Source organism: Grimontia kaedaensis (assembly GCF_023746615.1).
Classification (GTDB): Bacteria; Pseudomonadota; Gammaproteobacteria; order Enterobacterales; family Vibrionaceae; genus Enterovibrio; species Enterovibrio kaedaensis.
Genome location: NZ_CP082275.1, coordinates 170,640 through 228,310 on the forward strand (window position 1 = coordinate 170,640; position 57,671 = coordinate 228,310).

A 57,671-nucleotide genomic window follows, 5' to 3' on the forward strand; every position below is an offset into this window, starting at 1 on the left:
GCACTGCCAAACAATCGCGTTATAAATTGGCTTTCCGGTGTGGCGATTCCAGACAATGGTGGTTTCACGCTGGTTGGTAATACCAATGGCGGCGATTTCATCGGAGCGTATTCCCACTTTGCCCATGGCCTCAACCAGTGTTGAGGTCTGGGTGGCGAAGATTTCCAACGGGTCATGCTCAACCCAGCCGGACTCAGGGTAGATTTGGGTGAATTCGCGTTGGGCGACCGTCACGATATTGGCATCGTGGTCAAGGATAACGGCTCTTGAGCTGGTGGTTCCCTGATCGAGGGCGACAATATATTTCGGTTCGGTGCTCATGAAATCTCCTCGCTGTTTTCTTAAAGCATAGTGTTTTTTATACCCAAACCACCTGAAGATGCAGGATTCAGCGAGTTTGACTGGCGTTGTGATCGTGGCGTTCCTTTGTAGGTGTAGTCACCTCCATCAAAAAGGAACAACAAAGAGCACGGCGTCAGTCACCTCGCCCGAAGGGAGGCCTTCAATGCGCCCACTTCTTCGTTAAATTCCACGGAAATAGAACAACTATTCCTCGAGAAATTTGCCTCGAATTGAACGCATTGATGACCTCTGAATGCGAGTATCTTCAGGTTGTTTGGGTATCGTGTTCATTACTTTATCGGCGAAACAGTTTTCGGAAAGTGGCGGGCAAGCAAAATGTGCGTTCGCTCATTATTTGTTCGTTTGGTGAGCGTTTTCGCGCATTGGATGCTTAGAAATGAGAAATGAGACAGTGAGATTCCCAGAAAAGAAAAAGGCTGACAGCAAAGTGTCAGCCCGGCCGAGTTCGGCAAGTCTTGGAGTAATCCAAGAGAGATACGATCGCCATTACCCTAACACGGGTTGAGTGAATAGAAATTGCTTGTGATCGCATTTTTAGTCATTTTTGTGAGTGGTAAAGCATAATCATAAAGAATCAATGGGTTAGGAACTCGCATAAATGGTGATTTTTTGTCCGCTTGTGACCTAAATAGGAAATCCGAAGGTGCGACTCATGTCATGGGCAGTTAGAATAGCTCTTTGGGACGCACAAGGCGTGAAACCAGAGATGGCGAGCCTTGGCGAGAGAATTGATAAGTTGGAACACATAGGTGGCCTTGATGTCATTGGAAATTTTAGAGCAGCTTGAAGCCAAGGTTCAGATGGCAGTAGACACAATTTCTCTGCTGCAGATGGAAATCGAAGAACTGAAAGAGAAGAACGAAACACTGAGCAGTGAATCAAACACGATTCGTGAAGGCCGTGAAGCGCTGGAGCAGGAAAATGCTCGCCTGAAGGCGGATCAAGAAGCATGGCAACAACGTATTCGCAGCCTGCTTGGCAAAATCGAAGAAGTCGAATAAGCCAAAACAAAAACAGAGCCTTAAGGCTCTGTTTTTCTCTCTGCGTGAAGCAGGGAATTACTCGATATCAATCGCTTCCTGAGAAAGGATAACGCCTGTGGTGTCTGCATACAGGTGGTCTTCCGGCAAGAAAGTCACACCACCGAAATTCACTGGCACATCCACTTCACCAATACTTTGGCTATCTGCTCCCACCGGAATGGATGCCAGCGCTTGAATACCGATATCCAGCTCGTCAATGGTATCGACATCGCGTACACACCCATACACCACAATGCCTTCCCAGTTGTTGTCCGCAGCCATGGCTGCAATGTCTGCATCAACCAATGCACGGCGCAGTGAGCCGCCACCGTCTACCAGCATTACACGGCCTTCGCCTTCCTGCTCGGCCACTTCACGAATCAGTCCATTGTCTTCAAAGCACTTGATGGTTGTCACCTGACCACCAAAAGAGCTGCGGCCACCGTATGAACTCATCATCGGCTCAAGAACATCAACCTGATCCAGGTACATGTCACACAGTTCGGAGGTATTGTATTCCATAGTCAGACTTCTCTTAGGCAATTGTAGCTGAATCGTTGTGGCGCCAAGATTGGGTTTCGCGTCACCCTCAGCAAAAAAGTATACGACAAGCTAAGGCTTTGCAATGACTCATGGCACAATTCATCAGGCCGCTTGTCATCACCTTTGTCACTGTATCAACTAATTAAGATGCCTGCCGCAAACAAGGCATTGGTGAGTAATGCCACTTTTACGATGTCACCCATCATTGGACGAAGGGTTTCGCCATCCGGCGACTGCCAAACGGCAAGACCTTGTTTTGCTGCCAATGGCAGTGCTAATAGAAATAGCCAGCCTGACCAACCCACAGGTTGAAGTAGCGAAAAGAGGGCAAAGCTCGCGAAGGCAGTAGTAAGCAGCACCTGATGATAAGCTCGGCCCCATTGTGGTCCCATTCGGACTACCAAGGTGTGTTTGCCGCAGGCGCGATCATTATCAATGTCGCGCAGGTTGTTGATGTTCAGTACGCCGACAGCTAATAAACCACACGCCGTAGCAGGCAGCAGGACGACAGTGTTTAACGTGCCGGTTTGCAGATAGTAGGTGCCAGCCACACCGAGCCATCCAAAGAAAATCAGTACCGACAGGTCGCCCAACCCTTTGTAGCCATAGGGTTTGTTCCCCACGGTGTAGCAAATGGCCGCGACAATCGCGAGTGCGCCAAGGCCAATAAAACTGAGGATGTCAGCGGTTTTGTCGAATGCCGTTAGCACTAACGCCGCGCCCACGACGATAGTCAGCACTACGTTGAGAGTCATGGCTTTTTTCATCGTCGCTGGCGTAACAAGGCCTTGCTGAATCGCACGTTTAGGGCCAAGACGGTCATCATTATCTGTGCCTTTTATGGCATCACCGTAATCGTTGGCAAGGTTCGACAGGATCTGCAGAAGCAGCGCGGTCACCAGTGCCAATACCGTGAGTGTGATGGAAAACTGTGAGGTCTGCGATGCTACAGCACTGCCACACAGAATGCAGGCTATCGCCAGTGGCAAGGTTTTCGGACGGGCGGCGTCGAGCCAGGTTTTGAAAGTAGATGCGGACATATCGCCTTGGCATTGAATGATTTAAAGCAGGTCACATTATTGGTGTTTTTGTCGCAGTGGGCAATGCTAATACCAATCGTAGTAAATATCTGCTCATCCTAGCTTGTTAAAATGCTCCATAACTGCGTTGAAAAATTTGATTGTAGAATAACTACTTATCGAATTTTTTCGCCTTGTTCTCGAGCATTTTTCCTGCGCTATTTCTGATCAGCTACCTACTGTGATTGGTATAATCCCGGATGTGGCGTCTCCAGATACGAGAAAGGGCAGCGATATGCTGCCCTTTGAGTAATTTCACTTTAAAAATTACAGGATAAAGCGGCTCAGATCTTCGTCGTCGACCAACTCTTCAAGGTGGCTGCGCACGTATTCTGAGTTGATTTCGAAAGACTCACCGCCACGCTCGCTCGCGTCGAAGGAGATTTCGTCTACCAGGCGCTCCATCACGGTGTGCAGACGGCGGGCACCGATGTTCTCGGTTTTCTCGTTCACACGCCATGCCGCGTTTGCGATCTCTTCAATACCATCTTCGGTGAAGGTCAAGTTCACTTCTTCGGTACCCATCAGTGCTGAATATTGCGCTGTCAGGGAAGCATTAGGTTCAGTCAGGATGCGTTTGAAGTCAGATGCAGTCAGCGCTTCCAGCTCAACACGGATTGGCAGGCGACCCTGAAGCTCTGGGATCAGATCTGACGGAGACGCTACCTGGAATGCACCGGATGCGATGAACAGGATGTGGTCGGTCTTCACCATGCCGTGCTTGGTTGAGACGGTGCTGCCTTCAACCAGTGGTAGTAGGTCACGTTGCACACCCTCACGGGAAACGTCTGGACCTGAGCTTTCACCGCGTTTACAGATCTTGTCGATTTCGTCGATGAACACAATACCGTTGTTTTCCACTGACGCGATGGCCTGATCTTTCAGCTCCTCCTGATTGACCAGCTTCGCCGCCTCCTCTTCGGTTGCGGCTTTCAGCGCGTCTTTCAACTTCATCTTGCGCTTTTTCGCTGTGGTGCCGCCACCCAGGTTTTGGAACATGCTCTGCAGCTGGTTGGTCATTTCTTCCATACCAGGAGGCGCCATGATTTCCATGCTCATCTGTGGAGCCGCCAGATCGATCTCGATTTCTTTATCGTCCAGTTGGCCTTCACGGATTTTCTTACGGAAGCTTTGGCGGGTTGCCGAATCAGCTTTTGGCTCTTCATTCTGGCCCCAAGCGTCACGTGGCGGTGGAAGAAGTACATCGAGAATGCGCTCTTCTGCCAGCTCTTCTGCGCGGAATTTCACTTTTTCCATCGCTTGCTGGTGGGTCATTTTGATTGCCACATCTGTCAGATCGCGGATGATGGTTTCAACTTCCTTACCCACATAGCCCACTTCGGTGAACTTGGTGGCTTCGACTTTGATGAACGGCGCATTGGCTAGCTTTGCCAGACGGCGGGCAATTTCGGTTTTACCAACACCGGTTGGGCCGATCATCAGAATGTTTTTCGGGGTCACTTCTACACGCAGATCTTCATTGAGCTGCATGCGACGCCAGCGGTTACGCAGTGCGATAGCAACGGCGCGCTTGGCTTTGTCCTGACCGATAATGTGTCGGTCAAGCTCGGAAACGATTTCACGTGGGGTCATTTCAGACATGCTTTGGATCCTGTCTTAATAATCGAGTTCTTCGACGGTGTGGTGCTGGTTGGTGAACACACAAATGTCACCTGCGATGGTCAGCGACTTTTCAGCGATTTCGCGTGCATCCAGCTCAGTATTTTCGAGCAATGCAGTGGCTGCTGCCTGTGCGAAATTGCCGCCTGAACCAATCGCAATCAGATCGTGTTCTGGCTGAACCACATCGCCGTTACCTGTGATGATCAGCGACGCTGTTTCGTCTGCCACTGCCAGCAGGGCTTCAAGGCGACGCAGTGCGCGGTCAGTACGCCAGTCTTTGGCCAGCTCTACCGCTGCTTTGGTCAGGTGACCCTGATGCATTTCCAGTTTGCGCTCGAAGCGTTCGAACAAGGTGAATGCGTCAGCCGTACCACCCGCAAAACCTGCCAGCACCTTGTTGTTGTATAGACGGCGAACTTTACGGGCATTGCCCTTCATGACCGTATTACCCAGTGACACCTGGCCATCACCGGCGATCACTACTTTGCCGTTGCGGCGAACAGAAACGATAGTTGTCACGGAAGAACCTCTACTTTTCTCTCTGGTTATTACCAGTATGGGTTGTTACTGCAGAGGTGGGGACGGGGATATATAAATTCAAGGGTAAAGCCATCGAGATTATGGCTTTACCCTTCAAGTGTTCAGAATCAGTTCAGGCTTGGGGAAATCAGTTCCAATACCAGATAGCGCAAGGCTCGATGCCAGCACGGCGAAGCAGGTTGCGATCGCGCTCTGCTTCACGCTTCATTGGATAAGGGCCAAGTACCACGCGGTACCAGAGGCCTTTTTCACCCTGACTGGTTTTGATATGGCTTTCGAGACCCTGGAACGCAATCATGGCTTTACGTTCGTCAGCCTGACTGGCACTGCGGTAAGCACCGCACTGCATCAAATAAGGTCGGCTGGAAAGTTCTGGCTCGCTGGCCTCAACTTTCACTTCTTTGTTTTCCAGCTCTTCAATGTAGCTCCACTTCTCCTCAGGTTTTGGCGGGATCACTTTCTCGTCTTTCTTCTGAGGTTTCACGGCTGGCTTCACCGGTTTGGTTTCAACAACAGGCTTTGCGGGTGGCTCACTGGTGGAAAGGTAATAGAGACCATAGCCAAAGCCTGCCACCAAGATCAGAGCGAGAAAAGCCCATTTGAAGGGGAATGCAGGTTTAGGAGGCTGCTTCTTGGTGTTTCGGGTTGGTTTACGTGGTGCTTTGCCACGCTTGACATAATCTCTGGTTGCCACTGATTTTCGTGTCTTTTCTGCTCAATAAAGGCTATATGGTACTGGCTCGCGAACTTGCGCGCCAGTACCAGTCTGACCAGATTAGCGTGATGGTGGTGCCACACTCTCGCGGATAACGAGTTGGGCATCAAGAAGGCGTGAACCTGCTTGCACATCATTGCCTTTGAGGATTTTCAGCAGCATTAACATCGCCTGACGGCCAATGTCGTAGCGTGGCTGGGAAACCGTGGTCAGGGCCGGGTCGCAGTATTCTGCGAACTGGATGTCATCGAAGCCGACAATCGAAATGTCATGCGGCACGCGGAACCCCAGTCGTTTTGCTTGCTGCATAGCACCAATCGCCATCACATCAGAGTGACAGAACACTGCGGTGGGTGGGGTTGGCAACGAAAGCAAGGTGGTCATTGCACGTGCGCCTGCTGCAAAGGTGAAATCACCGGTCACTGTGTAGGCAGGATTGATGGTCACGCCACCACGGCGCAGCGCCTGTTGGTAACCCTGTACGCGGAACTGGGTCAGTGCAGCATCAGGATCGCCGGTGATCTGCGCGATCTGCTTGTGGCCGACCTGAGTCAGGTAGTTCACGGCTTCAAACGCTGCGGTCAGGTTATCGATGTGAACGGTAGGCAGCTCTAGTTCTGGCGCATATTCACAGGCCATGACCAGTGGAGGCAGGTTCTTCTGCTCCGGCTTGCTGACGTCAAAGGGAAGATCAGTACCTAAAAGGAGCATACCGTCAGCTTGCTTGGTGAAGACCAGGTTAACGAACGAACTTTCACGGCTTTCCTGTTGTCCGCTGTCACCCAGCAGCACGAGATAGCCGTGCTCCATCGCCGCTTCTTCGATACCGCGGATGATCTCTGTAAAGTAGGGATCACAGATGTCAGGCACGATAGCCACGATGGTTTTAGATTCATTGCGACGTAAGTTTCTTGCCAGCGAATTGGGGCTGTAGCCCGCTTCCATTACCGCTTGCTCAACTTTTTTTCGGGTAGACGCCGAGACTTTTTCCGGGTTCATCAGCGCGCGAGAAACCGTCGCCGTAGAGACGCCGGCCAGATGGGCAACATCCTTCATTGTCGCCATAGTGTAATTCCTCTTTCTCGTTATGATTGGCGATGCTTCCCAGATGACCGGGACCTTCAGCAACGGGACAATTTTTGTCCACACGCCCTATCTTAATCCTATGGAGATGTATTAAACATGGTCATGTTAACAGTAATTGCAAGAATACCGTGATCTCGGTCGGTTTAAGTGAATGAAATTGCATTCAGCTCATATCTTGCGGTTCGATATCGAGTGACCAGCGGACTTTTTTAGACAGCGGCAACTGGCGAATCGCCGGCAGTGCCATGGTTAATCTTTGCTGTAAAATCTTGCGGTTAGGCGCTTGGAAAACCAATTGCCATCGAAAACGCCCCGCTCTGCGGTGCAATGGCGCTGGAGCAGGCCCCATGACTGCGCATTCATCTTCCGGGATTGGTGATGCATCCAAGACAGTTCTTGCTTGCTGCAGAAACTGCTCCACTTCCCCGCTATGGTGGGATTCGGCGCGGAGCAAAGCGAAATAGCTATAAGGTGGCAGGTGCGCCATTTTCCGCTCATTTAATGCCTCGGCAGCAAAGCTGTCGTAGCCTTTGTGGATGAGTGACTGCAGCAGGGCATGTTCCGGATGGTGCGTTTGAAGCAATACATATCCGGGCTTACTGGCACGTCCAGCTCGGCCTGCCACCTGAACAAACAGCTGCGCCAGACGTTCCGGTGCACGGAAATCGTTACTGAAAAGCGCGCTGTCCACATCCACCAAAGCCACCAAGGTGACATCAGGAAAGTGATGGCCTTTCGCCAGCATCTGGGTGCCAATCAGGATTTGGTATTCCTTGTTGTGAATCGCATTAAGGTAGGCTTCGAGCGCGCCTTTACGCCGTGTGTTATCACGGTCGATTCGGATGGTTTTGTATTCCGGAAACAGGGTTTCCAACTGGGCTTCCAACTGCTCAGTGCCCACGCCAACGCTGATCAATTGCGTTGAGCCACAGCTTCCACATTGGTGCGGAATAGGGCGTTGCGATCCGCAATGGTGACAGCGAAGTTCATTGCTGCTCTGGTGCAGAGTGTAATAGGCGTCGCAGCGTTTACATTCCGCTAGCCAGCCGCATTCATGGCACATCAATGCCGGGGCATAGCCGCGGCGGTTCAGGAACAACATCACCTGATTGCCCCGAGAAAGGTGCTTTCGCATCTCAGCAATCAAAGGGGCGGAAAGTCCTGCTTCTAAATAAAGGCCGCGAATATCCAACACCCCATTTTGGGTTTTGAGCGCATTACCCGCGCGCGCAGATAAAGTGAGATGATGGTATTTGCCAGTTTTGGCGTTGTGCAGGCTTTCAAGGCAAGGTGTGGCGGAGCCGAGCACAACAGGCACATTCTCTTCATGCCCACGCATGACTGCCAGATCGCGGGCGTGATAACGAAAAGAGTCCTGCTGTTTGTAAGAGGCATCGTGCTCTTCATCGACAACAATAATGCCGAGTGACTTACACGGCGAAAACAGGGCAGAACGGGTACCGATAATAATGGCAGCTTCATTGTCGCGGGCGGCCAACCAGGCGTTCAAGCGCTCAGTATCATTGAGCCCGGAATGCATCACCACGACAGGTACATTGAAGCGGCGTTTAAAACGGTTGATGGTTTGCGGCGTCAAGCCAATTTCGGGTACCAGAATGAGTGCTTGCTGCCCTCTTTTTAGCACAGGCTCCAAAAGGTTTAAGTAGACCTCTGTTTTTCCTGACCCTGTGACGCCTTCTATTAAATAGCAGGCAAATTCCGGATTGGCATTGATAGTGGCAACCGCCGTTGCCTGCTCGCTGTTGAGCCTTGGCTTGTCTTCCACGACTTCATAGCTTTGTTGCCAAGGCTTTGCGCGCTGCTCTTTTACCGCTTCAATCCAGCCTTTTTCTTCGACCGTTTTGAGAATGGCGGCGCTTAACTCTTCTTCCAGCAGATCGCCGTGTGTCATAGCACCCTGGCGTAATAAGGTGAGAACGCGAGCTTGCTTTGGCGCGCGGGTGAGGGCAGACAACGGCTGCTCTTTCCCAGCTTCTGTCAGTTGCCAGCACTTTTCACGGTCTTTGACTGCAGGTTTGCCTTTTCGCAGTGCGCCCGGCATCACGGTCGCCAGTGCATCACCCAATGGATACTGGTAATAGCGGCTTGCCCAGTTCAATACCTTATATAAAGAGGGCGTCCAAAGTGGGGCGCTATCCAAAACCGCATTAATAGGTTTGATTTGCTCGAGCGGAAATTCAGAGGTGTCGGTCAATGCGACGACAATGCCCACTTTATATTGCTTACCAAACGGGACACGCACTCGACCACCCACAACCGGCATTTCATTGGCAATGCGATAGTCGAAGGTTTTATGAAGCGGAACGGGCAGCGCCACCTGAGCAATCGTCGGGTTCATTGTGCGATAAGGTCTTGGAATTCAAATAAGGTTGGCGACAGTGTACCCATGCTGCTGGCGGGCGAAAAGCACAGGTTGAAGATTCTTTGGCACTGCCCATTGAAAGTACATGGAAATGAATTGAACAAAAAAGTTGCGATCGCAGGTCACCTTGATTAGAATCCGCGCCTTACAAACAGTTTGTTAACGACGTGTGGTGCCCGATAGGCTCGGGAGAGCGACACGGCCTTAGATAAGAGGTAATCCCTATGAAAGCTGGTATCCATCCAGAATACGCTGCAGTAACTGCAAAATGTTCATGTGGCAACACTTTTGAATTCAAAACGACTCTGGGTAAAGACATCAACCTGGACGTATGTGACAAGTGTCACCCATTCTACACCGGTACTCAGCGTGTAGTTGACACTGGTGGTCGTGTTGACCGCTTCAAGAAACGTTTCGGCGTTCTTAGCAGCAAGTAATTGCGAATTTAATAAAAAAGGGTGCATAAGCACCCTTTTTTTGTTGCCTGATACAGCTTGTAAGACCTTTTACACCCTTCAGTATAGGTAGACTATTACAGTTTATCCAAGCGAGTTTTGCCAACTTGGTTCAATCCTTACTAGCTCTGGCTTTCACGCTGCGTTAACATTTTAAACTCCTTTATCTTCCGCCCAATGACCTGAAAGTGTCATAAGAAATGACGACACTTGTCTTTTATTTGAGTCCGCTAAACTCAATAGAGGAATAAGTCGTTGCCTGTGTGGAGATACAGGCAATGAGCGGGAAGATGCAACCCGGATAAACATGGGAATACGCAAATTCCGCCACTTGTTGATTGTAATGCCCAGCTTGCGGGAAGGCAGTCAGCAAGATAATGGGGCAGGCAGAGGGCCCCTTATTATATTTAGCCAATAACAATTACAGTCAGGAACAATACATGTCTGAAGACAAACGCCAACAGGCGCTGGATTATCATGAATTTCCAGTGCCGGGCAAAATCTCCGTAGAACTCTCCAAACCCGCTGATACCGTAGAAGACTTGGCGCTGGCATACAGTCCAGGTGTTGCAGAGCCTGTCCGCGAAATCGCACAAGATGCCGACAACGTTTATAAATACACCGCAAAGGGCAATATGGTTGCGGTGATCTCAAACGGCACCGCGATTCTCGGTTTGGGTAATCTGGGTCCATTGGCTTCCAAGCCAGTCATGGAAGGTAAAGCCCTTCTGTTCAAACGCTTTGCTGGTCTCGATTCTATCGATATCGAGGTAAAACATCGCACTATCGAAGAGTTCGTTGATACGGTCGCGAATATCTCCGACACTTTCGGTGGTATCAATCTGGAAGACATCAAAGCACCAGACTGCTTTGAGATTGAAAAGCAACTCATCGAGCGCTGTCATGTGCCAGTGTTCCACGATGACCAACACGGTACCGCGATTGTGACTGCCGCAGGTATGCTGAATGCGCTTGAACTTCAGGGCAAAGACATCAAAGAGGCAGTCATCATCTGTCTGGGTGCAGGTGCGGCAGCAGTGGCGTGTATGGAACTGCTTATCAAATGTGGTGCGCAGCGTGAGAAAATTTATATGCTGGACCGCAAAGGTGTGATTCACACTCGTCGCGATGACATCAACGAATACAAGCAGCTTTTTGCCAACAACACGGACAAGCGTACGCTGGAAGATGTGATTGAAGGTGCGGACATTTTCCTTGGCGTATCCGGCCCAGATCTATTGCCACCGGAAGCGCTGAAGCTGATGGCGGACAAGCCAATCGTGTTTGCGTGTTCAAACCCTGATCCTGAAATCAAACCAGAATTGGCACACGAAGTGCGCGATGACCTGATTATGGGTACGGGTCGTTCAGATTACCCAAACCAGGTGAATAACGTGCTTTGTTTCCCATTCATATTCCGTGGTGCACTGGATGTTCGTGCCAGTCGTATCAATGATGAAATGAAACTGGCTGCGGTAGAAGCTATTCGTGCCCTGGCGAAAGAGCCAGTACCGGAAAACGTATTGAAAGCAGCACGTGTCGACAAACTGGAATTTGGTCAGGAATACATCATTCCAAAACCGATGGATCCTCGCCTTTTGCCACGCGTGGCGAAAGCCGTTGCTGAAGCCGCGGTGGAATCAGGTGTTGCGCGTATTGAAATGCCAGAAAATTACATGGCAGATAAAGAAGCGTAATTGCGGTTTTATTCAAACAAAAAAACCAGCCGATTGGCTGGTTTTTTTGTTTGAATCTTTTCGAGAAGTTAACGAAATCAATACTCTTCTTCGTTAAACTCGATGCCTAATTCCTTCATAATGCGCTTAACTTCCGCTGGCACACTATCGCTTTTATCCTTGCGAATATCGTCGTCCGTTGGCAGTGGCTGTCCGGTGTAGGCATGCAGAAAGGCTTCGCAAAGCAATTCACTGTTGGTGGCATGGCGTAGATTGTTGACCTGGCGACGGGTACGTTCGTCTGTCAGGATTTTAAGCACTTTTAGCGGGATAGAGACGGTGATTTTCTTTACCTGCTCTTTCTTTTTACCGTGCTCGGCGTAAGGGTTAATATACTCGCCATTCCAGTCTGCCATTGTTCACCTTCTGTAGCAGTTTAGGGTCTAAAATCGCTGCCAACACGGGGAACAAGACGCCCTGGTTGGATGAAACCCAAATTCTAGCGATATTAACTGCTACATGTAAAGACATATGGACGTCTAGAAGTGTTGACGTCTCAAGTTTGAATGGTTAAGGTTGACCAAATACCAATCGGATCACATTTTGATTTAAGATTGCGCTGAATACGATCATATAAAGACAGGGAAGCACGCCATGAGCGACAAGAAGTCCGCAACCATCGCCGTCCGCACCGGTATCACTACAGATTCACAGCACCACGCCGTTGTGCCTCCACTGTACCTTTCGACGAATTATGAATTCCCTGAGTTTGGCGAAGTGCCGACTTATGACTATGCCCGTGGTGGCAATCCAACCCGTTCTTTACTGGAAAAAGCGTTAGCTGATCTGGAAAACGGCGCAGGCGCTGTGGTTACAAACTGCGGCATGGCAGCAATTAACCTTCTACTGTCACTGGTTTCACCGGATGACCTGATTATCGCACCGCACGATTGCTACGGCGGTACCTACCGTTTGTTTGATTCCCGGGCAAGGAAAGGCGCTTTCAAGGTGGAGTTTGTAGACCAAACTGACTCTGCAGCTCTTGATGCCGCACTGGCGAAGAGTCCTAAGCTAGTCTGGCTTGAAACGCCATCTAACCCATTACTGCGCGTGGTTGATGTTGCAGATATCTGTGAAAAAGCCAAAGCCATCGGCGCTTGGGTTGGTGTCGATAACACCTTCCTGTCTCCCGCTTTGCAGCAGCCACTGAACCTTGGGGCAGATTTTGTTGTTCATTCAACCACCAAATTTATTAATGGCCATTCAGATACCGTCGGTGGCGTTGTGGTGGCGAAAGAAGCCGAGCTTTATGAAGAGCTGAAATGGTGGGGTAACTGCATTGGGGCTACCGGTAACGCATTCGATAGCTACATGACGCTGCGTGGTCTTCGCACGCTGAACACAAGAATGCGTCAGCATGAGGAAAACAGTGCAGAAGTACTGGAATACCTCAAACAGGAATCTCTGGTGAGCACTATCTACCATCCTGCGCTACCAACGCACCCGGGCCATGAGATTGCGAAGAAACAACAATCAGGTTTTGGCGGAATGTTGAGCTTTGAGCTTAAAGGCGGTGAAAGTGAGCTGAAACTTTTCCTCTCCTCCCTTAAGCTGTTCACTTTGGCCGAATCATTGGGTGGCGTGGAGAGTCTGGTGACACATCCTGGCTCAATGACGCACCGTGCCATGTCGGACGAAGCGCAGGCGGAAGCAGGCTTGGCGGCCACACTGCTTCGCTTGTCTGCCGGTCTGGAAGATAAGGCCGACTTGGTTGCCGACCTGAAACAAGCATTCGATAAAGTAAGAGAGAGCCAGTAATGAGCGCGGTTGAAGTCGTATGCCCTCAGCAGTCGCAGTCCCGTCAGTTACATAAGTTCGGGGGCAGCAGCCTAGCCGACCCTGATTGTTTTCGCAGAGTCACGCGTATTCTTGCGCAATACAGTGGTGAAACGGACATTATCGTGGTGTCCGCTGCGGGCAAAACCACGAACCGTCTGATTGAATGGCTGGATCTGCTTGGCAAAGACGGTCGTTTGGCCCACGAAGCGCTGCAAAGCTTGCGTAAATATCAGCAGGATTTGATTGAGAACCTGATTGAAGGCGAGCAAAAGCAATCGCTGGTGGATGCACTGTATGAAGACTTCAGCGTCTTGGCGCAGGCGGCGGAAAACCCTCTGACCGAAGCTCAACGTGCTTGGGCGCAAGGCTTTGGTGAAGTCTGGTCAGCGCGTTTGTTGTCTGTACTGCTGACACAGCTTGAATTACCATCCGTGATGCTCGACTCCCGCTCTTTCCTGCGTGCTGAACGTGGCGCACAGCCAGAAGTGGACCGCGCAAGCTCTTGGCCCCTTCTGAAAGAACAAATCGTTCAACATACCAAGCGCCGCATTGTTATCACCGGATTCATGGCACGTAACACCGAAGGTGAAACCGTGCTGCTAGGGCGTAATGGCTCCGATTACTCAGCAACCATCATCGGTGCCTTAGCAGATGTCAGTCGTGTGACCATCTGGAGTGACGTTGCTGGTGTATACAGTGCAGACCCACGCATTGTCGGCGACGCCTGTCTGCTGCCATTGCTGCGTTTGGATGAAGCGGCTGAACTGGCGCGTCTTGCAGCACCCGTGCTACATACCCGAACGCTGCAGCCAGTAGCGCAAAGCTGTATCGACCTGAATCTCCGCTGCAGCTATGATCCTGAATCAGGCTCAACCCGCATTGAACGCGTTCTGGCTTCTGGCCGGGGCGCGAAAATCATTACCTCATTGAGTGATGTCTGCCTGCTTGAATTGGATGTGCCGCGTTCACACGACTTTGATACCGCGCGCCGCGATATCGAACGACTGTTGACCCGAAACCAAATCCAGCCGCTGGCGTCATCATTCAGTGCTGACCAACACCGTATCCAACTCGCTTACACTGGCGAAGTGGTGAACAGCGTGTTGGAGGAGCTGCAAAACGCTGGCATTCCTGCTGATATCCGTCTCCGCGAAGGCTACAGCATGGTCGCTGCGGTGGGCGCAGGTGTCACGGCAAACCCTGTTCATTGTCACGGTTTTTACCAACAGCTTCGCAGCCAACCGATAGAGTTTATCTGCGAGTCTGGCAGTGGACTCAGCATCGCGGCGATTTTGCGTAAGGCGAACACATCGGCGTTGGTATCAGATATTCACCGCGCACTTTTCCAGGCGCAGCGTCGTATTGGCTTGGTGTTGCTGGGTAAAGGCAATATCGGTAGCCGTTGGCTCAATCTGTTTGCAGAGCAAAAAACGGCACTCGAAAAACGTCATGGCATGAGCTTTGAGCTCATCTCGGTGCAAGACAGTGATAACCAATGGGTCGATTTCGATGGTATTGATGCAGATAGCGTCATGACCCGTTTTGATGAAGTTGCGAAACCCTATGAGGGGAGTGATTGGCTGACGGCATTGCTTAATCACCCTTACGATGACATTGTCGTGCTGGACGTTACCGCAAGTGCACCACTGTCGATGCAATATCCTGATCTGGCAGAGCATGGTTATCACCTGATTTCTGCGAACAAAGTGGCAGGCTCCGCGAGTGGTGAGTTATACCATCTGGTTCAGGATGCGTTTGCGAAGACTGGCCGTTTTTGGCTGTACAACGCGACAGTTGGTGCAGGCCTTCCGGTTAACCATGCCGTGCGCGATTTGCGCGAAAGTGGCGACCATATCATCGCTATTTCTGGCATATTTTCTGGAACATTGTCCTGGCTGTTCCAGCAGTTCAACGGCGATATCAAGTTCAGCGAGCTTTTGGAGCAGGCATGGCAACAAGGTCTGACCGAACCTGACCCACGTGAAGATCTCAGCGGCTCAGATGTCATGCGTAAGCTTGTGATTCTGGCGCGTGAGTCTGGCTTGGATATCGAGCCGGAGCAGGTACAGGTGCAATCACTGGTGCCCGAGGCGCTTTCTGCGCTGTCGCTGGATGCCTTTCTGGATAACAGCAGTCAGCTTGATGAAGCGCTTGAAGATTGGCTTGAACAAGCGGAAAGAGAGCAGGGTGTCCTTCGCTATGTAGCAAGACTCTCTCGTGATGGAAAAGCGCGTGTCGGGATTGAAGTGCTGCCTGAAGAGCACCCTCTTGCCAACCTGCTGCCTTGCGACAACATCTTTGCTATCGAGAGTCAGTGGTATCGTGAAAACCCGTTGGTTATTCGCGGGCCGGGGGCGGGTCGTGATGTGACCGCAGGCGCTTTACTCTCTGACTTGAATCGCATCGCATCTTTGTTGAAATAGTCGAGATACTAATAGAAAAAGCGGAGCCTATGCTCCGCTTTTTTGTACTCTATGCAGTGTGATTCAGGATTTACGTGAGCTCTTAGATATTTTGCGTGAAAGACTTACATGATGATCATGAATAAAATTCAAGTTAAGTAAGTTGACTTTAAAATGCGCGCAATTCAATATCTAGACATATAGACGTCTATATGGATGTCGGCTTTAAAGGATTTTTCGGTAAGATGTTGCCGAAGTAGGGAGACGTTATGGGATATTCACACGCCAGCCATTTGGATGCACTTAATCAAAACCTTTCTGATTTGAACGGCGATATCAATGTTTCGTTTGAATTCTTCCCACCCAGCTCTGAAGCTATGGAGCAAACGCTTTGGGCTTCGGTGCAGCGTCTGAAAACCCTAAAACCTAAATTTGTTTCCGTGACTTACGGTGCGAACTCCGGTGAGCGTGACCGTACCCATGGCATCGTGAAAAGTATCAAGCAAGAAACCGGTATTGAAGCTGCACCTCACTTGACTTGTATCGACGCGAGCCGGGATGAACTGCGGGAAATCGCACGTGATTACTGGAACAGCGGCATTCGCCACATCGTGGCCCTGCGTGGCGATCTGCCAGAAAAAAGTCAGAAGCCGGATATGTACGCTGCAGATTTGGTAGAGCTCTTGAAAGGCGAAGCGGACTTTGATATTTCTGTCGCAGCTTACCCGGAAGTTCACCCTGAAGCGAAAAGTGCGCAAGCAGATTTGATAAACCTTAAGCGTAAGGTTGATGCTGGTGCAAACCGCGCAATCACCCAATTCTTCTTTGATGTAGAAAGCTACCTGCGTTTTCGTGACCGCTGCGCCGCAGCAGGTATTGATGTTGAAATCATCCCTGGTATCTTGCCTGTATCGAACTTCAAGCAGGCTTCGAAGTTTGCCAACATGACCAACGTGCGCATCCCTGCTTGGATGTACAAGCAATATGAAGGTCTGGAAGACGATGCGGTAACCCGTCAGATGGTTGGTGCGAGCAACGCTATCGACATGGTGCGCGTATTAAGCCGCGAAGGTGTGAAGGATTTCCATTTCTATACCTTAAACCGTGCAGAGCTAACCTACGCGCTTTGCCACACTCTGGGTGTACGTCCTACGGCATAAACGACATTTCAGCGAGCCAGAAACAAAAAAACCGTCGCATTGCGACGGTTTTTGCTTTCTGGAAAGTCCTTACTGAGCAGCGACTTTCTTGCCCATCGACATGTTTTCCATGGCGTTGAGTTCAAACAGGACTTCCTCTGCCCACGTCAGCCATGCTTCTTTGCGAAGAATGTTGCGGCGCAGTGTCAGTCGCTCCAGACGGCCTTCACGAGTCAGCAGAGCGGTATCAGCGTAGTTGCTGCGCTCCATGTCTCGGTATTGACTTAACTGCAAGCGGCTTTCGTCCATCAGTGCGTGCATATGTTCGATCATTGGGGTGGGGTCGAATATGCTGCACGTTAGCAGTTTTGCAGAAACTTCATCGCGGTCAGTGGGATGTTTTGCCGGCATTAAGAACCACTCGTAGAGGCTCTGTCTGCCAATGTCCGTGATGGAGTAGACCTTTCTGTCCGGTTTGCCATCCTGTGGTTCTAAACGACAACTCACTGCGCCCATATCGGCGAGCTTATTGAGTTCACGATAGACTTGTTGGTGGCTGGCTTTCCAGAAGTGCCCGATAGCATTTGAAAACTCTTTGGTTATATCGTAACCAGTTGCATCACGATGGCTTAGCACCGTGAGTATTACGTGCGGTAGTGACATCTCTTCTATCCAAAATCTTAAAAGGCGATCCTTAGCCCTGGGATGCCGCTCTTTGGCGAATTTATTTTTTCCACAACACTGGGCGGATCGACACGTTTTTCGTTGCCGAACATACCTTGCCTCTTGCCAACAATGCACCGAAAAAACGCGGTGCGAAAAGCGCAGTATGAAGACACTTAAACGGTTATTTATACTTCGGTGTTTTGCCTATACCTTTGTCACGATAACGTCACGAACAGGCAAGAAAACATATTAATAACATTATCAATGCAACAACAATCGAAAAAGACTCTCGAAAAATAAAAAAGGCTGCAACATGGCAGCCTTTCTTAATTTTGAATCAATTTCTCATTTATCCGGTATTTCGCATACCAGCAGCAATACCTGCGATGGTCACCATCAACGCTTCATCTAGTTCAGTATTTTCCTCTTCTGTAGCACGTGTACGGCACAGAAGCTCAGCCTGAAGCATATTCAGCGGTTCAACATAGATGTTACGCAGACGGATAGATTCGGCGCCCCAAGGGTTCTGTTCCATCAAGTGGTCGCTGTTCTCAACCATTAGTACCGCTTTGATGTCTTGCGCCAAACGGTCACGCAGCTCATCACCCAGTCTCCAAAGAGATTCATCCACCAGTTTCTCATCATAGTATTGAGAAATAGATGGGCTGGTCTTAGTGAATACCATCTCCAGCATACCTAGACGGGTTGAGAAGAATGGCCACTCGCGACACATTTCTTCAAGGAACTTGAGGTGACCGTTATCGATAGAGAACTGAATCGCCTGACCAGCACCCAGCCACGCTGGCAGCAGCAAACGGTTCTGGCTCCATGCGAAAATCCATGGGATAGCACGAAGGCTCTCTACGCCACCATTTGGGTTACGTTTAGATGGACGGGAACCCAATGGCAGTTTACCCAGTTCCAACTCTGGTGTTGTCGCTCGGAAATAAGGAACGAAATCTTCGTGGCCACGAACAACGCCACGGTAAGCTTCACAGGAAACTTCGCTTAAGGTTTCCATCAGGTCGCGCCATTCCTGCTTAGGTGCTGGTGGTGGCAACAGATTCGCTTCCAGAATTGCGCTGGCGTACAGATTCAGGCTCTGTATGGCAACGTCCGGTAGACCCAGCTTGAAGCGAATCATCTCGCCCTGCTCAGTCACGCGAAGGCCACCTTTCAAGCTGCGTGGTGGTTGGGACAGTAGTGCAGCGTGCGCAGGCGCGCCACCACGACCAATAGAACCACCACGACCGTGGAACAGCACCAGATCGACACCGGCGTCTTCACACAGCTCAACCAGTTGCTCCATAGCTTTATATTGGGCCCAACCCGCCGCCATCACACCTGCGTCTTTGGCGGAGTCCGAGTAGCCAATCATGACCATCTGGAAATTTTGTATAAAGCCGCGGTACCAGTCGATGCTCAGCAGTTGGCTGATCACAGACTTGGCATTGTTGAGGTCTTCCAGGGTTTCAAACAGCGGACACACGTCCATGCGGAACGGACAGCCCGCTTCTTTCAGTAGAAGGTGAACCGCCAGCACGTCAGATGCTGTGCGTGCCATGGAGATGACGTAAGCACCCAGCGCTTCACGAGGCTGCTGTGCAACGATACGGCAGGTATCCAGCACTTCCTGTACTTCATCAGAAGGCTCCCAGTCACGAGGCAGCAAAGGACGCTTAGAGCTCAGCTCTCGAATAAGGAACGCTTGCTTGTCCTGCTCGCTCCACTGGCTGTAGTCGCCCATGCCCAATGTGCGGGTCACTTCAGATAGCACATTCGCGTGGCGGGTACTTTCCTGACGGATATCCAGCTTAATGAGGTTAACACCGAAGGTGCGGATACGACGCAGCGTGTCAAGCAGCAGACCATCAGCGATAATGCCCATGCCACATTCATGCAGCGACTGGTAGCACGCATGCAGCGGTGTCCATAATTGGTCAACGTTGGTGAGGATGTCTTTTTCATCGCTACGGCGGCCATGGATTTGGGCATCCAGATGATCCAGGGTGTTGGTTAGCGTCTTGCGCAGCGATTTCAGGATAGCTCGGTAAGGTTCGTGCTCATCACCAGCCATGGCGCGAACAACGTCATTGCAGCGCGTCATCGACAGTTCGCTGATGAGCTCCTGAATATCACCCAAATAAAGATCAGCGGCTTTCCAACGGGATAGCAACAGTACTTCACGAGTGACTTCTGATGTCACGAACGGGTTACCGTCGCGGTCTCCGCCCATCCAGCTTGAGATCTGGATGGGCGAAGCTTCAACGGTCAGACCACGGCCAAGGTGACGCTTCATCTTCTGGTCAAACTGACGCAGGAATTCCGGTACAGCTTGCCACAGACTGTTTTCAATCACCGCATAACCCCATTTGGCCTCATCAAGCGGGGTTGGGCGTTGCTTACGGATAACGTCAGAGTGCCATGCCTGGGAGATCAGTTGTTCAAGGCGAAGTTCTGCTTTATCTCGCTCGCTGGAAGAGAGGTCGCCAAGTTCAAGTTTGGACAAACATTTGTTGATTTGAACCAGCTTATGAATGGTAGTACGACGCGCGATTTCCGTCGGGTGTGCTGTCAGCACAAGTTCGATCTTCAGGTCATCAACGGCTTTATCTCGCTCACCGTCAGAGACGTCTGCGTTTTGCAGTCGCATAAACAGATCGTCCAGTGAGTCAGGATTACATACCTGCTCTTCACAGTGGCGAGAAACAGAATGGTACTGTTCAGCGATATTGGTGAGGTTGAGGAACTGGCTGAATGCGCGCGCTACAGGGAGTAGTTGGTCATTCGGCAGGCTTTGCAGCACATCGATCAGCTTGGCGTGATCGTCTTTATTACCCGCAGAAGCGGATTTAGAGAGCTGACGGATCTCTTCTACTTTGGCCAGCAACTCTTCACCGTGGGCACCTTTAATGGTGTTGCCCAGAAGGTGACCGAGCATGCTGACATTGCTCTTTAGAGCGTCATACTTGTCATTCATAGTGCGTCCGTTTCGTAACTTTGTTACATCCAAATTGCAATCGTAATGGCTCAATCTAGCCAATGAGTGGCATAAAGGTCAATCACCCACTCTATTATTTCGCCGCATTTTTTTGTCTATCCCTTGAACAATAAGGCATTACAGAAGTTGTAACAAAATTACATTTAAAGCACTGGGTTTAGGCAAAAACGCTAGCCTGTCGCAGGTGGGTGACTTTATTTTAAACAGACTGTTGACATTAGTCATTTATCACGCTAAAAATCACATATAAATTCATTTAAAATGAATAAACAATTATAATTCGCCAAAAAAGCTCATGGAAGCAGCGAAAAGGTACGATACGAATATGGATAAGTTCTCAAACCCCCTTCTCCAGCGACGACGCCGACGTTAAATACGTTGGGCGTATCTGCCCCTCCTGCAGCTGAGCGAGCTGAATGCGCCATCATTCAACCCAAAGAAATAAACGGATTTTTCATGTTAAAGACAGTGATTGTCGGTGCAAGTGGATACACAGGTGCCGAGCTGACCAAAATGGTATTTCTTCACCCTGAACTCGAGTTATCAGGCCTGTATGTCTCTGAAAACAGTGTGGATGCGAACAAATCTATCGGTGATTTGCACGGTACTCTGAAAGGTCTGGTTGACCTTCCACTTCAGCCTCTTAAAGATGTCAGTGCTGTCGCGAAAGCTGCAGACGTGGTGTTGCTGGCAACGGCTCATGAAGTCAGTCACAACATTGCACCAACTTTCTTAGCTGAAGGCTGTAAGGTCTTTGATTTGTCTGGCGCATTCCGCGTTCAATCTGACAGCTTCTACACCGACTATTACGGCTTCGAACACCAATACGGCGAGTGGCTGGAAAAAGCGGTTTATGGTCTGGCAGAGTGGAACGAGGCAGATATTGCAAAAGCCGATTTGGTTGCAGTGCCTGGTTGTTACCCAACGGCTTCACAGTTGGCGTTGAAGCCATTGCTGGATGCAGGACTTATCGACACCCAACAATGGCCAGTGATCAATGCGGTAAGCGGTGTGTCTGGTGCGGGTCGCAAAGCTTCTATGACCAACAGTTTCTGTGAAGTTAGCCTCCATGCCTACGGTGTATTCACCCACCGTCACCAACCGGAAATTTCTACTCACTTGGGATGTGATGTGATTTTCACACCACACCTTGGCAACTTTAAGCGTGGCATTCTCGCGACCATCACTGCCAAATTGGCAGAAGGTGTCAGTGAAGTGCAGGTCACAGAAACGCTGGAAAAAGCATACGAAAACAAAACTTTGGTTCGCCCATTGGGCGCGGGACAAAGTGCGAAGCTGCAATCAGTTCAAAACACCGGATTTTGCGATATTGGCTGGTCTGTGAAAGGTCAACACGTGATTCTGACGTCAGCAATCGATAACTTGCTGAAAGGTGCCGCCAGTCAGGCGATACAGTGCATAAACATTCGCTTTGGATTCTCGCCGCTCACGGCGATTGTGTAGGAGAGTGGTAATGAGTTTACGTCCTTTGGTAGTCAAACTGGGTGGTGCAGCGCTGTCTTGCACAGAGACTCTGGATAAATTATTCGCGTCAATCAGCCAGTATCAGGCTTCTGCGCATCGCCAATTAGTGATTGTTCACGGTGGTGGCTACCTCGTTGATGACTTGATGAAAGCGCTGAACCTGAAAGTCGAAAAAAAGCAGGGTTTGCGAGTTACTCCAAAAGATCAGATCAATGTGGTCGCGGGTGCACTGGCAGGTACGGCCAATAAACTGCTCCAGGGCGAAGCAATAAAATGTGGCATTAACGCAGTCGGTCTGAGTCTGGCTGACGGCGGCTTATGTAAAGTGACCCAACTTGATCCCGAGCTTGGCAATGTGGGCAAGGCAATACCGGGCGATTCTTCCGTCGTACAAGCGATTTTGTCAGCAGGCGCAGTGCCAATCATCAGCTCTATCGGTATTGATGCCGAAGGTGAACTGATGAACGTGAATGCGGATCAGGCGGCAGTAGCAGTAGCAGCTGCATTGGATGCCGAACTGGTTCTGCTGTCAGACGTGAGTGGCGTATTGAATGGCAAGGGCAAACTCATGCCAACGCTTGATGAGAAATTAGCAGATGAATTAATTGAAAGCGGCGTGATCACTGACGGCATGATCGTCAAAGTGAAAGCGGCGTTTGAAGCGGCAAACGCATTGGGGCGTCCCATTCAGGTCGCGAGCTGGCGTTACCCCGAGAAGCTCGCTGAGATGTTCGGTGGCAGCAATATCGGTACCCGTTTCACCGTATAAACAACACAGAATTTATTAGTCGTTACCGCCTGTACTGACCGTCAGAGCGGTGAACATGGAGAAGTTAAAATGAGCGATATCAAAAAGGTAGTACTAGCATACTCTGGCGGTCTGGATACGTCTGCGATCATTCCTTGGCTGAAAGAGAACTATGACTGTGAAGTCGTGGCATTCGTTGCCGATGTGGGCCAGGGCGAAGAAGAACTGGTTGGCATTGAAGAAAAGGCGATCGCTTCGGGTGCGTCAGCGTGTTACATCGCTGACCTGAAAGAAGAAATGGTTGCTGACTACATCTACCCAAGCCTGAAAACCGGTGCGGTTTACGAAGGTAAATACCTGCTGGGGACGTCAATGGCACGTCCAATCATCGCAAAAGCACAAGTAGAATGTGCGCTGGAAGTTGGCGCAGATGCACTGTGTCATGGCTGTACCGGTAAAGGTAATGACCAGGTGCGTTTCGAAAGCGCGTTTGCTGCGCTGGCACCGCAACTGAAAGTGATTGCACCTTGGCGTGAGTGGGACCTTCGTTCTCGTGAAGCCCTGCTGGATTACCTGGCAGAGCGCAACATCCCTTGTACTGCAAGCCTAGAGAAAATCTACAGCCGTGATGCAAACGCATGGCACATCTCCACCGAAGGTGGCGTACTGGAAGATACCTGGAACCAGCCAAACGAACTTTGCTGGGTATGGACTGTGGATCCAGAGCAGGCACCTGACCAGTCTGAAACCGTTTCTCTGTTGATTGAAAAAGGCGAAGTGGTTGCTGTAGACGGTGAGCGCTTGAGCCCATACCAAGTACTGACCACGCTGAACGAGAAAGGCGCGCGTCACGGCGTAGGCCGTATTGATATCGTTGAAAACCGTCTGGTGGGTATGAAATCCCGCGGCTGTTATGAAACTCCGGGTGGCACCATCATGATGGAAGCCCTGCGTGGTGTTGAGCAGCTGGTTCTGGACAAAGATTGCTACGAATACCGTGAAGAAATTGGCCTGAAAGCGTCTCACCTTATTTATGATGGCCGTTGGTTCACACCGCTGTGTAAGTCACTTCTGGCGGCAGCAGAATCACTGGCTGAGCCAGTAAGTGGTGAAGTAGTAGTGAAACTGTACAAAGGACAGGCTACAGTAGTGCAGAAGCGCTCGCTCAACAGCCTGTACTCCGAAGAATTCGCGACTTTCGGTGAAGATGACGTATACGATCACAGCCATGCTGGTGGCTTTATCCGTCTCTACTCGCTGTCGAGCCGTATTCGTGCGCTGAACGAGAAAAAACAAAAATAAACAGCAGCTGGAAGCAATAGAGTTTTAAGGAGAAGTAAGTATGGCGTTATGGGGCGGAAGGTTTAGTCAGGCAGCAGACACGCGGTTCAAGCAGTTTAACGATTCGTTGCGTTTTGACTATCGCCTCGCGGAGCAGGACATCGTAGGTTCAATTGCCTGGTCAAAGGCACTGCGCTCAGTGGGCGTTTTGTCTGAGATTGAGCAGCAACGCCTCGAGCTTGCACTGAATGAAATCAAGCTGGCTGTGATGGAAGATCCAGAGCAGATCCTGCGCTCTGACGCTGAAGACATTCATAGCTGGGTCGAGCAGCAACTGATTGCTAAAGTAGGCGATTTGGGTAAAAAGCTGCACACTGGTCGCTCGCGTAACGATCAGGTGGCGACTGACCTTAAGCTTTGGTGTCGTCAGCAGGGTCAACAGCTTCTCCTTGCACTCGATAAACTGCAAAACCAGATGGTAAAAGTCGCGGCAGAGAATCAGAACACGGTACTGCCGGGCTACACTCACCTTCAACGTGCCCAACCAGTGACATTTGCACACTGGTGTCTGGCTTACGTTGAAATGTTCGAGCGTGACTACTCGCGCTTGAGCGATGCACTGAACCGCTTGGACACCTGCCCGCTGGGCTCTGGTGCTCTGGCAGGGACGGCGTATCCGATTGATCGTGAGGCATTGGCTCACAGCCTGGGTTTCCGCCGTGCAACCCGCAACAGTCTGGACTCTGTTTCTGACCGTGACCATGTGATGGAGCTGATGTCTGTGGCATCGGTTTCTATGCTTCACCTGTCGCGTATGGCGGAAGATCTGATTTTCTACAACTCAGGCGAGTCCAACTTTGTTGAGCTTGCAGACGCGGTGACCTCAGGTTCATCCCTGATGCCACAGAAGAAGAACCCGGACGCGCTTGAGCTTATCCGTGGTAAGACGGGCCGCGTTTATGGCGCCATGTCTGCGATGATGATGACAGTGAAAGCACTGCCGCTTGCATACAACAAAGACATGCAGGAAGACAAAGAAGGGCTGTTCGACGCGCTCGACACCTGGTTTGACTGTATTGAAATGGCAGCGCTTTGTTTTGATGGCATCAAAATCAACAAAGATCGCACGCTGGAAGCCGCGATGCAGGGGTACTCTAACGCGACTGAGCTTGCGGATTACCTGGTTGCCAAGGGAATTCCTTTCCGTGAAGCGCACCATATCGTGGGTGTCGCTGTGGTCGCCGCCATTGAAAAAGGTTGTGCGCTGGAAGAGTTGTCTCTTGAGGACATGAAGCAGTTCTCGCCAGTGATTGACGAGGATGTTTATCCAATTCTCACCATTGAATCCTGTCTTGAGAAGCGCTGTGCGCTGGGTGGTGTGGCGCCGAATCAGGTGGAATACGCCATTAGTCAGGCAGAGAAGCGTTTGGAGAAACGTTACTCACCAAGCGTGAAAGTACGTGGCGCGCGTCTTACTGACCTCGATGCGATTGAAGGCATGGTAGTTTACTGGGCGGGACTGGGTGAAAACCTACCGCGTGAACGTAATGAACTGGTTCGTGATATAGGCTCGTTTGCCGTTGCGGAGCATCAGGGTGAAGTGACAGGTTGTGCGTCGCTCTACGTTTATGATTCAGGCCTTGCGGAAGTGCGCTCTTTGGGCGTGGAAGCTGGCTGGCAGAATCAAGGGCAGGGCAGCGCGATTGTTCAACACCTGCTGAAAAAAGCGAGTGGCATGGCCATCAAGAAAGTGTTTGTGCTGACCCGTGTACCAGAGTTCTTTATGCGTCAGGGCTTTATTCCAACCTCTAAATCTTTGCTGCCTGAAAAGGTGATGAAAGACTGTGACCGCTGTCCACGCCTTCATGCGTGTGATGAAGTGGCACTGGAGTTTACCTTTGATCAGGACAGATTGATTGCTAAAGCCAACGTGGCGTAAACAGGTATAGAATGAATAAAAACCGGCTTAGGCCGGTTTTTTTGTGTTTTATAGTCGCTATTTTTTGGGCTCGGGCGCATTCATCCGAAACGGCATCAGAATGAGATGAAGGGAGAGCAAAATTGCGCTGGCACCTGCACCAAAGAGCAGGGTGATGGACTCTATCGATTTCGGTGTGTCACTAAACCCGATAAACCACATTGGCCAAAGCACCAGATTCATCACGGCAAGTTGAATCATGCAACGTTTGCAGCGGCCGAGTTTGGCGCGAATAGTGAGAGAGGCGTCTTTGCAGAATCGGCAACTCATGGATAGCAAGCCCAAAAATATCAACTTGTTGCAGCCTACAAAGAAAAAAGCCCTCCGTAAAGGAGGGCAAACCACAAACTCTTGGGGAGAGTGAGGTGAACGTGCAAGTTATGCAAGCAAGGGGATTAACACTGTTATTGGTATTGGGTTTTAACAGCCTGGACCGCAATCCAGGCAGTGCTTGATCATTTCAGGACCTAAGTGCAGCTTGGCGTTCAGGTCACGCAGTGCGGTACGTACGCCTTCTTCAATCACTGGGTGATAGAAAGGCATATCCAGCATCTGTGAAATGGTCATTTGGTTTTGGTGTGCCCAAGCCAACAGGTGCGCCAGATGTTCTGCGTTTGGGCCCATCATCTCTGCGCCAAGGAAACGACCGGTACCCTGCTCGCCGTAAACGTGCAGCACACCTTTGTTTCGCAACATGACACGCGAGCGGCCTTGACCTTCGAACGACACCACACCGGTTTCGAAACAGCCACAGGTGCCAAGACGAGCGGTGATTTCTTTGTAGGTTTCACCCACCATGGCGATTTGTGGATCAGAGAACACAGCAGCGATTTTGCTTCGGCGCAGACCGGCTCGGATATCAGGGAATCGACCTGCGTTGTCACCGGCGATTCGGCCCTGATCCGCTGCTTCGTGAAGCAATGGGATCTGGTTGCTCGCATCTCCTGAGATGAAAATCGACGCGACACTGGTTTGCATGGTGTATGAGTCAGCCGTTGGTACACCGCGTGCATCCAATTCCATGCCAGTATTTTCAATGTCCAGCTTGTCGACGTTAGGACGACGGCCGGTGGCTGCCAGCACGTAGTCCACTTCCACACGCTGTTCCTGACCTTGTTTGTCGAGGTAACGGATATGGACTTTTTCACCCTCGCGCACCATTTCTTCGACTTTAGCGTCAGCGTCCAGATAGAACTCCTCGTTGAAGGCTTTATCTGCGTAAGCCATCACCGTTGGGTCAGTTAAAGGACCTACTTGACCGCCAACACCGAAGACTTTTACTTTCACGCCAAGGCGATGCAGCGACTGACCAAGCTCAAGACCGATAACGCCTGGACCAAATACAGCGACAGATTCTGGCAAATCATCCCAATCGAATACGTCATCGTTCACGATCAGACGGTCACCCAAATCATTCCATGGCGCCGGCCATGTTGGGCGTGAGCCCGTCGCAATCACAATGCGTTTTGCTTCGATGCGGGTGTGGTCGTCTACGACGAGAGTATTGTCGTCAATAAACTTGGCGTAACCAGCGATTTTGTCTTCTGCCGGGATGTCATCAACACCTTCGAGAACAAAGCCAACGAAACGGTCGCGCTCACGTTTCACACGATCCATCACTTCGCGGCCATTGATTTTAATTTCACCTTGAGGATGCACGCCAAAACCCGGCGCTTTTTCGATGTGGTGAACGGCTTCAGCAGCGGCAATCAGAAGTTTCGATGGCATACAGCCAACCCGCGCACAGGTCGTGCCATAAGGACCGCCTTCGATGATCACAACATTGTCGGCGTGTGCTTTGGCTGCGCGGTAAGCACCCAGACCTGCGGTTCCTCCACCAATGACAGCGACATCTACATTCAAGGTTTTCATTGTTATTCTCCAGCTAAATCCGGTGACAAGCGTCGATAATGTTTGGAATTAAGTAGGGCAGCCTAAGCTGCCCTTTTCGGTGTTATGCGAAGTACGCTTCCAGCTCGTCGCTGCCACCGATGTGCTTACCGCCAATGAATACTTGAGGCACTGTTGCTCTGCCGCTTACTGCTCGCAGGCTCACAGTGGTTGCATCCTGACCCAGCACAATTTCTTCAAACTGTAGCTTGTTATCAATCAGCGTTTGTTTTGCCTTTGCACAGAAAGGACAACCTGGTTTGCTGAATACCGTAATTGATTCTTGCAGTTTATGGTTCGGCGCAATGTAGCCAAGCATGGTGTCTGCGTCAGACACTTTGAACGGGTCGCCCGGCTCGTTTGGCTCGATGAACATCTTCTCTACCACGCCGTCTTTCACCAGCATGCTGTAGCGCCATGAACGCTCGCCAAAGCCCAAATCGTCTTTCGCTACTGCCATGCCCATGCCACGGGTAAACTCTGCGTTACCGTCTGGAATGAAAGTAATGTTTTCTGCTTCCTGGTCTGCTTTCCAAGCGTTCATCACGAACGTATCGTTTACAGACACACAAAGAATGTCATCAACACCGTGCTCTTGGAACACTGAGTACAGCTCGTTGTAGCGAGGCAGGTGCGTTGAAGAACATGTCGGAGTGAAAGCACCTGGCAGGCTGAATACAACCACCGTTTTACCGGCAAATAGCTCGTCAGTGGTCACGTTTACCCACTCATCACCCTTGCGAGTTGGGAAGGTAACGCTTGGTACTTTCTGACCTTCTTTGTTAATAAATTCCATGGTAATACCCCTTAAATAAATTTTGTTTTTCAGTTCTTTAATCCGGTGTTCCCGGTTGATGTGTTTATATTAGGGCGAAAGGGGTAGATAGTTCTAATTGATTGGGTTTATCATTTTAATAAGTAAAATCTATCAAAGAGGTTTGGTGTGAATATTCGCGATCTCGAATATCTGGTGGCTCTGTCTGAGCACCAGCACTTCAGAAAGGCAGCGGAAGCCTGTTTCGTCAGCCAGCCAACATTGAGCGGCCAGATCCGCAAGTTGGAAGATGAATTGGGTGTGGTGCTGCTGGAGCGCACCAGCCGAAAAGTGCTGTTCACTGACGCTGGCATGCAGCTTGTCCGTCAAGCACAAAAAATCCTGATGGAAGTGAAAGTGCTGGAAGAGATGGCAAGTCAGCAAGGCGAAGAAATGGCGGGGCCGCTGCACATTGGGTTTATTCCGACTGTCGGCCCGTATCTGCTTCCCCATATTGTGCCAGCGCTGAAAGAGGCATTCCCAGAGCTTGAACTTTTCCTTCACGAAGCACAGACCCATCAACTTGTGCAGCAGTTGGAAGAGGGGAAACTGGACTGCATTATTCTGGCATCCGTTAAAGAAACTGAGCACTTTAAGGAAATCCCACTGTATCTAGAGCCGATGTTGCTGGCGTTACCGGAAGGTCACAAGTGGTCAAAGGCTGAAACCGTGCCGATGGATGACCTTCGTGGCGAAACACTGTTGATGTTGGCGGATGGGCACTGTCTTCGCGATCAGGCGATGGGCTTTTGTTTTGCAGCAGGCGCGAAGGAAGACTCGCGTTTCCGTGCGACCAGTCTGGAGACCCTTCGTAACATGGTGGCGGCAGATACGGGGATCACTCTGCTGCCGAAGCTGTCTGTCCCTGAGAGTATGCAGCGTGATGGTGTGGTGTATGTGAAAGCCGTGGATCCTGAGCCTCAACGCTTGATCACCTTGGACTACCGTCCCGGTTCGCCGCTGAGAGCCCGCTATGAAAAACTGGCGAAAGTCATTGCTGATGCCATGGGCAAAGTCTGTAATCCGATAGGCTAACTTCGCGAGACCAAAAGAAAAGGCGCCCAATGGGCGCCTTTGTCGTTCTCGGAGGGCTTAGAAAAGCTCTTCACCTTCAGACTCGTAAATATTTCCGCTACTGGCGGCGGAGGATACATAGTCGGTTGGCTCGGTGCCCTTCTCAAAGAATTCGAACATTGAGCTTGCGTCATTCTTGCGGGTCAGCAGGCCAGTGTCGCGATCAATACGCACTTTTACGATGTCAGATGGCACCACTTTGCGCTGTGCTGGTACGTCGACCAACGCATCAACCATAAAATCGATCCAAGCGGGTTGCGCAGTTTTTGCTCCCGCTTCCGCACCGGAGATCTGGGAGTTATCCAGATTGGCGTTGCGGGAGGTTCTGCCGAGTTCACGTGAGTGATCATCAAACCCAACCCATACTGTTGCCACCAGACCCGGTGCAAAGCCGCTGTACCACGCATCTTTGGAGTCGTTGGTAGTACCCGTCTTGCCGCCAATATCGCGTCGGTTAAGCGGTTTTTGCGCGCGCCAGCCTGTACCGTTCCAGCCAGTACCCTTACGCCAGTCGCCGCCACCCCAGATGTTAGCTTCCATCATTTCGCGGGTCAGGAAGGCATTTTGCTCACTGATGACCTGTGGTGCGAATTCTGGCTCGTTTTCCATGGATGCGGTTTCATCCAGCAGATTTTCCTCTTCCATTAGGTTATCTGAGCTGAGTTTAGACGTATTACTGTCACAATTTTCACGGCAGATAGTTTGTGGGTGAGCAGTGAAAAGCAGCTTTCCAAACGGGTCTTCAACTTTGCTGATGAAGTAAGGCTTAAGATAGTAACCGCCGTTGGCAAACACACTGAAGCCTTGGGCTACTTGCATTGGCGTCAGGCTGCCAGCACCCAAAGCCAGGGTTTCAGAGCGCGGCAGTTCTTCATGTTTGAAGCCAAAGCGGGTCAGAAAGTCGATAGTTTCATCCAAACCCACTTTGCGCAGCACGCGGACGGCCATGACGTTTTTAGACGTTGCCAGACCAATGCGTGCCCGGGTCGGGCCAATGTATGTCGGTGGAGAGTTTTTAGGACGCCACGCTGTTCCTTGACTTGAGTCCCACTTATTGATGGGAGCGTCATTGATCAAAGTTGCCAGTGTCATCCCCTGATCCAATGCAGCAGAATAGATAAACGGCTTGATAGCAGAACCTACCTGACGAACTGACTGGGTCGCGCGGTTGAACTTGCTGTGAACGAAGTTAAAACCACCCACCAGTGCTTTGATAGCGCCGTTTTCTGGTGACATGGCCACCATGGCTGTGTTGGCATCCGGCACCTGACTCAGGTGCCATGCATCGTCAACCTTGCGCACCCAAATTTGCTCACCAACAGCCAGAATATCCGCTGCTTGCTTCGGTGCAGTGCCTTGACGGGTGTCTGTCCTATAGCGGCGTGCCCACTTCATTCCATCCCAAGGCAGCATTGCGGTCCCACCGCTTTGCAATTCAACTTCGGCTGCTTTTCCGTCGATCTTTATAACAACAGCCGGATTGAGCTCACCATAAGTAGGTTGTTTCTTCAGGTGTTTGGCAATCTTCTCTGCATCCCATGGCTCAGCACCATCTTTCCAAAGTGTGGCCACTGCACCGCGATAGCCGTGACGTTCATCATAAGAGAGGAGGTTGTTGATCGCGGCTTTTTCTGCTGCGTTTTGCAGACGTGAATCAAGCGTGGTGTAGACCTTTATGCCTGATTCATAAACATCTTCGCCGTATTGCTCAACCGCCCAAGCACGTGCCATTTCCGCCATGTAAGGTGCGTTCAATTCGATTTCTGCGCCATGGTAGCGGGAAACAATCGGTTCGTTTCTCGCCTGCTCGTACTCAGAGCGGGTGATATAGCCTTCATCCAGCATGCGCTTAAGCACCACATTACGGCGGTTGGTCGCACGTTCTACCGAATAAATCGGATTCATTGTGGATGGGGCTTTTGGCATGCCTGCAAGAGTGGCGAGTTCACTAAGAGTCAGATCTTTAAGGTCTTTACCAAAGTAAACGCGCGCGGCAGCACCAAATCCATACGAGCGGTAACCCAGAAAAATTTTGTTGGCGTAAAGTTCCATTATTTCCTGTTTGGTTAGCAATTGCTCGATGTGGATCGCGATAAATATCTCTTTGATTTTACGCATAACCTTCTTTTCGTTGGAAAGGAAGAAATTACGCGCAAGTTGTTGGGTGATGGTACTTGCACCCTGTTTGGCGCTTCCTGACATGGCCACAACAATGGCGGCACGGGTAATACCGATAGGGTCGATACCTGGGTGGTCATAAAAGCGGCTGTCTTCAGTCGCGATCAGGGCGTCAATTAGATCTTGTGGAATGTCATTGTAAGTGACTGGAATGCGTCGCTTTTCACCAAACTGGGAAATCAGTTTTCCGTCTGCGCTGTACACCTGCATTGGCGTTTGCAGTTCAACATCCTTGAGTGTGGCAACATCTGGTAATTCAGGTTTTACATAAACGTAAAAACCAAAAATTGTACCCACTCCAAGTAATATGCAAATTATTGCAAAGGTAAGCAGTCGCTTAATGAACTTCACTTGATATTTCCCGTAAGTTTTCAGTCGAGTCGTTCAAACCATTAGTGCTCGTAGTATAAAGAGAACTGAACAAAAAATAACGAACCTGCGGAGAGAACTTTCAAAAAAGTTACTTGATGCTGACTTTTAAGAAGGTGGCATTTCAGATGTTTGCTGGAAAAACCGTTATGGGGATCGATGTTGGCGCACATTCTGTTCGCGCTGCCATGATCCAAAAACGTGGCAAGGCATTAAAGCTTCAGGCTCTCGTTGTTGCACCGCGACAATCCTCCTTAGATGACTCCCTTAAATCGGTAAAAAAGCAGCTCAGAAAAGCGTGTAGTGTCCCTTGGAACTGGCCGCAGGTCCAGATCATGGGTGTGCCGCAAAGCAACGTGGCGATGAAGAGATTCCCCGCCTCCCTCGATATTCCAGAACACGAGCAGTACGTTCAGGTTGGGCTGCAACTTAGCGAAAGCCTTGGGTTACCGATGGATGAGTTGCTCTATGACTTCCGTCTACTTCCCGAAAATGATTGGGTTGAAGTCTATGCCTGCCGTAAACCCATGCTGAGAGATACGCTGTCAGGTTTGAAATCAGCAGGATTTTCGTTGTCGGTGATTGAACTCCAAACCCATGCACTGATGCGACTTTATAAACAGCACATGACGTCCCGGTCTGATGTGGGGGCTTCTTTGATGGTGGATGTCGGAACGGAGCGCTTACAAATCTGTTTGGGTGAAGCCAATGAAGGCAAATTCTACCGCGAGCTTCCCGTACCTTTTGAACAACATGACGCAAGTACAGAAGAGCTAAGGGCGCTTTACACGCAGAAGCTGGCAGAGACTATACAGCGGCAATATCAGCTGGCTTCCACTCAGCTTCAAGGGACTAAGGTCTCGACAGTCTGGCTGTCTGGAGATGGGGCGAAAAAAATCGACATTTTCAAACTGGAAGCGGCACTTGGTTGGAGAGTGAGGGCGTTGAACCCACTTCAGGGGCTGAGTTATTCACCAAAGCTTGTCGATGGCCTGAATGAGTCAGCCGTCGCCTGGTCGACATCCATTGGGCTGGCTTTGCGCGGAGTGATGGATGAACACCAGTATTAATCTTCTTCCTTGGCGTGAAATGCAGCGTCAGGCAATACGCCGACGCTTTATGAACAAATCTGTGTTGGTCCTCATTCTGGTTTCCCTATGCGTGATTGGTGGCCGTTGGGCTGTCTATAACCAGCTCTCTATACAGGAGGCGAGAAATGCGCGTCTTCAGCAGGAAATCAATGAATTGAACGTCACGCTAAGGGAGTTTGCCAAACGTGAAGTCGAACGTGATGAACTTCATCGCCGCCTGACCCTCGTCAACTCGCTACAAAAACAGCGCAACAATGCCACCTTACTTTTCAATTTCTTGCCACAAATTACGCCGGATGGCGTGGTGCTGGATAAAGTCTCGATGACAGCGGGAACAGTCACGATTGAAGGACGCAGCCGAGATAACGCTAAGCTCGCCAGCCTGTTGGCTTTGCTGGAAGCTGATTCGGGTGCCAAGAATGTGCAAATCCATTCCATCATCAATAACGCTGCGCAGTCTTCTCTGGTTGCCAAGAATTTTCGCGCGACGTTTGACCTTACCGATTATATGACGCTGGAATTGCCGAGGGAGGAGAGCAATGGCCGCTGATTGGCGCGATTGGGAAATCGATGAAATCCCTGAATGGTCAGCGACTGCGCAGAACATATTGCTGGGAGTACTGGGCATTGTTGTGCTGGCCGCAGCGTTATTTTTTGTTGTCCTACCTGCACAGCAAGATATCGGGCTAGCCAGACAAGATGAGAGTTTGCTGCGGACACAATTTCGCATCAAGGCTGAACAAGTGGCGGCACTTCCGGATGTTGATGAGCAGGTGGCAGAACTGCAGAAGTTTTATAGCCACTTGACTGAACAGTTACCTGCGGCAGATGAATTGGCTTTGCTGCTTGCCGGCATCAACGACACCGGACTTCAGTACAACCTGAATTTCGAAAAGCTCAACTGGAACAAAGGAAAGCATGTTGGCTGGTTGTATCAGGTGCCTCTGGATATAGAACTCACGGGTGAATATGCAGACATGGGCGAGTTCTCGGCCGCACTGGCAAGATTGCCACGTATCGTCACCCTCCAAGATTTCACGCTGTCACGTGAGAAAGATAAAACTGATCGATTGCGTTTCTCGGTAGGGGCACATACCTACCGCTATGAGAAGCAAGAGGAGGTTTCGCAATGAGATATCAAGTTGCGATACTGAGCGTGATCCTGCTTTCCGGCTGTATGCAGGAGCCCAAAACGCAAGACCTCGAGCGCTTTATCGTCCAGACCTATGCGGCAGCCCAGGTGACAGCAACAACGCTTCCGCCTCAACCGACTTACTTCCCTGCGCCTTTTGACCCAGGTATCGATACCGACCCTTTCGTGCTTCCGGTAGCCATGGAAGAAAAGGAGTTGGTGAAGGGGGACTGCTGGCAGCCGGAAGATGTCCTAGGGAAAGACCCACTCGAGAGCTACGAGCTATCGTCACTCGAGTTTAAGGGGGTTATTGGACTGCCAGGGAGCTATTGGGCATTGGTCGCAGCGCCCGATGACAGCATTCATCGCGTTGGGCTGGGCCGTATGCTGGGCAACAATCGAGGACGTGTGGACAGTATCAGTCAACACACTCTTTCTATCACAGAACACTTGCCTGACGGACTTGGCTGCTGGCAGGTACGTAACGTTAGATTGGCACTCAACAAAAGCTAAAAAGGGTAACTCATGATAAGCCTGGGGAAAGGATGCCGCAGTCTAAGACTGGGAGTGTTATGTCGTAGCCTGATGGTGATAGCCGCAGTCGTGGCGTCACCTTGGTCGCTTGCGGCCAATCAGCTTCAAAATATTGATGTCAAAGCAGGGGAGAATGGAAAAACCTTGCTGACACTGTCCCTTGAAGATAAATCCGTGGTGACCAATTTCACAAAAAGCGACGGCGCTTTGTCGATAAGCCTTAAAGGCACATCGGTGGAAGACAACTTGGTGGGTATCCGCAGCCTTCAGGATATCGGAAAGGCAACGGCGAATCTGGATGTTAAGCCCGTTGACGATGATGTTGAGCTGACCGTACTGACCGATAGGCACTTTGGGTATGACTACTATCAGACTAGCAACGTGCTGACGGTAGAGATTTTCCCCTTTGCTTCTCTGCCTTCAGCTAAGAAATCTGATGCTGAGAAAAGCAAGAAAAACAAAAATATCTCCATCAACTTCCAAGATATTCCTGTCCGTTCTGTGTTACAGATGGTGGCCGAGCACAACGGGTTCAATCTGGTCGTCTCTGATTCCGTGCAGGGTAGTCTGACGTTACGATTGGACGATGTGCCATGGCAAAAGGCGCTGCAGACTATTTTGAATGTCAAAGGTTTGGATAAGCGCCAGATGGGGAACATCCTGCTTGTGGCTCCAAAAGTTGAACTGGATGAACAGGAACGTTTGGTACTTGAAAAACGTCGGCAGGAGCGTGAACTCGCATCATTACGCTCAGAGGTGATTCAGATTAAGTATGCCAACGCCGTCGACCTTAAAGAGATGATCGGTGGTGGTAGCAGTGAAGATGAAGGCATTAGTCTGTTGTCAGAGCGTGGCAGCATCGCCGTCGACCCACGTACCAACTCTCTGGTGATTAAAGATCTGGAAGATAACATCGACGTCGTAAAAATGATGATTGATTCACTGGATATTCCGGTTGACCAGGTTGAGATAGAAGCGCGTATCGTGACTGTGGATGAAGGCACGCTTGAAGAAATTGGCGTTCGCTGGGGAGTTAACAGTCAAAACGGTAACTTCACGACGGGCGGCTCAATTGAAGGTAACTGGCAGCACTCAGACAGGATAGATTTTGGAGCAGACAATGAGCCTGACGAGTTGATTCTGGATGACCTACTTAATGTCAACTTGGGGGCTGTGAGTCCAAACGCAAGCAGCATCGCATTCTCAGTCGCTAACTTAGGTAAAGATTTATTGCTCGATCTTGAACTGTCAGCGCTGCAGGCTGAGTCTCGTGCGGAAATTATTTCCAGTCCCCGCCTGTTAACGACGAACAAACGCTCTGCGTATATTGAACAAGGCACTGAGCTACCCTATTTGGAAGCATCTTCAAGCGGTGCGGCTGCAGTGTCTTTTAAAAAGGCTGTTCTCAGTTTGTCAGTGACTCCTCAAATTACGCCAGATAGCAGACTGGTCCTTGACCTTCAGGTCACTCAGGACAAACCTGCAGGTACTGTAAAAGCAGGTACCGGCGAAGCAATGGCCATTAATACCCAACGTATTGGTACTCAGGTGCTGGTGAATGACGGGGAAACAGTCGTACTTGGCGGGATTTATCAACACGAAATGATGGAAGGCGTCGATAAGGTACCATTGTTGGGTGATATTCCAGGGATTGGTCAACTCTTTCGCCGTAACTACGAAACTATGGGTAAACGCGAGCTACTGATCTTTGTTACTCCAAGGATTATGACGCAGTAAATCGAGTTAATTCATTCGGTTAACCTTGGTTGGAATGGAGGTGCGTAGCAAGGGAAGAGGTCTGTGATGAAAGTGGGTTTCTGCCTTTTTCTTGTCCTTTTGAGCCTCTGGCGGGAATTTAAAGGCGAGGGGAAACGTATTTTAAGTTGCCAAACGCCCAGTCGACCTGAGATAATTTTTGGTCTGATCACGAATATACTGTGAGGAATTTGGCGCCTCGGGCTTTCTGATTGCGAGCCTGCGGGCGGTGTTGTTTTCATTAACCGCGCGTAAACTGCTTAAAATGGCTGAAAAACGAAATATCTTTCTTGTAGGTCCAATGGGGGCTGGCAAAAGCACAATTGGTCGACACCTGGCACAACAACTACACATGGAATTTTTCGACTCTGACACTGTGATCGAAGAGCGCACAGGTGCAGACATTGCATGGGTTTTCGATGTTGAAGGTGAAGAGGGATTCCGCGTTCGCGAAGAGAACGTCATCAACGACCTGACTGAAAAACAAGGTATCGTTCTGGCAACCGGTGGTGGTTCAATCAAGAGCCGAGAGAGCCGTAATCGTCTGTCTGCTCGTGGTATCGTGGTTTATCTTGAAACCACCATTGAGAAACAACTGGCACGTACTCAGCGCGATAAAAAACGTCCTTTGCTGCAAACTGAGCAACCACGTGAAGTATTGGAATCACTGGCGGGCGAGCGTAATCCTCTGTATGAAGAAATTGCAGACTATGTAGTGCGTACTGATGATCAAAGCGCCAAGGTTGTGGCAAACCAGATCATCGAATTGCTGGAAAATCACTAATCAATAAAGGAACTCCATGGAAAGGATTGACGTAAGCTTAGGCGACAGAAGCTACCCTATCTCTATCGGTGCAGGATTACTCTCCGATCCCGCGTATTTTTCTGAAGCTCAAGGACGTCGCGTGGTGGTGGTCACCAATGACACCATCGCTCCGCTTTATGCGGACCTTCTTTTGGATACCTTGAACAAAGCTGGTGGTGAGCCAGCTTTGTTGACCCTGCCTGATGGCGAGCAATACAAAACCCTCGATACCTTTAACACCATTAATACCTTCCTGCTCGAAGGCAACTACGGCCGTGATGTGCTGATTGTTGCTTTGGGCGGCGGCGTGATTGGTGATGTGGTCGGTTTTGCCGCAGCTTGTTATCAGCGTGGTGTGGACTTTATTCAGGTTCCAACCACTTTGCTTTCCCAGGTAGACTCTTCTGTAGGTGGTAAAACCGCAGTGAATCACCCTCTGGGTAAAAACATGATTGGTGCCTTCTACCAGCCAAAAGCCGTTGTTATCGATATCGATGTGATGCAAACCTTGCCGCAACGTGAGTTTGCAGCAGGCATGGCGGAAGTCATCAAATACGGCATCATTGCAGATCCAGAATTCTTCGTTTGGTTGGAAGACAACTACCAGCCACTCAACGCCTTGGAGGCTGAAGCCTTGGTGTATGCCATCAAACGTTGCTGCCAAATCAAGGCAGATGTCGTGGCAGAAGATGAAAAAGAATCCGGTGTTCGCGCTTTACTGAACCTCGGGCACACTTTCGGGCATGCGATTGAAGCAGAAATGGGTTACGGCAACTGGTTGCATGGCGAAGCCGTTTCTGCGGGCACTGTGATGGCGGCGGTCACCGCAGTCCACCAACAATTGCTGACACAAGAAGATGTTAGCCGTATCACTTCCTTGCTCGAAAAAGCCAATCTTCCCGTGAAAGCACCCTCAAGCATGGGCTATGATGCGTTTATTAAACACATGAAACGCGATAAAAAAGTGCTTTCCGGGCAACTTCGCTTTGTGCTGCCAACGTCGATTGGTACTGCAGAGGTGGTTGCAAACGTGACTCCTGAAACGCTTGCTGAGGTCATCAAGACACACTAAGCGGGTTTGTATATGACAGGCTCCCATGAAATGATTGCGTTGGATCTGGATAGCCAGATCCAACTTTTATCTAGAATCCAATTTCTTACCCGATTTAGCTCCAACCTCGTTCAGGTCACTGGTGAGCCAGGGGCGGGAAAAACGTGGCTCAGTGAACGATACCTCGAAAACTGGGCAAACGAACCCATCCAATCTCTTCTAATCTGTAATCCAAGTCAGCAGGATGCCCAGCATCGTGCCATTATTCTCAAGCAAATCGTGCGCGATGGTGTCTTTAACGAGCAAGATTCGATGCTACAAAGCCTCGACTACATGCTGGAAGGCCGAAGCGTGCACTGTTTGGTGGTGATAGATGACGCGCAGCGCCTGAGTGCTAACCTCATCGCAGAGCTTTGGGCGTTGGTCACCGAAGCGCAGCAGCGTGACAACTGGCAGATTAACATCCTGTTATTCAGCCTACGTGGCAAGCTCAACAAATGGCTTCATAAAGTGTCTTACGGCCAGGGCGTGAAGCCGCTGGAGCTGGAGATCACCCCGCTGGCTGATAATGAACGAGAAATGTTCATCGAAGTGATGATGGTCAGTCGTCAACTCGATGCCGCCCAGCGAAGAGCGCTGAAACAAAAAGCGGCATCATTGCCTTCTTTACCCGGAGCCCTTCGAGGGCTGGAACAGCAGGAGACCGCTGCAATGGAAGAAAAGAAACGTCGTTCACCCCTCCCTTTGATCTTGCTGGTGGTGCTGTTGTTAGCATTAGGTGGCGGCATGGTGTGGTGGGCACTGAATCCACAAACTTCGACAGAAGAAGCGGCCGAATCTGTGCTGCCGGATGGCGTAAAAGAACTATCAGCCATTCTTGATGAGAAAGAAAAAGAAATGGCAGCGCAACAAGGAGAAGGTGAAAGCGGTGAGCAGTCCCTCAATGCCAATGCTGAAGTCAACGATGACGATGTTGCTCTGCCTGATAGCCCGTCAGTAGAAGGCATGACAGTGGGCCGTCGTGATGAAAATCGCCGTATCGTGGTGCCTGACCGTGTTGTCGATGCCATCATTGATGAGCAAGCGGTTGGCGGAGATGGCACTAACGCGGTTGAAGAGCCGCTGATACCAGAATTAGTGCCACCTGCTGAAACCACTGTGCGTGTTGAACCAACACAGCCAGAAGCGACAGCAGAAGTCGTGACTGAAGAAACTGAAGCGGTTGCACCATTATCACCACCGACGTCAAATGCTGATGTCCCTTTGGCGAACCAGTTGCTATTGACGGTGCCAGAGTCGCGCTACGCCCTGCAGCTGGCAGCATTGCAATCCAAGCAAGCAGTGACTGAGTTCCTGCAAGAATATGCGATTACCGATCGCGCGCTGGTGTATGAAACTCGCCGTAACGGTGAACCTTGGTTTATGGTCCTGTTGGGTGATTACCCATCGGTCGCTGAAGCGCGTCGTGCAGAATTGCAGCTTCCGGCCAATATTCAGGCGCTGACGCCGTGGGCTAAATCTTTCGCTCAGATCCACAAAGAAATCGGACTGGTTAACTAACCCGCCTTGATGAAGACAGGGCACGAATTTACGCTGATTGATGGTTAAAAATGAGATACAATCCGCCACCTTTCGAGCAGTAGTGGTGGTGGACACACATTAATGAAAAAGCATCGTGCCTTTCTTAAGTGGGCCGGAGGTAAATATTCTCTGGTCGACGATATCCGCAAGCACCTGCCGGAAGGAAAAAAGCTGATTGAGCCATTTGTTGGCGCAGGCTCTGTATTTCTCAATACAGACTATGACCAATATCGTCTGGCTGACATCAATCCGGATTTGATTAATCTCTACAATCTTCTTAAACAGGAACCAGAGCGCTACATTGAAGACGCTAAACGACTGTTTACACAAGAGTACAACCAAAAAGCGGCGTATCTGACGATCCGTGAAGAGTTTAACCAGACGAAAGACCCTTACCTTCGCTCCCTTTACTTTCTGTATATGAACCGCCACGGTTTCAACGGTTTGTGCCGTTACAATAAAAAAGGCGGATTCAATGTGCCTTTCGGTTCATATAAGAAGCCTTACTTTCCAGAAGCTGAGCTGGAGTTTTTCTCAGAGAAGGCGAAGAAAGCGACTTTTGTGTGTGAAGGCTATCAGCAGAGCTTTAAAAATGCCCGTCGTGGCAGCGTAATTTACTGCGATCCGCCTTACGCCCCGCTATCGACGACTGCCAACTTCACGACCTATGCGAGTGGCGGTTTTAGCTTGGACGATCAAGCATTGCTGGGCGAGTGGGCTCGTAAAGTGAGCATCGAGAAAAACATTCCGGTACTGATTTCTAATCACGATACGGCGCTTACCCGAAGCCTCTATCACGGCTCTCACTTCAATATGGTGAAGGTGAAACGTACCATCAGCCGTAACGGTGGTGGGCGCAATAAAGTGGACGAATTGCTGGCGCTATTTGCCCCAGACGTATCCGAGCTTCTTTAATCTGGCGTAATGAGTGAAACCAAGCCCACCAGCCCAAGCACAAACACAGCGACAAATACAAAACCGACAATGATATAAGGTACCATGCTGGATTGCTGAAAATCGCGTTGTCGGTTTTTGTCTGATTGCACACCAAACATTGCCGCAAACACACTTTTCACCACATCCAGTAAACCCACTTTTTCCTGCTGCGGTTTTTCATTATCCATTGTGTATTCTTCTTTGTTCTCGTTTGTTAATCCCAGCTTAGAACAGGGGAGAGGTTGCCGTCTGTCCCAGCTTCAAAATTCAGGGGTTATGGTTTGAATCAGAGGATCTGATAAGACAGATGCCACGCAATCGGGTAGAATTGCGGCGAATTTCAGGTAATCGCTACGCCCGGCAAATGGGTACTTTACAGTGAGGCTAAAGGATGAAGGATTTTCTCATTGCGCCGTCGATCCTCTCGGCGGATTTCGCACGTTTAGGTGAAGACGTTGAACGCGTACTGGCAGCAGGTGCTGACGTGGTGCATTTCGACGTGATGGACAACCACTATGTACCGAACCTCACCTTTGGTGCGCCAATCTGTAAAGCGCTGCGTGACTACGGTATTACCGCACCCATCGACGTTCATCTCATGGTGAAGCCAGTTGACCGCATCATCCCAGATTTTGCTAAAGCCGGTGCCAGCATGATCACCTTCCACGCGGAAGCGAGTGAGCACATCGACCGTAGCCTGCAACTAATCAAAGAGCACGGCTGTCAGGCGGGTTTGGTGTTTAACCCAGCGACGCCGCTGCACTATCTGGATCACGTGATGGACAAGCTCGACATGATCCTTCTGATGTCAGTTAACCCAGGTTTTGGTGGCCAGTCCTTCATTCCTGAAACCCTGAATAAACTGCGCGAAGTGCGTCGTCGTATTGACGAAAGCGGTCGCGATATTCGCCTCGAAATCGACGGCGGCGTAAAAGTAGATAACATCCGTGAAATCGCAGAAGCGGGCGCAGACATGTTCGTAGCAGGCTCGGCTATCTTCGGTCAGCCGGATTACAAAGCTGTGATAGACGAAATGCGCGCTGAACTGAGCAAAGTAGGAAAATAAACCGTGACGGTAAACTTTGACAACATCAAATATATTGCCTTTGACCTTGATGGAACGCTGGTAGATAGCGTGCCGGATCTGGCAGAAGGTATTCGCATGGCATTGGCTGACCACGATCTTTACTCGCCAACAGACGATGAAGTACGCAACTGGATTGGCAATGGAGCGGAAATCATGCTTAAGCGTGCCTTGAGTCAGAGCGTCACTATCAAGGCTGATATTGATGAAGCGCTGTATCAAAAAGTCCGTGAGCGTTTTGATTTTCACTACGCAAACAACGGCCACGACAAAACCATTGTATATCCGGGCGTAAAAGAGACGCTGACCGAACTGAAAGCAACAGGTTATACACTGGGCATTGTCACCAATAAGCCTTATCAGTTTGTACCGGAAATACTTGCAGACTTGGATCTAGCGCAGTTCTTTACTGACGTGATCGGTGGTGATTCTCTGCCAACCAACAAACCAGACCCGGAAGGTCTTCTCAGCCTGCGTGACAAGCACAGCCTGAGCAACGAAAACATGCTGATGGTGGGCGATTCGAAAAACGATATCCTCGCCGCGAAAAATGCAGGTTACGTTTCTGTGGGCCTGACTTACGGATATAACTATGGCGAGCCAATCAGCGACAGTGCCCCGGAATTTGTCGCTGACCACTTCAACCAGCTTTTAACGGTTCTCAGCACCGAAAAAACAGCGTAAATTAAAGCTTCGACTTATTTCTCGAAATGACAGCCAGCAGCGATGCTGGCTGAATTGACTGACAGGAACAGAAAGAACATGAGTAATCCTACGACCAAACCCATTGTACTTAGCGGTGTTCAGCCATCAGGCGAACTCAGTATCGGCAACTACATTGGAGCTTTGCGTCAGTGGGAGCAAATGCAGGACGATTACGATTGCCAATACTGCATCGTAGACCTGCACGCGATCACTGTTCGTCAGGAAGCGGAAAAGCTGCGTGAAGCAACACTGGACTCGCTGGCGCTGTGTCTGGCTGTAGGCGTGACGCCAGAGAAAAGTAATCTTTTCATCCAGTCTCATGTGCCTGAGCATGCCCAGCTGGGTTGGGTGCTGAACTGTTACACCCAAATGGGTGAGTTGAACCGTATGACCCAGTTCAAGGACAAGTCAGCACGCCATGCTGAAAACATCAACGCTGGCTTGTTTGGTTATCCTGTGCTGATGGCCGCTGACATCTTGCTGTACCAAGCGAATCAGGTGCCGGTAGGTAACGACCAGAAGCAGCATCTTGAGCTTGCGCGCGATATCGCAACCCGTTTCAACAACGTGTATGGCGAGGTATTTACAGTACCAGAACCTTACATCCCACAAGTGGGTGCTCGTGTAATGAGCCTGCAGGATCCGACCAAGAAGATGTCGAAGTCTGATGACAATCGCAACAACGTGATTGGCCTGTTGGAAGACCCGAAAGCGATCGCCAAGAAAATCAAACGTGCAGTGACTGACTCAGACGAGCCACCACGTGTGCTGTTTGATATCGAAAGCAAGCCAGGTGTTGCCAACCTGATGGGCCTGATGTCCGTGGCGACGGGTAAAACGTTTGCTGAAATCGAAGCAGAGTATGAAGGCAAGATGTATGGTCATCTGAAAACAGACACTGCTGATGCTGTGGTTGCTATGCTAGAGCCAGTACAGACACGCTATCAGGAGCTCCGTGCTGACCGAGCGTATCTCGATCAGGTAATGAAAGCTGGTTCAGAAAAAGCGTCTGCACGCGCTGCTGACACACTGAAAAAAGTGTACGAAGCAGTGGGCTTTGTTGCTTGCCCATAAGCACCGTTTAGAATGTTGAAAAAAGCAGCGAGAAATCGCTGCTTTTTTTATTTTCGCCGCTATTCCCTCCACGTTCGCCTTCAATTCCCCCCTCCTTCTCGTGATTTTTGTTGTTATCTGAAATTGTTGATTTCTGAACGCCGTCCTGATTGTTGAGTGCTATGTCAGAATTGATATACAAACTTGGGCTTCCCATCACGTAAATGACATGTCGAGATGTTAAATCATTTGCACTGTTTATGACTTCAATCCCAATAAGGACAGAAAATGAAGATCTTTACATGGAGCCCTCTGGCTCTGGCTCTCAGTGCAGCGCTTCCTGCCAGTGCTGACATTCTCATCACGGAATACGTCGAAGGCTCCTCCAACAATAAAGCGATAGAGCTGACTAACACGGGTTCAGGGGATGCTTCTCTCGACAACCTCTCGCTCCGATTGGCTTTCAACGGTGCCACCAGTTTTGGTAATACAATTGCGCTTGCCGGCACCTTGGCAGCAGGTGAAAGCTACGTGGTTACTAACAGCAGCGCGGCGGGCGAAGTCACCGACGTCAGCCAGCAAACTTCTGGTTCGCTCTCTTTCAATGGCAATGACGTGGTGGCCTTGGTCGATGAAAACGATAACGTGCTCGACAGCCTCGGGCAGCTAGGTAACAGCGGCAACTACGGAAAAGATATCACGCTGCGCCGTATCGACGGCAGCACAGGTCGCACAGATGCGTCTTCGGCGTTTGACGCCTCAGTGGAATGGCAATCTTTCGCACAAAATACCTTTGACGGTCTGGGTTGTAGCGGTGTTGGCGCTTGTGATGGTGGTGGAGGTGGCGGCACCTTCAGTTGTGAAGGTGAGACCCTTACACCGACTTATGCGATTCAAGGCAGTGGTGATCGCAGCCCACTGGTACCAGATGGCAGTTTTGAAGCTGAGGGTACCTACTATGTCGAAGGTGTTGTTACCGCGGTAACAGAGAGCCTCTATAAAGGCTTCTGGCTTCAGGACGCGAACGGTGATGGCGACAACGCAACCTCAGATGGTCTGTTCATCTTTACGGGAGATGCCCCTCAGGGTATTGAGCCTGGCATGCAGGTTTGTGTGGCGGGTACTGTCAAAGAGTTTTTCAATCTCACTCAACTGGATGCGTCCGACAAGCAGTGGGAGGTGATCGATACCGTGGGCGAGCTTCCTGTCACTGATTTGGCAGTGGAAGAGGGTGAAACGCTGGATGCGGCGCTTGAACGTCATGAAGGCATGAAAGTGCGTCTGACGCAGGAAAGTGAACTGGTCGTAACCCGTAACTTCGGATTTGATTACGATGCTTTCCGAAACAACATGGTACTTTCATACGAAGCGCCCAACTTTAAACCGACACAACTGTATATTGCTGGCTCTGATGACGCGGTAGCCTTGGCTGCAGCTAATGATGCAAACCAACTGTTTGTGGAGTCAGACCTCAAAGCGCCGAATGGTGTTGTGCCTTACTTCCCGGGTCTGGATGCTGAGCAGGGTTATATTCGTATCGGCGATACTGTCACTAACCTCGAAGGTGTGATTGGTTACAGCTTCAGTGATTACCGTCTGGTGGTAACTAATGAGCTGGTGGCAAGCGACTTCGTGCGTGATGAAGACCGCACGGCGGCACCTGAAGCGTTTGAGGGCACCAACCTGAAAGTCGCAAGCTTCAACGTACTGAATTACTTCACCAGTGCCAGTGCGATTGGCGGTGATCTGAACGTGACGTGTGATGATCAGGCAGATGCTGACGCATCGCGTGGCTGTAACCGTGGTACGAAAGACGCTGCTGAGTTCGCATTACAACAAGCGAAAATCGTGAACGCATTGACGGCCATGGATGCTGATATCGTCGGTCTGATGGAAATCGAAAACAATGGCTTTGGTGAAAACGGCGCATTGGCGAATCTGGTGACTGAGTTGAATACCCAGTTTGCTGATGAGGCTGACCACTATGCGTTTGTCACTCCGGCAGAAGCTGATCTGACGGAAGGTGCATTCCTTGGTGGTGATGCGATTCAGGTTGCACTGATTTATCGTCCGGCAAAAGTATCACTTCAAGGTGATGCAACGGTTGTCCGTATGCCAGAGCAGCATATCAGTGGTGAAAACCCAGATGGTGAGACCCGTCAGTTGGATAAATTCCAGCGTGATAGCTTACTGCAAACCTTTGGTGTGAAAGATGAAAGCTTGTCAATTGCGGTCAGTCACTTTAAGTCGAAAGGCTCTGGCTGTTACGAAGATTGGGTAGCCGGTGAATTTGACGATGATCCAGCCGATCTTCAGGGCCGTTGTAACGAGTTCCGCGTTTCGGCGGCAGAAACACTGGGTAATGCACTGGCAGGTGTTGAAGGTGACATCATCGCCTTGGGTGACTTCAATGCTTACGGCCAGGAAGATCCAATGCGTGTGATGACAGATTACGATGCAGACACTGCAGAACGTAAAATTGTGACCGCAGCAGGGACTTCTATCGCCGGTGAAACTTTGGATGAAACCGCGCGAGAAGTGGGTGATGGTTTTGGTTACATCAACCTCGCCAGCTACGTATTGGGTGAAGAAGCCTTCTCTTACACCTTTGATGGTGAACTGGGCAGCCTTGACCATGCAGTCGGTAATGCCAGCTTACTTGAGAAAGTCACTGGCGTGGAAGACTGGCACATTAACTCGGTGGAAAGCACCTTGTTTGAGTACTCAGGCCGCTTCACCGGTGATTTGGTCAAGTCGACTAACCCGTACTCCTCTTCAGATCACGACCCTGTAATTGTGAGCCTGAACTACCCAGATCCGGTTCAGAAGTTCAAACTTCGCTTCAAGAACAAGAGCATCTTCTGGGTTCAGCCAACGGTGAATGGTTATGTTGACGAAGATCGTCCGTGGCTACGTTGGAAAACTAACCGTAAATACAATCAAAACAGCGAGTTCTTGAAAGAGCTTGGCGTAAGTTACGGCGATACCGTTGAGCTTGGCTACCGCTTGTGGGGCTTTATCGCCATCCCTTGTGGTGACGCAGTACTGGAAGAAAACACACGCGCTGTGTTTAAAGGATTCCAGTGTAAGATCAAATAGTCGTCGACTTATCCTGCCACAGGCTCCTTCGGGAGCCTGTTTTTTTCTGACCTTTTAATGGGTTGCCTGCAGAATCTTGACTAAGCTTTAGAGATGTCTCATGGGCAAGGTAATGTCTTGTATTTGTGATGCTACGTGTCAGGCACCCGAGAAATTCCGGTTACCAGTGCACAGGTGAGGCATCACCATTTTGGCTTCGGAAGCTTTCATGTCGATCATTGAATCACTGTCGATGTTCCTTTTACCCGCGGCGAGCGAGCAATTACTGCCGACGGGGTATATTGATCCCTGGCTGCAATTATTGGCGGCCATGGCAGCCTTTATTGCTGCCGCCATGACATTTATTCATCGTCCGCTGGAAGAGCAAAAGCTGCCTTGGCTAAAGGTATCTACAGTTCCGGTGAATGCACTCACGCTAACGGTCAGTATGTCTTTGGTGCATGTGGCGAATGTCACTGCCAGCCCGACCTATCAATCCCTCGGCTTCCAGCCCTCATTGCTCTATCTGCCATTGTTACTGACATTCGCGCTGAATTTCTCTGCCTTAAGGATGATTGCGTTCGGCAAAAACAGTCCATTTCGACTTTTAATGGCTTCCGGACTCATCATGACTGCGCTGGTGCTGCAAAACTTACTTGCCTTCACCGGCGTCAATCTCGCCTCTATCTCCCAATTGGACGCAGCCATCTACAGTTTTGCTGCGGTGATAGCAGGGTTTCTCGTCACCGTGGCGATATGGAACCGCTTTGCTGCGGTGAAAACGGGGTTCTGGGACAGGAACCTGACGGCGGGCCTTTTGAGTGGCGCAAGCTTTACCGTGGCGTCGCTAGTTATGGCGCTGGCGTCGACTGATGCTGTGGTGTTGTCTCGCCAGCCTATTCGCAACGAAGCCGTGTTGTTTACCATCCTAGATGTGGTGTTGGTACAGGCATTTCTGGCTATGTTCGTTGTTGTTTTCAATCAATTGGCGAACGCTTGGCTTTGCAGTCATGCAGAAGCGCGCTTACATAGCGAGCGTGAAGAGCAACTGACGTCTATTCTCCAGACGGCAACTGAAGCCATCATTGCTATCGATCGAAAGGGCAACATTACTTACTTCAACCACTCTGCAGAGCGGATTTTCGGCTGGCATACATCTGAAGTGCTAGGTAAGAACGTGCGCATGTTGGTGACAGATGAACATCAACATCGCCACGACATGTATATCCACAATTATCTTGAACGGCGTGTGGATTCTGCTGTGGTTGGGACAGTGCGTGAAGTCATGGCAAAGCGGCGTGATGGGTCACAACTCCCGGTCAGATTGTCTATCGGCCACCACGAATCGCAGGGACAGCATGAGTTTGTTGCCGTAATTTCAGATATTTCAGAGCAGCGGAGTATGGCTTGGGCACTGCGCGAAAATGCCAAACAGTACCGCGCGCTGGTATCCAATCTGCCTTGTATGGCGTTCAGGGAGATGACAGGGGCGACGCGGCATATCGTTTATATCAGCGATGCGGCGAAGCCGCTGACAGGTTACAGTGCTTCTATCCTGACGGGAGAAAATGGTGTTTCTCATTTTGTCGATCGTATCCACCAAAGCGACACTGCAAGCTATCGTAAAGTGCGTGAGCTGGCTTCGCGCCGCAACGGCAAATATGACTGTGAGTACCGATTCCTGACCCGTAATGATGAGCAGAAATGGTTCTGGGAAATCGGACATAGCTACCGTGCGGAAGACGGCAGCACTTGGATTGATGGTGTCATCATCGATGTCACCGAGAAGCACGAAGCCGAAGAAGAGTTTGAGGAAAAGCTGCGACTTGCCGAGAAAGCAACCCAGTCTAAGGCCTCTTTTCTAGCCAACATGAGCTATGAATTCCGCTCGCCGATGAACTCTATTCTTGGGTTAACGGAAGTGTTGATTGAAGAAGCAGCCAGTCCTGCGCATCGCCATCACTTGGAAGTGATCCGCGAGTCTGGCAATAGCCTGCTGAAACTCATCAACGATATTCTTGATACATCAAAACTAGAAAGCCAATCCTTGCCGCTCGACATTGCCGATTTCTCGTTGGTGCAGCTTTGTCGGCAGATTGAATTTATTGCCCGCGAGACAGTGCAAGCCCGTGACCTTCACGTCAGCCTCTATTACAACGATGCGCTTTGGGAGCACTATGTTGGTGACTCGCGTCGTATCAAACAGCTGCTGCAAAACCTGATGCGAAGTGCACTGACGAAAACTGAAAAAGGTAATGTGGCGCTTCATGTGTTACCCACCAATGATGTGGTGAGATTTGCGGTAGCAAGCTATGCGCACAATCAGAAAGCAGCTAAGGAAGATGAAGCGGTAAATACCGGGCAGACGCTCTCCGCCACACTGGTGACACAACTTATCGAATTGATGGGCGGCCATCTCTGGTTTGATGGCGAATCAATTCATGGCTCCGTGGTATATGCCGATCTGCCACTCATTCCCGCGCAAAGTTCCTCCAGAATGGGTGATGAGTCAGCCGTGAACTTTGCGCTTCCTTCCCTGGAAGTTCTGGTCATCGATGATGTGCAACGCAACCAACAGGAGCTTCGTGACATGCTGCTGAGACAAGGGGTGAAAGTGCTGACTTTTACTGATCTTGAGTCAGCCGAAGACGTGCTGAAAACTCAGCCCGTGGATTTGGTGTTCCTGGATGCCTATCTCAGTGACGAGCACTATCCCACACCGCAAACCTTGCGCAGTTGGGCGATCGTGTGCCGGGAAGAGCCGCTCAAGGTTGTCGCGATGAAACTGGCCGTCGATCCGACCACTGACAACCAGTGGCAGACGCTGGGCTTTGACTTCTCGATTGATAAACCATTTATCAGCAGTGATGTGTTCGTCATGCTGGCGAAATGCTGCGGCGGGGACTCTGCTGATAACATCGCAGTACTTAGTCCTCCCAATGAGGATGTTGACTTGTTTGATGATGCCTGGGCACTCCAGCACTGGCCAACGACCGACATCCTTCTGAGTGTTATCCGCGAATTTCATTCTACCTACAACGATCTGCCGGACACTATCCGTCACTTACTGAAGGAGCAGCCTGAGGCACTGGAACCTTTGCTGAAACAGGCAAAAGAGGCTGCCAAATGTATCGGCTTCCCGGCTGTTGAACTGCGGATAGCAAAGCTACTGGGCTGTGTGGAAGCGGGGGACGTGGTGAAAGCGGAGTCCAAACTCGAGCTGCTGCGACACACGCTGGAAGAAACGTTTGATCGGGCTCTGGCTTATCTGGGTGTCAGGGCACATGAACTGGAAGACGATTCCTTAGTCGGCAAAATGCCGCAAGAACTGTTTGAACGCAAAACCGAAATGTTCGTCAGCAAGCTCGCAGAAGGGCAGTATGACGACGAGCTATACAAAGAACTGGTGCCAATGATGGCGGGATTTGTCTCTCCACCCTTGCTGTCACAGTTTGTGGCATCTATTGAAAGCTTTGAGCTGGATGAGGCATACCGTTTGATTCTGGCAGTGACAGAACAGATGCCGATGTCACAGAACACGGGAGTACAAGGCTATGGCGTATAAAGTGCTTGTGGTCGATGATGAACCGAGCAATCTGCATGTGATGCGAACCATCCTGCAGGATCAATACACGCTGATCTTCGCTAAAAGTGGCGAGAGGGCCATTGAGCTAGCGATGCAACAACGCCCGGATTTGATTCTTCTGGATATCATGATGCCGGGAATGAACGGTTATGAAGTTTGTCGTGTGCTTAAGAATGAAAAGACGGTTAGCCATATTCCTATCATTATCGTGTCGGCGCTGGATGAATACCAAAGCGAAGTGGAAGGGCTAAAAAGCGGCGCGGCAGACTTTCTGATCAAGCCAGTTTCACCCGAGTTGGTGAAAAGCCGTGTTGCCAATCTGCTCGGTGAGGCGCGAGCCACCATCATGCGCGAAAACTATCAGCTGGTGATTAATCAGATCGCCGCAGTAGCCGCACTTCACAATAACTATGTGGAAATCACTGCGCCTCGTATTGCCAAATTTTGTGAATGGTTGGCTGTGAAATATGGTCTCACCAAATCCAAAGCAGAGGATATTGGCCTAGCTTACCCTCTCTGCCAGATTGGCGAGCTTTGGGACGATGGCGGCAACAACACGACAGCAGAAAGTCGGAGTTTGCTGCTGCTATCAGAGGCCACCAAAGGTTTTGCCTGTGTCGCTGCGACCTTGTTGACGTACAAGAACACCCGATGGGATGGCTCGGGGTTTCCTGAAGTGGAAGCCGAAAAAATCCCGGAAGAGTGCCGGGTTGTAACCGTGGCAGAAGCAATCGACATAGAAATCGAGGCTTTGGAAGGCAGTGTGTCTGAACGTGTGAAAACGGCAATATCGACGCTCTCACAAGAGGCTGGAACACTGGCTGACCCAAGGCTTATTCATATTCTCGATGAGAACAGTGAAGAGCTATGTCGACTCTATTTCGACTGGCTTGCCTCGCCCTGGCCGACGCCTATTCTTCCTATCAACGAGTTCTGATGCAGTGCGAATAAGCCTGTGTTAGCATTTGCGCCCAGTCCCGCTGATGTTTGGCGGGCAGGACGTGATGGGAACGACTGTGCTGCTGATTATTGATAACTACGACTCTTTTACTTACAACCTGTATCAGTACTTTTGTCAGTTGGGTGTCGAAGTGGAAGTTCACCGCAATGACGCTATCACCCTGGCCGATATCGAAGCCTTGGCACCCTCACACTTGGTCATTTCGCCTGGCCCTTGCACGCCAGATGACGCCGGCATCTCCCTTCAGGCCATTGAATACTTTGCCGGAAAACTGCCGATTCTTGGTGTGTGTCTGGGGCATCAGGCGCTTGCTCAGGTGTTTGGTGGCAAGGTCATTCGCGCCAAACAAGTGATGCACGGCAAAACCAGCCCTGTGGTTCACCGCGATTGCGGTGTGTTCCAGTCGCTCAATAATCCGCTAACCGTGACGCGTTATCATTCCCTGGTCGTGGAAGCCAACTCGCTGCCGGACTGTTTTGAAATCACTGCGTGGACGGAAGTGGATGGTGGTTTCGATGAAATCATGGGGATACGCCACAAAACCCTCGACCTTGAGGGCGTGCAGTTCCATCCGGAGAGTATATTGACTGAGCAAGGCCATCAACTGCTGCAAAACTTCCTTACCCGCAATTGATGACAACCTAAGATTTCAACCTTCCGAGTCTGTGTTGAAAGCCGATCATCATCACTCTTTTTACATTTTTGTTTCGTCGTTTTCCTGCCATTAACAGTGAAACCTTATTCACTCCCTTCGTGCCATCTCTCGTTTATTTCCCAACAGGAAAGACAGTCTTACCGCTTGTTCTATTAATCATTTACCCTTCTTCACGCATAAATATGGCACTTGTGTGAATTTCCCATAGTTTATTGCGCTAGATTATAAAATTTTCTGCTATTGATGCGGTTAATGAAATGTAAATACTATGCTTATAGCAGAATCGACAGAAGGATATGAGCGATGACAGCCGAACATAAAGTAGAACGTAAACTGTTCGATGAAGTGATGGTGCCATGTTATGCACCCATGAATATGATCCCGGACAGAGGCAAGGGCGCTCGTATTTGGGATCAGGACGATCGTGAATACATCGATTTTGCCGGTGGTATCGCCGTAAGTTGTTTGGGTCATTGCCACCCAGTGATGGTAGATGCACTGAAAGCTCAGGCTGAAAAGCTCTGGCACCTGAGCAATGTTATGACCAACGCTCCAGCATTGCGCTTGGCGAAAAAGCTGACTGAAGTGAGTTTTGCTGATCGTGTTTTCTTTGCTAACTCTGGTGCAGAAGCGAACGAAGCAGCGCTGAAACTGGCACGCCGCTGGGCAGTAGACGTCCACGGCCCAGAGAAGAGCGAAATTATCGCCTTTACCCAAGGTTTCCACGGCCGTACTTTCTTCACCGTCACCGTGGGTGGTCAAGCTGCATACTCCGATGGCTTCGGACCAAAACCGGGCAACGTCACCCATCTGCCTTACAACGATTTGGATGCACTGGCTGCAGCCATGTCTGACAAAACCTGCGCCATCATGATGGAACCACTGCAAGGTGAAGGCGGTATTGTTACTCCTGACCCAGCTTTCGTTCAAGGCGTTCGAGAGCTGTGTGACAAGCACAATGCTCTGCTGATTTTCGATGAAGTTCAGACAGGTAATGGCCGTACAGGCACTTTCTACGCGTATGAGCAAACTGGCGTAACGCCAGACATCCTGAGCACGGCGAAATCGCTGGGCGGTGGTATCCCAATCGGTGCCATGCTGACCACTGAAAAACTGGCTGCTCACATGAAAGTTGGTACCCATGGCTCCACTTACGGTGGTAACCCGCTGGCGTCTGCGGTAGCAGAAGCGGTGGTGAACGAGGTGAGCAAGCCGGAAGTATTGGCAGGCGTGAAAGAGCGCGAAGGATGGTTCCGTGAAGGGCTGGAAGCACTGAATGCCAAATACAATATGTTCAGCGAAATTCGCGGCAAAGGCCTGCTGATTGGTGCCGCTCTCAACGAAGAGTGGAAAGGGCGTGCCCGCGATGTACTGCTGGCTGCTGGCGAAGAAGGTTTGCTGTTACTGGTTGCTGGTACCAACGTGGTACGTATGACTCCATCACTGGTTATCACAAAAGAAGAAGTAGAAGAAGGTCTCGCGCGACTGGATCGCGCACTGGCAAAACTGACGGCGGCGTGATCGCCCGAGGTCTTGACCCACCCATCGCATCAGGAGGAAGTAAGATGCTGGTAATTCGCCCAATCAGAGAAACGGATTTTGACGCACTCATGCTATGTGCTGAGGAATCCGGACATGGTTTCACTTCTCTGCCAGTGGATGAAACACTGATCAAAGGTCGCATTGACCATTCTGTAGAGAGTTTCGCCCGTAACGCGCAAGCACCGGGTATGGAAGGCTACCTCATGGTAGCGGAGGACACCGAAACTGGCGAAGTGGCAGGCACTACCGGCATTGAAGCTGCCATCGGGTTGGACAATCCGTTTTACAGCTATCACATCAGCAAAATCGTCCACCATTCACGTCGTCTGGATGTGCATAACGTGGTGGAAGTCCTGACCTTCGGGAACAACTACACGGGTGCGACGGAAATTTGCACCCTGTTCCTGCGCCCGGAGTTCCGTCAGGGACTGAACGGTAAATTGCTGTCTAAATGCCGCTTCCTGATGCTGGCCCAGTTCCCGGAAAAATTCTCCGACGTCATTTTCGCAGAAATGCGCGGTGTATCCGATGAAGATGGAAACTCGCCATTCTGGGCTTGGCTTAAAGAGCATTTCTTCTCGATTGATTTCACCTTGGCAGACTACCTGACAGGAACGGGCCAGAAAGGCTTCATCGCTGATCTGATGCCTAAGCTGCCAATCTACGTGAGTCTATTGAGTGAAGAAGCGCGTGAAGTGATTGGACAGGTGCATGAGAAAACCCGTCCGGCACTTCGCCTTCTGGAAAAAGAAGGTTTCACTTGCCGTGGCTATGTCGACATTTTCGATGCTGGCCCAACGGTAGAGTGCCTTCGCCAGAACATAGATTCTATTCGTCGGTCATTCACCGCAAGAGTGAAGATCGCCGAGCACAGCAGCGCACAGGATTATTTGATCTGTAACAGTGACTTTGAAAACTTCCGCGCCACTGCAACCAAGGTTGGTGTCGATGAAGAGCGCAATGAAGTGCTCATCAGCAAGGAAGTGGCAGAAGCGCTGTTTGTACAAGATGGAGATACCGTGCGTCTGGTGTCGGTTTAGGAGAGACGATCAATGACACAATGGATTGAGAACAAAGCCATTGAGGGTAAGGGCGACGCGTTCGAATCGCTCAACCCATTTAACAGCGAAGCGGTCTGGTCCGGCAAAGCGGCCACGCCTGAGCAAGTGGAAGCGGCGGTTGATGCCGCGCGTTGTGCGTTTATTAGCTGGAAAAAAACGCCGTTTACCGAGCGCCAGGCGCTGGTGGAGCGTTTCGCGGAAAAAGTAAAAGAAAATAGCGAGCATATTGCGAAAGTGATCGCCGAAGAAACGGGTAAACCGCTTTGGGAAACCCGCACAGAAGCGGCGGCCATGGTCGGAAAAATCGGTATCTCTTTGCGTGCCTATCAGGAACGTACTGGTGAACGGGCAAAAGACGTAGCGGGCACACAAGCGGTGCTGCGTCATCGCCCGCTGGGTGTGATGGCGGTATTTGGCCCATATAACTTCCCTGGGCACTTGCCGAATGGTCACATTGTTCCAGCATTGCTAGCGGGTAACACTGTGGTGTTCAAACCATCAGACCTAACCCCGAAAACGGCCGAAGAAACCCTCAAGCTATGGATTGAAGCGGGTTTACCTGAGGGTGTGATCAACATGGTTCAGGGTGGTCGTGAAACTGGTGAAGCGCTGGCGCAATCAAAAGGCATTGATGGCCTGCTGTTTACCGGCAGTGCCAATACTGGCCATATCCTTCACCGCCAGTTTGCGGGTCAGCCGGGCAAAATGCTGGCGCTTGAAATGGGCGGCAACAACCCCATGGTGATTTCCAATGACTACGGCGAAGTAGATGCCACGGCATACACCATCATCCAGTCAGCCTTTATCAGCGCAGGTCAACGTTGTACCTGTGCCCGTCGACTCTATGTACCTAAGGGTGACAAGGGCGATGCCTTGCTTTCCCGTTTGGTCGCGATGACCAAGAATATCCGTGTCGGTGGTCAGTTCGATGAGCCAGCACCGTTTATGGGCGCGCAGATTTCTATTCGCGCCGCAGAAGGCATTCTGGCTGCGCAGGCGAATCTGGAATCTCTGGGTGGCGAATCGCTGCTAAAAGCAGAGTTGTTGCACGATGCTGTCGTGTCTCCAGGCATCATTGAAGTGAGCAAAATTGCAGATCTTCCAGATGAAGAATACTTCGGCCCACTGCTTCAGGTGGTTCGTTATGATTCGCTGGAACAGGCCGTCGAGCTTGCTAATGACACCCGCTACGGATTGTCCGCAGGCCTGGTGTCCACGGATGATGCGGAGTGGGATTACTTCCTCGACCACATCCGCGCGGGCATCGTGAATCGTAACCGACAGCTGACGGGAGCCAGCGGTGATGCACCGTTTGGTGGTCCTGGTGCGTCAGGCAATCTTCGTCCAAGCGCTTACTATGCTGCTGACTACTGTGCTTACCCGATGGCATCTATGGAAGGTGAAGACGTTTCACTACCCGCACAGTTGAGCCCTGGGCTCTCGCTTTAATATTCCGTAATCACAAGCATTCAGGAGGATGTGATGGAACGCGTTCAGGCTTTATTCGACGGACTTTGGAAAGATTACACTGCACGTCTGTGTCCTTCGGCTGCGAAGGTGCATCACTTGCTGGAAGAGGGGACACCGCTACTGAATGACCATATTGCGCTGCGTACGTTTGCGCTGCCAAAAGTGGGCCTAGACAGATTGGCAGCCCCTTTCATTGCCTTAGGCTACGAGCCAAAGGGTGAGTACGAATTCAAAGCCAAAAAGCTGTTTGCGCGCCATTTTGAACATCCTAACCCTGATGCGCCCAAAGTCTTCATCAGTGAGCTGTTGGTGGGGCAATGTTCATCTGAACTTCAACTGGCTGTCCGCTCGCTGGTGGACCAGGTCGATGAGGATGCCTTGAATGATCCTGCTTTTCTGTACGGTGGTCGCCTGTGGGATATCGACTTTGATACCTATAAGAAACTGGCCGATGAAAGTGAATATGCAGGATGGCTGTCAGCACACGGGTTTGGTGCTAACCACTTTACAGTCAGTGTGAATCAGCTGAGCACGCTCGACACAGTAAAAGGTGTGAATGACCTTCTGCGTCAGTCAGGCTTTGCCATTAACGAGTCTGGTGGAGAAGTGAAGGGTAGCCCTGAAGTGTGCCTTGAGCAGTCTTCGACCATGGCTGACAAAGTGAGTGTGGTTTTCAGCGATGGCGAACAAAGCATCCCTGGTGGCTTCTACGAATTCGCCAAGCGTTACCCGTTGTCAGATGGTTTGCTCTACCAAGGTTTTGTCGAAGCGTCAGCAGATAAGATCTTCGAAAGTACCGATCAGTAAACGCGTCAGATGTTGTGAGCCAGCCTAGGAAGTCAGTGAGGTTGGCCACTCATCGTTCGAAGATGTATCAAAACGGCCCCTGTCTTCGCCTAGCATACGCTGAATATGATAGTGGGACGGGTCGCTGAATCCGGTCATTTCGATGCTGAGATGCCCCGGTGTGACGGAAATTGGCGGCTGTTGCGTTGATGGTGAAAAGTGTTGGATTTCCATGTCCATGCCGATGTTCCTCAATACAGCAAATGCATGCGAATGCATACATGGCTTGCATTGAAAACTAGCACCGAATGATGACATTCGCAGGAAAATCGCTGTGATTTTGATCACACTGCAAACAAAAAAGCCACCGAATAAGCGGTGGCTTTCATTTTAAGCAAAGCGCTCTTAGCGAGTACCGTATACCACGATGGTTTTACCGTGTGCAGAAATCAGGTT

At 50.5% G+C, this 57,671-nt stretch carries 49 protein-coding genes (2 of these 49 cut by a window edge); 31 read left to right on the plus strand and 18 right to left on the minus strand.

What is annotated here, in order from left to right:
- On the minus strand, positions 1 to 321 hold the 5' end (the start) of the coding sequence (gene glpK, locus K6Q96_RS00850) for a glycerol kinase GlpK (RefSeq protein ID WP_251877118.1). It extends 1,185 nt beyond the left edge of the window; only the first 321 of its 1,506 coding nucleotides appear in the window; the start codon lies at positions 319 to 321; its stop codon lies beyond the left edge, outside the window.
- Between the two features lie 800 nt (positions 322 to 1,121).
- On the opposite strand from glpK, the gene zapB reads away from it, so the two are divergent.
- Positions 1,122 to 1,364 (plus strand): cell division protein ZapB, encoded by a 243-nt coding sequence (gene zapB, locus K6Q96_RS00855; protein WP_251877120.1) that lies wholly within the window; start codon positions 1,122 to 1,124, stop codon positions 1,362 to 1,364.
- 57 nt (positions 1,365 to 1,421) lie between these two features.
- Here the strand turns inward: zapB and rraA are convergent, their stop codons facing one another.
- The 7 genes from rraA to priA all read right to left on the minus strand — a co-directional run bounded on the left by rraA (position 1,422) and on the right by priA (position 9,330).
- Entirely contained in the window at positions 1,422 to 1,907 is a 486-nt protein-coding gene (gene rraA, locus K6Q96_RS00860) for a ribonuclease E activity regulator RraA (protein WP_251877122.1), read from the minus strand.
- Positions 1,908 to 2,062: 155 nt separating this feature from the next.
- Positions 2,063 to 2,968 carry a 1,4-dihydroxy-2-naphthoate polyprenyltransferase gene (locus K6Q96_RS00865; protein WP_251877124.1) on the minus strand — a complete coding sequence of 302 codons (906 nt, stop codon included), beginning with the start codon at positions 2,966 to 2,968 and terminating at the stop codon, positions 2,063 to 2,065.
- A gap of 306 nt (positions 2,969 to 3,274) precedes the next feature.
- Entirely contained in the window at positions 3,275 to 4,609 is a 1,335-nt protein-coding gene (hslU, locus tag K6Q96_RS00870; RefSeq protein WP_002535261.1) for an ATP-dependent protease ATPase subunit HslU, read from the minus strand.
- A 15-nt stretch (positions 4,610 to 4,624) separates the two neighbouring features.
- Complete coding sequence (gene hslV, locus K6Q96_RS00875) at positions 4,625 to 5,149, minus strand: ATP-dependent protease subunit HslV (protein WP_002535260.1); 525 nt, start codon at positions 5,147 to 5,149, stop codon at positions 4,625 to 4,627.
- 148 nt (positions 5,150 to 5,297) lie between these two features.
- On the minus strand, positions 5,298 to 5,864 hold the full coding sequence (locus tag K6Q96_RS00880) for an SPOR domain-containing protein (RefSeq protein WP_251877126.1): 567 nt from the start codon (positions 5,862 to 5,864) through the stop codon (positions 5,298 to 5,300).
- A gap of 81 nt (positions 5,865 to 5,945) precedes the next feature.
- Positions 5,946 to 6,974: a DNA-binding transcriptional regulator CytR gene (gene cytR / locus K6Q96_RS00885; protein ID WP_255350073.1), complete on the minus strand. Its 1,029-nt coding sequence runs from the start codon at positions 6,972 to 6,974 to the stop codon at positions 5,946 to 5,948.
- 160 nt (positions 6,975 to 7,134) lie between these two features.
- Entirely contained in the window at positions 7,135 to 9,330 is a 2,196-nt protein-coding gene (priA, locus tag K6Q96_RS00890; RefSeq protein ID WP_251877128.1) for a primosomal protein N', read from the minus strand.
- A 248-nt stretch (positions 9,331 to 9,578) separates the two neighbouring features.
- Here priA and rpmE point away from each other — a divergent pair, with 248 nt between their 5' ends.
- Together rpmE and K6Q96_RS00900 are read left to right on the plus strand one after the other, a co-directional pair.
- Complete coding sequence (gene rpmE / locus K6Q96_RS00895; RefSeq protein ID WP_002535255.1) at positions 9,579 to 9,791, plus strand: 50S ribosomal protein L31; 213 nt, start codon at positions 9,579 to 9,581, stop codon at positions 9,789 to 9,791.
- Between the two features lie 458 nt (positions 9,792 to 10,249).
- A complete protein-coding gene (locus K6Q96_RS00900; protein WP_251877130.1) occupies positions 10,250 to 11,506 on the plus strand; it encodes a malic enzyme-like NAD(P)-binding protein in 1,257 nt (418 codons plus the stop codon).
- Between the two features lie 77 nt (positions 11,507 to 11,583).
- Here the strand turns inward: K6Q96_RS00900 and metJ are convergent, their stop codons facing one another.
- Entirely contained in the window at positions 11,584 to 11,901 is a 318-nt protein-coding gene (gene metJ / locus K6Q96_RS00905; RefSeq protein ID WP_002535253.1) for a met regulon transcriptional regulator MetJ, read from the minus strand.
- 238 nt (positions 11,902 to 12,139) lie between these two features.
- On the opposite strand from metJ, the gene K6Q96_RS00910 reads away from it, so the two are divergent.
- From K6Q96_RS00910 to metF, 3 genes are all read left to right on the plus strand, one after another.
- Positions 12,140 to 13,303 carry an O-succinylhomoserine (thiol)-lyase gene (locus K6Q96_RS00910; protein WP_251877132.1) on the plus strand — a complete coding sequence of 388 codons (1,164 nt, stop codon included), beginning with the start codon at positions 12,140 to 12,142 and terminating at the stop codon, positions 13,301 to 13,303.
- Positions 13,303 to 15,747 carry a bifunctional aspartate kinase/homoserine dehydrogenase II gene (locus K6Q96_RS00915; RefSeq protein WP_251877134.1) on the plus strand — a complete coding sequence of 815 codons (2,445 nt, stop codon included), beginning with the start codon at positions 13,303 to 13,305 and terminating at the stop codon, positions 15,745 to 15,747. The genes K6Q96_RS00910 and K6Q96_RS00915 overlap by 1 nt, the downstream gene beginning before the upstream one ends.
- 248 nt (positions 15,748 to 15,995) lie before the next feature.
- Entirely contained in the window at positions 15,996 to 16,886 is an 891-nt protein-coding gene (metF, locus tag K6Q96_RS00920) for a methylenetetrahydrofolate reductase (RefSeq protein ID WP_002535250.1), read from the plus strand.
- 69 nt (positions 16,887 to 16,955) lie between these two features.
- On the opposite strand, the gene K6Q96_RS00925 is transcribed toward metF, so the two are convergent.
- Together K6Q96_RS00925 and ppc are read right to left on the minus strand one after the other, a co-directional pair.
- Positions 16,956 to 17,528 carry a PadR family transcriptional regulator gene (locus K6Q96_RS00925; protein ID WP_251877136.1) on the minus strand — a complete coding sequence of 191 codons (573 nt, stop codon included), beginning with the start codon at positions 17,526 to 17,528 and terminating at the stop codon, positions 16,956 to 16,958.
- Between the two features lie 352 nt (positions 17,529 to 17,880).
- The gene (gene ppc, locus K6Q96_RS00930; protein ID WP_251877138.1) at positions 17,881 to 20,511 is read right to left on the minus strand and encodes a phosphoenolpyruvate carboxylase; all 2,631 of its coding nucleotides are present in this window, start codon (positions 20,509 to 20,511) and stop codon (positions 17,881 to 17,883) included.
- Between the two features lie 477 nt (positions 20,512 to 20,988).
- Here ppc and argC point away from each other — a divergent pair, with 477 nt between their 5' ends.
- The 4 genes from argC to argH all read left to right on the plus strand — a co-directional run bounded on the left by argC (position 20,989) and on the right by argH (position 25,985).
- Positions 20,989 to 21,996, plus strand: coding sequence for an N-acetyl-gamma-glutamyl-phosphate reductase (gene argC, locus K6Q96_RS00935; RefSeq protein ID WP_251877139.1), 1,008 nt, complete (start codon positions 20,989 to 20,991; stop codon positions 21,994 to 21,996).
- 10 nt (positions 21,997 to 22,006) lie between these two features.
- The gene (gene argB / locus K6Q96_RS00940; protein WP_251877141.1) at positions 22,007 to 22,786 is read left to right on the plus strand and encodes an acetylglutamate kinase; all 780 of its coding nucleotides are present in this window, start codon (positions 22,007 to 22,009) and stop codon (positions 22,784 to 22,786) included.
- Between the two features lie 69 nt (positions 22,787 to 22,855).
- The gene (locus K6Q96_RS00945; protein ID WP_002535244.1) at positions 22,856 to 24,067 is read left to right on the plus strand and encodes an argininosuccinate synthase; all 1,212 of its coding nucleotides are present in this window, start codon (positions 22,856 to 22,858) and stop codon (positions 24,065 to 24,067) included.
- Positions 24,068 to 24,107: 40 nt separating this feature from the next.
- Complete coding sequence (argH, locus tag K6Q96_RS00950; protein ID WP_062667000.1) at positions 24,108 to 25,985, plus strand: argininosuccinate lyase; 1,878 nt, start codon at positions 24,108 to 24,110, stop codon at positions 25,983 to 25,985.
- A gap of 57 nt (positions 25,986 to 26,042) precedes the next feature.
- Here argH and K6Q96_RS00955 read toward each other — a convergent pair whose 3' ends face one another.
- The 3 genes from K6Q96_RS00955 to K6Q96_RS00965 form a co-directional block, all read right to left on the minus strand.
- The gene (locus tag K6Q96_RS00955; protein WP_251877143.1) at positions 26,043 to 26,294 is read right to left on the minus strand and encodes a DUF3624 domain-containing protein; all 252 of its coding nucleotides are present in this window, start codon (positions 26,292 to 26,294) and stop codon (positions 26,043 to 26,045) included.
- A 150-nt stretch (positions 26,295 to 26,444) separates the two neighbouring features.
- Entirely contained in the window at positions 26,445 to 27,896 is a 1,452-nt protein-coding gene (locus K6Q96_RS00960) for a dihydrolipoyl dehydrogenase (protein ID WP_251877145.1), read from the minus strand.
- An 82-nt stretch (positions 27,897 to 27,978) separates the two neighbouring features.
- A complete protein-coding gene (locus K6Q96_RS00965) occupies positions 27,979 to 28,710 on the minus strand; it encodes a glutathione peroxidase (protein WP_251877147.1) in 732 nt (243 codons plus the stop codon).
- A 147-nt stretch (positions 28,711 to 28,857) separates the two neighbouring features.
- Between K6Q96_RS00965 and oxyR the strand changes: the two genes are divergently transcribed.
- Positions 28,858 to 29,763, plus strand: coding sequence for a DNA-binding transcriptional regulator OxyR (oxyR, locus tag K6Q96_RS00970; protein WP_251877149.1), 906 nt, complete (start codon positions 28,858 to 28,860; stop codon positions 29,761 to 29,763).
- Positions 29,764 to 29,820: 57 nt separating this feature from the next.
- Here oxyR and K6Q96_RS00975 read toward each other — a convergent pair whose 3' ends face one another.
- Entirely contained in the window at positions 29,821 to 32,331 is a 2,511-nt protein-coding gene (locus tag K6Q96_RS00975; RefSeq protein ID WP_251877151.1) for a penicillin-binding protein 1A, read from the minus strand.
- Positions 32,332 to 32,477: 146 nt separating this feature from the next.
- Between K6Q96_RS00975 and pilM the strand changes: the two genes are divergently transcribed.
- The 9 genes from pilM to K6Q96_RS01020 all read left to right on the plus strand — a co-directional run bounded on the left by pilM (position 32,478) and on the right by K6Q96_RS01020 (position 41,213).
- The gene (gene pilM, locus K6Q96_RS00980) at positions 32,478 to 33,419 is read left to right on the plus strand and encodes a type IV pilus biogenesis protein PilM (protein WP_251877153.1); all 942 of its coding nucleotides are present in this window, start codon (positions 32,478 to 32,480) and stop codon (positions 33,417 to 33,419) included.
- Positions 33,403 to 33,990 (plus strand): PilN domain-containing protein, encoded by a 588-nt coding sequence (locus K6Q96_RS00985; RefSeq protein WP_251877155.1) that lies wholly within the window; start codon positions 33,403 to 33,405, stop codon positions 33,988 to 33,990. Before pilM ends, K6Q96_RS00985 begins: the two co-directional genes overlap by 17 nt.
- Positions 33,980 to 34,573: a type IV pilus inner membrane component PilO gene (locus tag K6Q96_RS00990; RefSeq protein ID WP_251877157.1), complete on the plus strand. Its 594-nt coding sequence runs from the start codon at positions 33,980 to 33,982 to the stop codon at positions 34,571 to 34,573. Before K6Q96_RS00985 ends, K6Q96_RS00990 begins: the two co-directional genes overlap by 11 nt.
- Entirely contained in the window at positions 34,570 to 35,085 is a 516-nt protein-coding gene (locus K6Q96_RS00995; RefSeq protein ID WP_251877159.1) for a pilus assembly protein PilP, read from the plus strand. The genes K6Q96_RS00990 and K6Q96_RS00995 overlap by 4 nt, the downstream gene beginning before the upstream one ends.
- A gap of 72 nt (positions 35,086 to 35,157) precedes the next feature.
- Positions 35,158 to 36,843 carry a type IV pilus secretin PilQ gene (locus tag K6Q96_RS01000; RefSeq protein WP_251879547.1) on the plus strand — a complete coding sequence of 562 codons (1,686 nt, stop codon included), beginning with the start codon at positions 35,158 to 35,160 and terminating at the stop codon, positions 36,841 to 36,843.
- A gap of 283 nt (positions 36,844 to 37,126) precedes the next feature.
- The gene (gene aroK / locus K6Q96_RS01005; RefSeq protein WP_062667127.1) at positions 37,127 to 37,645 is read left to right on the plus strand and encodes a shikimate kinase AroK; all 519 of its coding nucleotides are present in this window, start codon (positions 37,127 to 37,129) and stop codon (positions 37,643 to 37,645) included.
- 16 nt (positions 37,646 to 37,661) lie between these two features.
- Positions 37,662 to 38,738: a 3-dehydroquinate synthase gene (gene aroB / locus K6Q96_RS01010; protein ID WP_251877161.1), complete on the plus strand. Its 1,077-nt coding sequence runs from the start codon at positions 37,662 to 37,664 to the stop codon at positions 38,736 to 38,738.
- Positions 38,739 to 38,768: 30 nt separating this feature from the next.
- A complete protein-coding gene (locus tag K6Q96_RS01015) occupies positions 38,769 to 40,277 on the plus strand; it encodes an AAA family ATPase (RefSeq protein ID WP_353621782.1) in 1,509 nt (502 codons plus the stop codon).
- Between the two features lie 102 nt (positions 40,278 to 40,379).
- Positions 40,380 to 41,213, plus strand: coding sequence for a Dam family site-specific DNA-(adenine-N6)-methyltransferase (locus K6Q96_RS01020; RefSeq protein ID WP_251877165.1), 834 nt, complete (start codon positions 40,380 to 40,382; stop codon positions 41,211 to 41,213).
- Here K6Q96_RS01020 and K6Q96_RS01025 read toward each other — a convergent pair.
- Complete coding sequence (locus K6Q96_RS01025; protein WP_251877167.1) at positions 41,210 to 41,422, minus strand: DUF2970 domain-containing protein; 213 nt, start codon at positions 41,420 to 41,422, stop codon at positions 41,210 to 41,212. The two genes, K6Q96_RS01020 and K6Q96_RS01025, sit on opposite strands and share 4 nt — an antisense overlap.
- Before the next feature lie 203 nt (positions 41,423 to 41,625).
- Here K6Q96_RS01025 and rpe point away from each other — a divergent pair, with 203 nt between their 5' ends.
- The 11 genes from rpe (at position 41,626) to K6Q96_RS01080 (ending at position 57,236) form a co-directional block, all read left to right on the plus strand.
- Positions 41,626 to 42,300 (plus strand): ribulose-phosphate 3-epimerase, encoded by a 675-nt coding sequence (gene rpe, locus K6Q96_RS01030; RefSeq protein ID WP_002535219.1) that lies wholly within the window; start codon positions 41,626 to 41,628, stop codon positions 42,298 to 42,300.
- A 3-nt stretch (positions 42,301 to 42,303) separates the two neighbouring features.
- A complete protein-coding gene (locus K6Q96_RS01035) occupies positions 42,304 to 43,002 on the plus strand; it encodes a phosphoglycolate phosphatase (RefSeq protein ID WP_251877169.1) in 699 nt (232 codons plus the stop codon).
- Positions 43,003 to 43,080: 78 nt separating this feature from the next.
- Positions 43,081 to 44,097, plus strand: a complete 1,017-nt coding sequence (trpS, locus tag K6Q96_RS01040; RefSeq protein WP_251877171.1) for a tryptophan--tRNA ligase — start codon at positions 43,081 to 43,083, stop codon at positions 44,095 to 44,097.
- A 267-nt stretch (positions 44,098 to 44,364) separates the two neighbouring features.
- Positions 44,365 to 47,175 carry an ExeM/NucH family extracellular endonuclease gene (locus tag K6Q96_RS01045; RefSeq protein WP_251877173.1) on the plus strand — a complete coding sequence of 937 codons (2,811 nt, stop codon included), beginning with the start codon at positions 44,365 to 44,367 and terminating at the stop codon, positions 47,173 to 47,175.
- Between the two features lie 208 nt (positions 47,176 to 47,383).
- On the plus strand, positions 47,384 to 50,719 hold the full coding sequence (locus K6Q96_RS01050) for a PAS domain S-box protein (RefSeq protein ID WP_251877175.1): 3,336 nt from the start codon (positions 47,384 to 47,386) through the stop codon (positions 50,717 to 50,719).
- Complete coding sequence (locus K6Q96_RS01055; RefSeq protein ID WP_251877177.1) at positions 50,709 to 51,677, plus strand: response regulator; 969 nt, start codon at positions 50,709 to 50,711, stop codon at positions 51,675 to 51,677. The genes K6Q96_RS01050 and K6Q96_RS01055 overlap by 11 nt, the downstream gene beginning before the upstream one ends.
- Positions 51,678 to 51,756: 79 nt before the next feature.
- Positions 51,757 to 52,335 carry an aminodeoxychorismate/anthranilate synthase component II gene (locus tag K6Q96_RS01060; RefSeq protein ID WP_251879549.1) on the plus strand — a complete coding sequence of 193 codons (579 nt, stop codon included), beginning with the start codon at positions 51,757 to 51,759 and terminating at the stop codon, positions 52,333 to 52,335.
- Between the two features lie 324 nt (positions 52,336 to 52,659).
- Positions 52,660 to 53,877 carry an aspartate aminotransferase family protein gene (locus tag K6Q96_RS01065; protein ID WP_251877179.1) on the plus strand — a complete coding sequence of 406 codons (1,218 nt, stop codon included), beginning with the start codon at positions 52,660 to 52,662 and terminating at the stop codon, positions 53,875 to 53,877.
- A 44-nt stretch (positions 53,878 to 53,921) separates the two neighbouring features.
- Positions 53,922 to 54,938 (plus strand): arginine N-succinyltransferase, encoded by a 1,017-nt coding sequence (gene astA, locus K6Q96_RS01070; protein WP_062667050.1) that lies wholly within the window; start codon positions 53,922 to 53,924, stop codon positions 54,936 to 54,938.
- 12 nt (positions 54,939 to 54,950) lie between these two features.
- Positions 54,951 to 56,408 (plus strand): succinylglutamate-semialdehyde dehydrogenase, encoded by a 1,458-nt coding sequence (gene astD / locus K6Q96_RS01075; RefSeq protein WP_251877181.1) that lies wholly within the window; start codon positions 54,951 to 54,953, stop codon positions 56,406 to 56,408.
- 33 nt (positions 56,409 to 56,441) lie between these two features.
- Positions 56,442 to 57,236 carry a DUF1338 domain-containing protein gene (locus K6Q96_RS01080; protein ID WP_251877182.1) on the plus strand — a complete coding sequence of 265 codons (795 nt, stop codon included), beginning with the start codon at positions 56,442 to 56,444 and terminating at the stop codon, positions 57,234 to 57,236.
- A 24-nt stretch (positions 57,237 to 57,260) separates the two neighbouring features.
- Here the strand turns inward: K6Q96_RS01080 and K6Q96_RS01085 are convergent, their stop codons facing one another.
- Complete coding sequence (locus K6Q96_RS01085; protein ID WP_251877184.1) at positions 57,261 to 57,455, minus strand: hypothetical protein; 195 nt, start codon at positions 57,453 to 57,455, stop codon at positions 57,261 to 57,263.
- Positions 57,456 to 57,620: 165 nt separating this feature from the next.
- Positions 57,621 to 57,671, minus strand: the 3' end of a protein-coding gene (gene crp, locus K6Q96_RS01090; RefSeq protein ID WP_002535199.1) for a cAMP-activated global transcriptional regulator CRP. It continues 582 nt past the right edge of the window; the window shows 51 of its 633 coding nt (coding positions 583–633); its start codon lies off the right edge, out of view — the gene reads right to left on this strand; the stop codon is at positions 57,621 to 57,623.

Bases quoted from the DNA above. Each gene is read 5' to 3' on its own strand.
- zapB (WP_251877120.1), top strand. From the start codon at position 1,122: ATGTCATTGGAAATTTTAGAGCAGCTTGAAGCCAAGGTTCAGATGGCA.
- rraA (WP_251877122.1), bottom strand. From the start codon at position 1,907: ATGGAATACAATACCTCCGAACTGTGTGACATGTACCTGGATCAGGTT.
- K6Q96_RS00865 (WP_251877124.1), bottom strand. From the start codon at position 2,968: ATGTCCGCATCTACTTTCAAAACCTGGCTCGACGCCGCCCGTCCGAAA.
- hslU (WP_002535261.1), bottom strand. From the start codon at position 4,609: ATGTCTGAAATGACCCCACGTGAAATCGTTTCCGAGCTTGACCGACAC.
- priA (WP_251877128.1), bottom strand. From the start codon at position 9,330: ATGAACCCGACGATTGCTCAGGTGGCGCTGCCCGTTCCGCTTCATAAA.
- rpmE (WP_002535255.1), top strand. From the start codon at position 9,579: ATGAAAGCTGGTATCCATCCAGAATACGCTGCAGTAACTGCAAAATGT.
- K6Q96_RS00900 (WP_251877130.1), top strand. From the start codon at position 10,250: ATGTCTGAAGACAAACGCCAACAGGCGCTGGATTATCATGAATTTCCA.
- metJ (WP_002535253.1), bottom strand. From the start codon at position 11,901: ATGGCAGACTGGAATGGCGAGTATATTAACCCTTACGCCGAGCACGGT.
- K6Q96_RS00910 (WP_251877132.1), top strand. From the start codon at position 12,140: ATGAGCGACAAGAAGTCCGCAACCATCGCCGTCCGCACCGGTATCACT.
- K6Q96_RS00915 (WP_251877134.1), top strand. From the start codon at position 13,303: ATGAGCGCGGTTGAAGTCGTATGCCCTCAGCAGTCGCAGTCCCGTCAG.
- metF (WP_002535250.1), top strand. From the start codon at position 15,996: ATGGGATATTCACACGCCAGCCATTTGGATGCACTTAATCAAAACCTT.
- K6Q96_RS00925 (WP_251877136.1), bottom strand. From the start codon at position 17,528: ATGTCACTACCGCACGTAATACTCACGGTGCTAAGCCATCGTGATGCA.
- ppc (WP_251877138.1), bottom strand. From the start codon at position 20,511: ATGAATGACAAGTATGACGCTCTAAAGAGCAATGTCAGCATGCTCGGT.
- argC (WP_251877139.1), top strand. From the start codon at position 20,989: ATGTTAAAGACAGTGATTGTCGGTGCAAGTGGATACACAGGTGCCGAG.
- argB (WP_251877141.1), top strand. From the start codon at position 22,007: ATGAGTTTACGTCCTTTGGTAGTCAAACTGGGTGGTGCAGCGCTGTCT.
- K6Q96_RS00945 (WP_002535244.1), top strand. From the start codon at position 22,856: ATGAGCGATATCAAAAAGGTAGTACTAGCATACTCTGGCGGTCTGGAT.
- argH (WP_062667000.1), top strand. From the start codon at position 24,108: ATGGCGTTATGGGGCGGAAGGTTTAGTCAGGCAGCAGACACGCGGTTC.
- K6Q96_RS00955 (WP_251877143.1), bottom strand. From the start codon at position 26,294: ATGAGTTGCCGATTCTGCAAAGACGCCTCTCTCACTATTCGCGCCAAA.
- K6Q96_RS00960 (WP_251877145.1), bottom strand. From the start codon at position 27,896: ATGAAAACCTTGAATGTAGATGTCGCTGTCATTGGTGGAGGAACCGCA.
- K6Q96_RS00965 (WP_251877147.1), bottom strand. From the start codon at position 28,710: ATGGAATTTATTAACAAAGAAGGTCAGAAAGTACCAAGCGTTACCTTC.
- pilM (WP_251877153.1), top strand. From the start codon at position 32,478: ATGTTTGCTGGAAAAACCGTTATGGGGATCGATGTTGGCGCACATTCT.
- K6Q96_RS00985 (WP_251877155.1), top strand. From the start codon at position 33,403: ATGAACACCAGTATTAATCTTCTTCCTTGGCGTGAAATGCAGCGTCAG.
- K6Q96_RS00990 (WP_251877157.1), top strand. From the start codon at position 33,980: ATGGCCGCTGATTGGCGCGATTGGGAAATCGATGAAATCCCTGAATGG.
- K6Q96_RS00995 (WP_251877159.1), top strand. From the start codon at position 34,570: ATGAGATATCAAGTTGCGATACTGAGCGTGATCCTGCTTTCCGGCTGT.
- K6Q96_RS01000 (WP_251879547.1), top strand. From the start codon at position 35,158: ATGGTGATAGCCGCAGTCGTGGCGTCACCTTGGTCGCTTGCGGCCAAT.
- aroK (WP_062667127.1), top strand. From the start codon at position 37,127: ATGGCTGAAAAACGAAATATCTTTCTTGTAGGTCCAATGGGGGCTGGC.
- aroB (WP_251877161.1), top strand. From the start codon at position 37,662: ATGGAAAGGATTGACGTAAGCTTAGGCGACAGAAGCTACCCTATCTCT.
- K6Q96_RS01015 (WP_353621782.1), top strand. From the start codon at position 38,769: ATGATTGCGTTGGATCTGGATAGCCAGATCCAACTTTTATCTAGAATC.
- K6Q96_RS01020 (WP_251877165.1), top strand. From the start codon at position 40,380: ATGAAAAAGCATCGTGCCTTTCTTAAGTGGGCCGGAGGTAAATATTCT.
- K6Q96_RS01025 (WP_251877167.1), bottom strand. From the start codon at position 41,422: ATGGATAATGAAAAACCGCAGCAGGAAAAAGTGGGTTTACTGGATGTG.
- rpe (WP_002535219.1), top strand. From the start codon at position 41,626: ATGAAGGATTTTCTCATTGCGCCGTCGATCCTCTCGGCGGATTTCGCA.
- trpS (WP_251877171.1), top strand. From the start codon at position 43,081: ATGAGTAATCCTACGACCAAACCCATTGTACTTAGCGGTGTTCAGCCA.
- K6Q96_RS01045 (WP_251877173.1), top strand. From the start codon at position 44,365: ATGAAGATCTTTACATGGAGCCCTCTGGCTCTGGCTCTCAGTGCAGCG.
- K6Q96_RS01050 (WP_251877175.1), top strand. From the start codon at position 47,384: ATGTCGATCATTGAATCACTGTCGATGTTCCTTTTACCCGCGGCGAGC.
- K6Q96_RS01055 (WP_251877177.1), top strand. From the start codon at position 50,709: ATGGCGTATAAAGTGCTTGTGGTCGATGATGAACCGAGCAATCTGCAT.
- K6Q96_RS01065 (WP_251877179.1), top strand. From the start codon at position 52,660: ATGACAGCCGAACATAAAGTAGAACGTAAACTGTTCGATGAAGTGATG.
- astA (WP_062667050.1), top strand. From the start codon at position 53,922: ATGCTGGTAATTCGCCCAATCAGAGAAACGGATTTTGACGCACTCATG.
- astD (WP_251877181.1), top strand. From the start codon at position 54,951: ATGACACAATGGATTGAGAACAAAGCCATTGAGGGTAAGGGCGACGCG.
- K6Q96_RS01080 (WP_251877182.1), top strand. From the start codon at position 56,442: ATGGAACGCGTTCAGGCTTTATTCGACGGACTTTGGAAAGATTACACT.
- K6Q96_RS01085 (WP_251877184.1), bottom strand. From the start codon at position 57,455: ATGGACATGGAAATCCAACACTTTTCACCATCAACGCAACAGCCGCCA.